Origin of the sequence: Gluconobacter sp. Dm-74 (assembly GCF_018256135.1) — a bacterium.
GTDB lineage: Bacteria > Pseudomonadota > Alphaproteobacteria > Acetobacterales > Acetobacteraceae > Gluconobacter > Gluconobacter cadivus.
In genome coordinates this window covers 173,015-221,007 of the sequence record NZ_JAERLX010000006.1, presented here as the reverse complement: position 1 = coordinate 221,007, position 47,993 = coordinate 173,015, and the positions used below count along the sequence as shown (strand labels likewise).

The following is a 47,993-nucleotide window of genomic DNA, read 5'->3' as shown; positions in this document are numbered from 1 at the left end:
GGCAAAAAAAGCCCCCGCCCCCAAGCCGAAACAAAGCTGATCTCTTGGCCGGAGAAGGGTTTGACAGATCCGTGATTGCGAAATCGTACATTTTCGCAATCCCTCCCGCGTCCGTGACTGGTTTCCGTCCGGCAGACTGGATATGGTGCCATCAGTGATTTTTAAGAGAAAACTGACATCATACCGCAGCCGTCAGGATCGGCCCCGACAGGTCTGGTGTCTTTTGCTGGACAGACCGGAACCATGACCCGACAGTACGATCGCCGCAAAGTAACCCTCAAGGACGTGGCAGCACAGGTCGGGGTTTCCCACACAACGGTCTCCAACGCCTATATCCGCCCCGGCCAGCTATCGGCCGCCCTGCGCGAGAAGATCCTCGCCGCTGCGCAGGAACTTGGATATACCGGCCCCGATCCGGCCGCCAAACAACTTGCCACCGGCCGCGCGGGCGCTCTGGGCTTCCTGTTCAGCGAAGACCTGCCCTACGCCTTCACCGACCCCGCAATCCTGAGCGTTCTCAACGGTGTCGCCCGGTCCTGTGACGATCTGGAAACCGATCTCGCCCTGATTTCCGCGGGCAGCAATCTGCGCAACCGCACCGCACCCGTCTCGCTCGGCAACGCCGCAGTGGACGGTTATATCCTCTATTCCGTCGCTCCCGACAGCCGCTGTGTCCTCATGGCCCAGCAGCGCAATGTTCCGCTCGTCGTGGTGGACCAGCCCCGCCTCGATGGCGTGCCGTATGTCGGGATCGACGATCGCGGCTCCGCGTATCGCGCCGCCAAAACCCTTCTTGAACTCGGACACCGGCATTTCGGCATTCTGTCACTCAAAACAGCCCATGACGGCTATTTCGGTCCTCTGACGGCAAAACGACGCGCCAATATCGCTCACAGCACCATCGCCATGCGCCTTGAAGGCTATCTTCTGGCGCTGCAAGAAGCGAAAATCGCTCCCGAAGACGTCCCGGCATGGGAAATCCCCATCAATTCCGAAGATATGGGAGCGGAAGGCGTCCGCCATCTGCTGAACCGCGCCCAGCGCCCGACCGCGATCCTCGCCATGAGCGACCGCGTCGCCATCGGTGCCATGCAGACCATCCGTGCGCTGGGCCTGAACATCCCGCAGGACGTCTCAATCTTCGGCTTCGACGACATCCCTGCCGCCGAAGGCGCCGATCTGAGCACGATCCGCCAGCCTCACGAACGCAAGGGAACGGAAGCCGTACGCCTGCTGAGTGCGGCCAGCGGCAGCGAGAACGTCATCCTCGACACCGAACTGGTTCTGCGCGGCAGCATCGGCCCCGCCGCGCCCTGACCAGACGGCGGCGTTTCAGTTCCGAAGTGCGGCGGGCAGGTCGCTGAAAGATCCGATCCGCAGATCCGGGTCCAGTGCCGCGCACTGAGTGGCCGATCCGTGGCCGTAACTGGCCCAGCAGGAGGCGATCCCGGCATTGCGGGCGAACTGAAGGTCGGCCACGGTATCGCCCACCATCAAAAAGTCCGAGCGCTGCTGCTTCGGAAACAGCGGCACAATGCGCTCATCCATCACGCGCGCATCAGGCTTGTGCGGAAAATGCGGTTCGGACGCCACAACGCCCGAGAAGAACGGCGTCAGGCCAAAGCGCGCGATGCTCGCACACACGGTTGGCGCGTGTTTGTTGCTGAGAATGGCGAGGATGGTGCCCTGCTCTTTCAGCGCCGCCAGCGTGTCCACCACCCCGTCGAACAGAACCGTCTCTTCCTCGTCCGCCGCCGGATAGAACGCCCGGTAATGACGTACGAACGCCGCCGCATCCTGCTCGTCGCTTTTGGGAACGATCGCCTGAAACAGCGTCTGGAGCGTGCCGCCCCGCGTCAGTTCCTGTTTGAGCGCGTCCGATGTGGGCGCGGAAACGCCCACGGCATCGAACGCCTCTGTCAGGCTGCGAAGAATGGCCGGCTGCGTTTCCGCCAGCGTGCCATCATAATCGAGGAGGAGGATCGGAAAACGTGTCATGCTCCCCTTTTCCCCCGCCGCGCGCCGGAAATCCACCCCCAGAGGCGCAGATCCGAAACGCTTATCGCCCCCCTGCCGCAAGAAGTGCTTTGATCCCCGGCAGGATCGCAATCAGCAATCCTCCCGGCGGTTGCGGGGCATGGGCGGAGGCCAGCATACTGGCCGAATTCTCAAACGCCGCGTCCTGATCCTGAAGCAGACGGGCCGCATCCATCCGCCATGCCGAGCCACTCCGCCCGTTCAGAACATTCAGCCCGGCGCGGGACAGCTGCCCTACGGCGTGCGAGACGGGCACCACGGCTTCAAGCGCCGGAATTCCTTTCGCACTTGTCACGAACGCCGCGTCATTATCGGCCCAGCGCTGAAGCATCTGCCGCAGCGGGCCTGCCAGAGCCGTCTCGCCCTGCGCATAACGCTCCGCCATCGCATTGAACTGGGTCGCCACAAACGAATCAGGCTCCGCGACTGCCACAGGTGCCGACAGCATGGCCTCTCCGGTGGGGGCTGCAAGATGGTTGAGCGCATAATTGCGGACAGGAACCGTCACATCCGTCAGCACTGCCAGAGGCTCTGAACGTCCTGGCGCCATGGCTTCACGCATGGCATGACGATGCTGCGTGGCCTGCAATCCCGTCGCTTCAAGCTCCGTCATCACGACCGGCAAACGGCGCTCCAGATCAGGAACATCCCGCACGTCCTGCGCGGACCAAAACCGCTCGGCCAGTGCCGCCATCCGGGGCCAGAGCCGCGAGTCCAGCATCGGTTCGGACACCATTTCCGCCCAAAGCGTCCCTTCCGCCCCCAGCACCAGCTTTTTCTGTGCGTCATCCAGCGGCGGGGCGTTCACGTCCAGTTCAAACGGCACGGAGAACTCGGGATGTTTGGGCGGGAACTTCGCCAGCTGCTCGGGCGTGATGCCGTCCGCCCGCGTATCGAACGGATCGACCGCATAATGCGTGGCGGCAGGACGCAGCAGATCGAGATAATATCCCGCCGACACCACGACCGGATGCCCGGCGCGCGTGGCCGATCCCGTCCATTTCGACGCACGCCACGGCTCGACAACCACATTTTTCGGGATCGGGGCCTCGCTGACCTCGTCCCATCCCATCATCACATGTCCCTGCGCGGCAATCATGGCCGCGACCTGCCCCGTGAAAGCAGCCTGAAGCGCTTCGGCGGTTTCGTAGCCATGCGCCTTCATATAGGCCGCAATCGCCGGATTTTTCGTCCACTGGGAGGACACGACTTCATCGCCACCCGCATGAATATAACGGTCCGGAAAAAGGCGACCCATCTCGCCATACAGAACCCGCACAAAGCGCAGCGTCTGCGGATTGGTCGGGTCGAGGGCAGCGTTATTAAGGTTCAGCCCCTTGGTGCTCATGTCCGGCAAAGGCTGCGCCGCCAGTTCCGGATAGGCGCGCACGATGGCCAGCGCATGCCCCGGAACGTCGAATTCCGGCACAACACGAATACCGCGATCAGCCGCATAGGACACAACCTCGCGGATCTGCGCCTGCGTATAATACTGCTCCGGGGCGGTCATGGCCTGAAGCTGCGGATATGTCCGGCTTTCGACCCGAAAGGCCGTTCCGTCACTCAGATGCCAGTGCAACACGTTGAGCTTGACCAGTTCCATCGCATCAAGCTGACGCTCCACGGTCTCGACCGTATCGAAATGCCGCGACACGTCCAGCAGCAGACCGCGCCACGCAAACCGGGGCGCATCCTCGATATGGATCCGCTCGACAACCGCACCATCCGGCGTGGCGCGGACAAGCTGAAGCAGCGTCGCCAGACCGTGAATCACACCCGCCGGACCATCCGCCTCCAGCCGCGCGCCCTTGGCCGCCGTCGTGAGCGCGTAACGCTCCTTTTCATCCACACTCAGGTAAGCCCGGTCCGGCCCGGCGGACACATGCAGCACATACGGATCACCCTGCCCCGCAGGCCCGGCGATGGCGGCAAGACGCGTCGTAAACCGTGCAGCCGCCCGTTGCAGCAGGGGCGAGGGGCGTGTGTCCCACACGATCTGCACCCCGCCACCGATCGGCGCCACACCATTGGGCACCGAAACGCTCTGCGGAACGGGCAGCAGACTCTCTTCCGCCCGCGCCGCGCCGGCAGAAATCCCCGCCAGAACGCTTCCCGCAAGAAGCAGCCCCACTGCGCCACGAACCCTGCGGCGAACGATCCGGCCGCGTTGTGAAGCTGTCTGCGTCATCTGAAGCTGTCCCTGAGTATGAATTTCAGTGCGTATCGGGCGCAGGAGGACGCGCATCGAGCATCAGCTCCGCATCCCCGGCAGACAGCGCAATACCATAGAACGTGTGATAGAAAGAACGGATAGACCGGATCATCGCAGGCCGGTCCACCTGTCCGGTCTGAACGATCTGCCGCGACCACAGAACCTGAAGCAGAAGCTCCGGCCCATAACGGTCCCACGGAAACAACCCGGTCGGATTGCGATAGACGCGCCCGGACTGTACGGCCTTGATCTTCGACCAGACCGGGTCCTGCGTCAGCGTCGCCGGATCGCCCGCATTCGCGCCAATAATGACGATATCCGGGTTCCAGGACAGGACCTGTTCGATCGAAACGGGCTGTTTGTTCCCATGAATGCCCTGTGCGGCATTCCGCCCACCCGCACTACGGATCCACTGATCAATGATGCTGGCGTCACCATCGACCCTGAGCGGCTTGAGGGATTCCACATGCAGCACAAGCGGCCCCTGCGGATTGGTTGGAGCCTGCGAGACAGCCTGAAGAAACGCCAGACGATAGGCCTGCGCCCGCTTTGTCGCCAGTGGCGTCTGAAGCAGAGTCGCGGTTCCGTCCACGCAGTCGAGCATCGAATCAAACCGGTCGAACCCTTCAGGCACCACGTTCAGTCCGGCCCGCGTCAGGGCATCGGCGGAATGGCCCGAAGCCGTCACGAACACCAGATCGGGATGCAGCGCCAGAAGCTCTTCCGCATTCAGATTGCCGGGGTCCAGCGTCTCGGCTCTGGACAGCGACGGCACCAGCTTGAACATCCAGGGCAACATCGCCGGGCGCGCCACGGTTCCCACGATCTGGTTCTGCGCCCCCAGCATAATGAGCATCGCATTATGCGCGTACCAGCCTTCCACAATCCGGGTGGGAGGGGCCGCGTAGGCGGTCGGCCCCGGCAGCGCAACCGCACCCATCAAAGCCGTCCCCAGAAATGTCAGGGCCGAAAACCGCTTCAGGGTCCGTGACAATGTCAGTCCCAATGTCATTTCTCGTTCCTTTCCTGATGGAAAAAGCGGTTTCCGGCATGATCCATCTGCATCAGAGGCACCCCGTAAAGCGCCGACATCCGTTGTGCCGTCACGACATCCTGCGGCGGCCCGTCCGCTTCGATCCGACCATGATCCAGAACCAGAACCCGGCTGGCACGCGCATAAAGCTCTTCCGGTCGATGCGAGGTGAGCATAACAAGCCGCCCCTCCCGCGCAAGTTCCGCCAGCAACGCCATCAGACGCAGCTGATACCCGTAATCCAGCCCCGTCATCGGCTCATCCAGCAACAGGCCCCGTGCATCCTGCGCAATGGCCCGTGCCAGAACGACCCGCTGACGCTCACCGCCGGACAGTTCCGTAACGGGTCGATCGGCAAAGCGCTCCAGCCCCATCCGCTCCAGCGCCGCCGCCACGGCCATCTGGTCCTGCGGAGACAAACGCCCCATCAGGCCGGAATGCGGCACCCGTCCCAACTCCACCATCCGCCGCACCGTATAAGGAAACGTCGCCACATGGCTTTGCGGCACGTACGCCAGATGCCGCGCAATGGCAGAGGCAGGCCACGCCCGCAAAGACCGCCCCTGAAGAAAGACTTCTCCCGTCGAAGGTGCGAGAAAGCCCATCAGAAGCCGCAGCAGCGTACTCTTACCAGCACCGTTCAGCCCCAGAAGCCCGACCAGTTCGCCTTCCCGCAACGAAAGATCGATATCCTCCAACACAAACCCGGCCTGCCGCGGCTGGCGGAAACCAAGATTGCGACACGACAGTAATGTCATGCCATCCCACCCCGCAGGCGCCGCAGAACCAGTACGAAAGCCAGAGCGCCGAACAGTTGCGTGACGATCCCAAGCGGAACCTCGCCCGTCGTCAGACTGCGCGCGCAGGTATCGGCCAGCACCAGCCCACCGGCTCCCAGCAGCGCCGTCACCGGCATCATGTTCCGGTGCTCCGCCCCGACGAGCAGGCGTGCCACATGGGGGACCAGAAGTCCGATCCAACCGATAATGCCCGCCATCGAAATCGTCATGGCACAGGCCAGCGTTGCCAGAACAATGAGTGCCGGACGCATCACCCGCACGGAAACACCCAGACTGTGCGCCTCGTCATCCCCCAAAGACAGCACGTCCAGAACAGGCGCGCACAGAACAAGCGCCATCGTCACAACAATAAGCGGGCCAGACACCCACGCCAGTTCGTGCCATCCGCTCGGCGCCAGACTGCCCAGAAGCCAGTCCACAATGGCCGGAAGCTGATCCATCGGATCGGCCAGATATTTTACCAAAGACAGCAAAGCCGTGAAAATCGCATTCCCGATCAGCCCCCCCAGAAGCAGGGCCAAAACCCCGCCCCCCGGCAAGGTTCTGCTAATCAGCAACCCACACCCAACCGCCAGCAACCCGCCCCCGAACGCGCCCATCTGCACCACAAACGCCGATCCGCCACTGACGATCGCAAGCGCCGCCCCAAACGCCGCACCACTCAGCACACCCAGCAGATCCGGCGAAACCAGCGGGTTCCGGAACACCGCCTGATAGGTCGCGCCGCCACAGGACAATGCGCTTCCGACCAAGAGCGCCGCCAGAATACGCGGCAACCGCGCCTGCATCACCACGACCTGTGCAAGCGGGTCAACTCCGGCAGACAGATGCAGCAAATGCCCGAACACGCCCAACACCCGCAGCGGTGACAGCGGATAACGCCCCAGACAAAGCGCGCACAACACGCTCAGAACCACGCCTGCCAGAGCAAGGGAACGGATCAGGGCAGGACGGACGAAAATGGCAAACCCTCTCGGCAGAACAGCAGACGAAACCTGCCGCAGGAAAACCATAAGCCAAGCCTTCCCGCGCCACCAGAACCCCTTGCGCGACGACGTCAGGGCCTGAGCCACGCCCATAACCTGCATTTAAAGTGCATCAGAAGCATAAGATTTTTTGGCACTCGGTGCCATAATAATGGTCATAAAATAGACTTGCTTCCAAAGGACATGTAACAGGATTTCAAACAATCTCCCCAGTATCGTCTGTTATCATCAGTGAGATCCCTGACAGGGAATACTGCAATCCGGACTGAAACAGTCCCGCTTTTACGCTGAAATGACCGAAAACCTGTGTTATTTTCATGACTCTGATTGCATTTATTTTAGGAAACGCACGGTTTTGAGATAGCGCAATCTTCCCTTTCATGGTCCGGTGCCTTAGGTTGCACGCAACAGCCGCCTTTTGTGGCAAATGATTTCAATCCTTCCGGGACAGTCCAACCATGCTCAAACGGATAGCTGCCGCTGTCATTGGCCTTGGTGCCGTGGGAGGCATCGGCTTTCTTGCCTATGCCTGGTACCCCGCCATCGCCCCGATCCCCCGGCCCGCCGCATCGTCGTTCTCCGCTGACGCCATCAGCCGTGGCGCCATCGTCGCGAATGGCGGCTATTGTGCGGAATGTCATACCCGCGTGGATGGCACCCCCGGCCCTGAACTGGCCGGCGACTTCAAAATGGCCACGCCGTTCGGCGATATCTTCTCGTCCAACATCACTCCGGACGAGCAGTGGGGAATCGGCAACTGGTCTCTGGCCGCGTTCAAGCGCGCCATGAACAAAGGCATCGCCCGCGACGGCTCCCAGCTCTATCCGGCGTTCCCGTTCGATCACTTCACCAAGGTCAACGATCAGGACGTCTCGGACCTCTACGCCTATCTGATGACGCGCCCGGCCATTCATCTCAAGCCGCGCGACAACACGGTTCCGTTCCCGATCAACATCCGCCTGATCGGTCAGGGCTTCTGGAAGCTGCTGTTCTTCACGCCGGGCCGCTACCAGAACGACCCCAAGCATGATGCCCAGTGGAACCGCGGCGCCTATCTCGCCGAAGGTAACGAACACTGCGGCGCCTGCCACACGCCGCGTAATCTTCTCGGCGCCGAGAAGATGAGCAAGGTCTATGATGGCGCAGTCATCGACGGCTGGATCGCGCCGCCCCTGAACGACCATAACCCGACGCCGGTCGTCTGGACCGAAGACGAACTGTTCCAGTATCTGCGCTTTGGCGTGGCTCCGCTACACGGTTCGGCCGCAGGCCCGATGTCCCCTGTGCCGCATCGCTTCCTGTCGAAAATCCCCGAGGAAGACGTACGCGCCATCGCTCATTATTATGCAGATGTGGACAAGGCCGCACAGCGCAGCGGCGGCGATCAGGCCGCGATTGCCCGCGCCATGCACATGTCCGGCATCAACCTGACCGGCCCGCTGACGCAGGATGCCGATGCCCGTCTGTATCAGGCCGCCTGTGGCGCCTGCCACTACAACTCCGGCCCGAACCCCGTGCTCGGCCGCCCGGAACTGGCCCTGAACAACGCGCTGTGGCTGGATGAGCCGAACAACCTCTATCAGGTCATGCTGCATGGCATCACCGCAGAGGAAGGTCAGGATCACATCTCGATGCCGAGCTTCTATTCCGGCCTGTCCGATCATGACATGGCCCGCATCGCCGCGTATCTGCGTCGCACACGCACCACGCTTCCCCCCTGGACGGATCTGGAAAAGAAGGCCGCCAACGCGCGCGCCACGCTTGAAGCTCCGCCCATCACCGCTTCGCACTGATCCGGGCAGGACTGGGAATACAGGACATGACCACGAAATTTGAACTCAACGGACAGCCCGTTACGGTCGACGCCCCGGCAGACACCCCCCTGCTCTGGGTCATCCGTGACGACCTGAACATGACCGGCACCAAGTTCGGCTGCGGCATCGGCGAATGCGGTGCCTGCACCGTCCATGTCGGCGGCCGCGCCACACGCTCCTGCATCACGCCGCTTTCCGCCGTGGAAGGCGCTTCGATCACCACGATCGAAGGGCTGGACCCGGAAGGCAATCACGTCGTGCAGGTCGCCTGGCGGGATCAGCAGGTGCCGCAGTGCGGCTACTGCCAGTCCGGTCAGATCATGCAGGCCGCAAGCCTCCTGAAGGACTACCCGAACCCGACGGACGATCAGATCGACGGCGTGATGGGCGGCAGCCTCTGTCGCTGCATGACCTATATCCGCATTCGCAAGGCCATCAAGGAAGCTGCTTCCAAGCAGCAGGAAGGCGCCAACAATGGCTAAAATCGAACAGATTGCGAAAAAGAGCGACGCCGCGCGCCTCTCCCGCCGCAACTTCCTGATGACGGCCGCTGGCGGTGGACTGATGTTCGGCTTCGCCCGCAAGGCGGGTGCCGCCGTAACGCTGCCCTCCCCGATGCCGCCGGAAGCTGCGTTCGAGCCGAACATCTGGTGCGCCATCGCCCCTGACGGCGCAATCAACGTCAACATCGTGCGCGCCGAAATGGGCCAGCATGTCGGCACCGCGCTCGCCCGCATCATCGCGGACGAAATGGATGCGAGCTGGGACAAGATCAAGATCACCGAGGTCGACACCGCGCCCAAATGGGCCGGGAAATACGTCACCGGTGGGTCCTGGTCCGTCTGGGATACATGGGACACCTTCCGTCAGGCCGGTGCCGCAGCCCGCAGCGTGATGCTTGAAGAAGGCGCCAAGCTGCTCGGGACGACGCCGGAACGCTGCACCGTCAGCGAAAGCGTTGTTTCTGCTGGCGGCAAGAGCGTATCCTTCGGCGACATCGTGGCCCGCGCCAAGCCGACCCGGACCTTCACACCCGAAGACATGGCGAAGCTGCCGCTCAAGCCGGTCGCGGACCGCCGCCTCATCAGCAAGCCGGTTCCGGCGCTCGACATCCCGGACAAAACGACCGGCAAGGCCATTTACGGCATCGACGTCAAACTGGACGGCATGCTGTATGGCCGCCCGAAAATGCCGCCGACACGCTATGCCTCGAAGGTCGTCTCCGTGGACGACAGCGCCGCGAAGAAAATTCCCGGCTATGAGCGTTATGTGGTTCTGGACGACCCGTCCGGAATCGTTCCGGGCTGGGTCGTGGCGCTGGCCAAGACCTATCCCGCCGCGATCCGCGCCGCCGACGCCCTGAAAGTACAGTGGAATCCCGGCCCGACGATCCATGTCTCCGAAGCGGACATCATCGAACATGGCCGCAAGCTGACGCTCAATCCGAAGAACGGCGCCTGCGTCTTCAACGACAAGGGCGTGGACGAAGCGCTTGCGATCCATCCCAATCAGGTCTTCGAACGCAGCTATACCTGCGCATCCGTCGCGCATTACCAGCTTGAGCCGGTCAATGCCGTGGCGCGTCATATCGACGGCATGTGGGAAGTTCATACCGGCAACCAGTGGCAGTCCCTCATTCTGCCGCAGCTCGCCAAGTCCCTTCAGGTTCCCGAAGAGCAGGTCGTCATGCGGACCTACATGCTCGGCGGTGGCTTCGGACGGCGTCTGAACGGCGATTACTGCATCCCGGCCGCGCTGGCCTCCAAGGCCATCGGTGGCGCGCCGGTCAAGCTGATCCTGACACGCTCCGACGACATGGAGCTGGACTCCATCCGCTCCCCGTCCTTTCAGAACATCAAGGTCGCGCTCGACAACGATCGCAAAAAGATCACGACCATGGACTATGTCGCGGTCGCGGGCTGGCCAACGCAGGTGATGGCTCCGGCCTTCCTCGCCACGGCTGAAGACGGGAAAAAATACGATCCGTTCGCCATCGCAGGGGCGGATCACTGGTACGACACGGGCCCGACGCGCGTCCGCGCCGTCAGCAACGATCTTGCCAACGCCACATTCCGTCCCGGCTGGCTGCGTTCAGTCAGCGCTGGCTGGACGCCCTGGGCGCTGGAATGCTTCCTCGATGAGGTCGCTCATTCCACAAAGCAGGACCCGCTGGAATTCCGTCTGTCCATGTTCACGGCGCAGGGCCGTAACGCCGGTCAGGCTCCGAACTCCGTAGGCGGCGCCAAGCGTCAGGCCGCCGTGCTCCAGCGCCTGGCCGACAAGATCGGTTACGGCAAAGCACAACTTCCCGACGATACGGCCATCGGCATTGCTACCAGCTTCGGTCAGGAACGCGGCATGCCAACCTGGACGGCCGGTGCGGCGCAGGTTCATGTCGATCGCAAGACGGGCGTCGTCACCTGCCAGAAGCTCTGGCTTGTGCTGGATGCCGGAATTATCGTTGATCCGGGCGGTGCACTTGCCCAGACCGAAGGCGCGGCACTCTGGGGCCTCAGCATGGCGATGTTCGAGGGCACCGAGATCGTCGATGGCACGATCAAGGATCGCAACCTCAACACCTACACCCCGCTGCGTCTCCCAGACGTACCGGAGATGGACATCGAGTTCGTCCAGAACACCGAAAAGCCCACGGGCCTCGGTGAGCCGGGTGTTACGGTGATCGCGCCTGCCATTGGCAATGCGATCTTCAACGCCGTTGGCGTCCGCCTGCGGCATCTGCCGATGCGTCCAGCCGATGTGCGCCGCGAACTGCAACAGCACCCACGCTGAGCCGTCAGCCAATCAGGAAAAGGCCGTAGCCCCAGCCGGGACTGCGGCCTTTTTCATACAGGACCACAGGCCCGAACCCGTCATCCGGGCAGGAGGGTCTTGCCAAGCCCCCCGAAAGTCGTGACAGACTGCAGTGTTCTGGACCCAATAGGCCCCGAACGATGCGCCGCCGGGAAAAGGACAAACTGTGAGCTGGTTTTACGAAGACCATGGCACCCGGAAGGGACCGGTGTCCGCAGACGGCATGAAAGCCCTCGTTAGCGAAGGTATCATCGGGCATTCCACCCTGTGCTGGACCGAGGATTTCGGCGGTGAATGGCACCCGGCCGGAAGCTGCGTCTTCTGGCCTCCGCAACCCGAAGGCGTCCCTCCGGCCCTACCGGCCAGCCTGATCTCGAACCGCTGGCTATGGCTCAGTCTGGTTGGACCGTTTTTTGGCAGCATGGCGGTCAGTGTCCTTCAGGGTTTCGGACTCATCCCTGATTTCGCCAGCAATTTTGCATCCATGATCGTGAGCATCGGCATTTTCTACATGGCTCTCGTCATGGACCGTCGCAGCCTGCTCGCTGCCGGTTTTCGCCCCGGCACGATCCTGTGGATCCTGCTGCCACCGCTTTATTTCTGGCGCCGTATCCAAATTGTCGGACACGGCATGCTGCTCTTTTTCCTGTCGGTTCTGGTATTTCTGTGCGAATTCGTTCCCGCGCTCACCACGGGGTGGCACATCTTCCCGGATGTCGGCCTGTCGGATTACGTCTCCCGCCGCTACTACGAACTGTAAACCCTCAGCAGTACCGGCGGTAAAAAGCCTCGACACTGCTGGCCGCCGTGGCGATCCGGTAACGGGACATATCCCACTGACGCGGCGCCGCAGCTTCAAGACGCCGCAACCCGGCCGTAAGTGCTTCCAGACAGTCAGACGGCAGCAAACATTCCGGTGCATCTGCCAGAATATCCTTCACTCCACCCGCCGCCGTCGCACAAACCGGCAATCCGGCTTCCATGGCTTCCAGCAGCACCAGCCCGAACGGTTCGTGACGTGAGGGCACGACGAACGCATCGAACGCGGCCAGAAGATCAGGCATGTCCGTGCGGTAGCCGGTGAAAAGAATGTCTGCCCGGCCCTGCGCCGCTTTTTGCAGCGCACACCGCTCCGGGCCATCCCCGACCAGAACAAGCCGGGTCTCGGGTCTGAGACCGGCCTGTTTCCACGCCTTTATCAGAAGCTGGAAATTCTTTTCCTCAACCATTCGACCGGCTGCACCGATCACGACCCCGCCCTCAGGAATCCGCCATTCAAGCCGCATCCGCTCCCGCAAAGCCGCCCGACATGCCGCCGTGGAGTGGGGAGGAACCGTCCAGTTGGGGATCAGCGCACATGCTTCGCGCTGTCGTTCCGGCAGAACATCGCGCTGCCAGGACGCGATACAGACCAGCCCGTCATGCGTGCCATAGCTGCGGCCGCGATAGGAGGTGTGTAACGTGGCAACAACAGGCACCGAGCCCGCAAGCCCCGCCCGGCGCAGCCAGCTCGCCCGGGCAGAGGCCCGCCCGAGATGGGTATGAACAATATCGTGCCGCCCGCTGCGTAGCTCCGCAGCCAATGCGGGCAGATAACCCGCACGCCCCGCCCGCACGATTTTCACGTCAGGACACAGAAAACCCTGAATATCCCCGCCCGTGCGTGCATCGGTCGTCCTGCGTTCCAGAAGCAGCGTGACGTCATGGCTCCGCGCCTGAATGGCGGAGAGTTCCGCAAGATGTCGCTCCGTTCCCGCAAATTCCCGGGTCGAGAGACAATGCAGAATTCGCAGTCGGGATGTCACGCGCGTGTTCCTTGATGGGCGTGGCGAAGAAACCGGATATCAGGAGTTCACCGGCCCCCGGCCGTGCCCCAGACGCCTTCAATGACCCGACCACTACGGCTGGACATGCGCTGGAACGGCGGACGCGGCTGGCAGGCCACCAGATAAAGACCAATCGTAAAGAGAAGCTGGGAAATCGTCGTCAGCTGCGTCACCAGCCAGATGAAATCGGGCGCGCCCAGCCCCCGGAAAAGCTGGTACCCCAGAAAGGCCAGAGATAGCAGCCGCATGGCCCGGAGCAGCGGACGCAGCGGATTGAGCATACCAGGCCGAACCATGGGCGCAGAACGCCTCATGCCCAGAAAGAACGCCAGACTGACGCACCAGATCAGCGTGCTGTCGATCATGTTGCCCAGACTGGCCCCGAACAGCAGCATCGGCAGCAAAAGAGAAAGCCCCTCCAGCATCAACGCCCCAAGCTGACAGCTCAGGCCGAGATGGAGCGGCGTCAGACGCGCTGGAAGACGATCCGCCAGAGGCTGGAACAGCCGGTCGAGCAGCCAGTCATCCACTTGGGCAATGCGTTCAGGTAAAGTCATCACACATACTTTATCCGCCTCTCCGCTCTGCTGCACATAATTTTTTCTTCATCCGGCCGTCAGATACAGCGCTTCAGACACGGGTTACACATGGTGGACAGAAACCGACGCAACAGCTTTACTCTTTTGTGAAGATACGTTTCTCCTCAGGAAAGTTCTGAACCGATGTCCGCACTCTCCCGTCTCTCCCGCCTGTCGCTGCTGGCAGCCACCATGCTTGCCCCTCCGGTTCTGGCGGGCGCGCATGCCGCACCTGAAGCGGCACCAGTGGCGAGTGCCGCTCCGGCGACGGTCACGCGGGCAACGCTCTCAAACGGATTGCGGGTGATCGTGGTGCGCGACACACTCGCCCCGGTCGTGCAGACCATGCTGAATTACGAGACTGGCTCCGTAAATGCACCGAAGGGCTTTCCCGGCACGGCCCATGCGCTCGAACACATGATGTTCAACGGTTCAAAAACTCTCGCGCGCGACCAGCTTTCCACCATCAGCGCGCAGCTCGGCAACAACGACAACGCCGACACGACCTCGGACGTCACGCAATATTATTTCAAGGCCCCCGCCAGCGATCTGGACGTTCTGCTGAAAATCGAGGCCGGACGGATGCGCGGCCTGAACATTACCGAAGCCGAATGGGCGCATGAGAAAGGCGCGATCGAACAGGAAGTCTCGCGCGATCTCTCCAGCCCGATCTACCGCTACCTCTCACAGATCCGCGCCGCCCTGTACGCGGGCACACCCTATGAACACGACGCCCTCGGCACGCGCCCGTCCTTTGACGCGACCACTGCTCCGCTGCTGAAAAAATTCTATGACACATGGTACACGCCCAACAACGCCGTTCTGGTCATCACCGGCGACGTGGACCCGCAGGAAACGCTGAAAAAAGTCGAGGCCGCTTTCGGCAGCATTCCGTCCAACACTCTTCCCGAACGCGGCACCGTCTCCCCGACCCCGGCCAAGGCCCAGAGCATTTCCCTCGACACCGACCTGCCGATTGGTCTCGTGACGATGGCATGGCGGATGCCGGGACAGCGCGACCCCGATTATGCGGCCACAACCCTGCTCGCAGACGCCATCAGCAGCCAGCGCGCCGCCCTGTTCGCCCTCGTGCCTGAAGGCAAGGCACTTGATACGGGCTTTATGTATGACCCCGATGCGCAGGCCGGGCTGGGCGTCGTGTATGCCGGCTTCCCCAAGGGGGCCAATCCCGACGGACTGCGGACGGCCGTTGCGGCCATCATGGAAAATTTCCGCACGCACGGCATTCCGGCCGAACTGATCGAAGCCGCCCGCCGCAAGGAAATCGCAGCGCTTGAGTTCAACGCCAACAGCATTTCCGGCCTCGCCGAAAGCTGGTCGCAGGCCGTTGCGATCCAACACCTCAACGATCCGCAGGACATGCTCGCCGCTTTCCGCAGCGTTACGAAAGAACAGGTCGACGCGCTGGCGAAAAAACTGCTCGATCCGGCCCATGCCATCAGCGCGACCCTGACACCGAGCGCTTCGGGCAAACCTGTGGGCCAGAAGGGCTTCGGCGGTGCGGAATCCTTCAATACCCCCCCTGCGGGCAAAGTCGCCCTGCCGGACTGGGCGCAGCAGGCTCTTGCCCGTCTGACGATCCCTGCCGCAGCCCCTCTGCCCACGACATACACGCTGCCCAACGGACTGCATCTTCTCGTCCAGCCCGAACATGTCAGCCATACGGTCGAACTGATCGGCAGCATCCGCCAGAACGCGGATCTCGAACAGCCTGCCGGTCAGGACGGTGTAGCAGGCGTCACGCAGCAGATGTTCCTCTACGGCAGCAAAACGCATGACCGTCTGGCCCTCGCCCGCGCGCTCGATGACCTTTCAGCAGACGAAGAAGCCGGTCCGTCCTTCTCGCTGAGCACGCTGACGCCGAACTTCGAGAAGGGCCTCGCCCTGCTGGCCGATCACGAGCTGAACCCGGCTTTCCCTGAAAAAGCGTTCCGCGTCACCCAGATGCAGGCCGCGCAGGCACAGGCCGGTGAACTTCAGTCGCCCGGCTATCGCTTTGGCCGCGCCGCCCGCAAGGCGCTCGTCCCCCCGCAGGACCCCACCTTGCGTGAAACCACGCCTGCCACGATCAGCAAGCTCACACTGGCGGACGTTCAGGCCTATTATGCCCACACCTATCGCCCCGACCTGACCACCATCGTCATCGTCGGCGACATCACCCCCGAGGCCGCGAAGGCGGACGTCGAAAAGGCGTTCGGCGGCTGGAAGGCCACAGGACCCAAGCCTGACGTCGATCTGCCCGCAATCCCCCTCAGCCGCGCCTCTCAGGCCGTGGTCGCGGATCCGGGCCGTTCGCAGGACGAAGTCAAACTCGTCGAGACCATCGGCATGAAAGTAACCGACCCGGATCGTCACGCCCTTGCCGTTGGCAACACGATCCTCGGAGACGGGTTCTCCTCGCGCCTGATGCAGGATCTGCGCGTCAAGACGGGCTATGTTTACGGCGCCGGAAGCGGTTTCAATTATTCCCGCACCCGTAGCGGCTTCGGCATTACGTTCGGCGCTGATCCCGACAAGGTCAGCAAGGCCCGCGCACTTGCCGTGAAGGATGTCGAAAACATGCGGACCACCCCCGTCTCACAGGAAAGCCTCGACCTCGCCAAGGCCACCCTTCTGCGCAGCCAGCCCATGTCCCGCGCCAGCTTCAGCGCCCTGGCCGGAAGCTATCTGTCCCTGATCGCGCTGGACCTGCCGCTCGACAGTCAAGCCAAGGCCGCGCAGGCCATCTATGACATGACCCCGCAGCAGGTGCAGGCTGCTTTCCGCAAATGGGTCCGCCCGACCGATCTCGCCCAGATCGTCATGGGCCCACAGCCGAACTGAACCGGCTTTCAAACACAAAAGGCCGCGGAAGCAGTTCCGCGGCCTTTTTTATGAGGGTCGTCCTGAAGGAGGATCAGTCGATCAAGCCCTCGTCTTTCAGAACACGCAGCGCATACTGAATGCGGTGCCGGTACAGATGCTCAGCCTGCGTCCGCGCCTGCGCCTTGCGCGCCATCTTCACACGCAGTTCGTTGTTGTTGAGATAGGTCGCAACCAGTCGTTCGAAATCAACACGGTTCGAGAAAACCGGAATTTCATCAGCCGAATAATAACGACGGATTTCATGGGTGTCTTCATGGAACACCTGAAACGCCCCGGCCAGCGCAGCCTCGAAGGTCCGCGGCCCCGGCGTGGAAGGCGCAATGATGAATCGCTTGTTCTCAAAGCTCAGCGAGCGCCCCAGATTCAATACCAGCTTGGACCGGCGATACAGCTCGACAAGCTGAGACTTCTCGATCCGGGCATCGGAGAACCCGATCCCCAGTTCCCCCCAGCCCGGCCCAACGATCTTGATGTTCAGATCCCGCAATGCTGGCAGAAGATTGCGGACGATATCCTTGCGATTGGTGAACGCAACACCACAGAACAGAACGTCGATCGTCTTTTCCGCATGATCTTCGATTTCGCCGTAATGCAGCTTCGGACTCGCCGCCAGCGGCAGATGGAACACCCTCTCGCGCTGGTAGAAATTATGGCCCCAGCGATCACAGGAGAAAATCACATCGAAATCGTCGGCAATGCGATAGTTCGCATCCTGCTCATAGGGGTCTTCGGTCGCCCAGAAGACCGTGACGGCGCCGATCTTCTTCGCCTCTCGGCAAACCTCACCGAAATAGGTGCTTTCAGGAAGATAGGAGCCGATGGCAAAGACGATCGTCGGCTTGAGGAACCGGATGGAGCTGGCTGCGGCCGAGATATGAACGGCCGTGACATTTTCCTCGCCAAAACAGTCCGCCCAGCCATCCATGATGGACTCGCGGATCTGCGTGTTGGCCTGACTTTCATACCGCCCACCGCTACAGACGAGCACCCGGCCGGTCATGCCGGCTGGTGCGCTATCCGTCACGCTGACGTTTTCGACGTCCACGACCGTATCATTCACTGCGTCCATAACCTTCCTGCTCTCCCCAAACTTCTAAAACCGGTCGTATCCGGTCCGTCATGCCATGCAGTTCTGAACAATCTCAGACAGTGTCTGTCGGAAATCGGCCGGAGAACAGTCCCGCTCGACAGCCGCAAGGGCCCCGCTGCGCAGAGTCTCCCACAGTTTTCCGTCCCGATAAAGCCGTTCCACAGCCGCCGCGAAAGCCTGCGGATCATCCGCCGGAGCTGCCAGAATCTCGACACCCTCAGCCCAGCCAAGCTGCTGCTGAAGCAACGTCGTCACAACCTGCGGCAGACCATAAGACGCTGCTTCATGAACCTTGAAGGGAATACCCCCAGCAAACCGCGTCGGCGCGACAAAAACCCTGTGCCGATCGAACAGCTCCCGCGGATCCCCGACAGGCCCCACGATCTCGACCCGGCTGTTGGTCGAAAAGACCGTCATATCCACATCCGGCCCGACAAAACCCGCAATCGTAAAATGGACATCCGGCGGCAAAACCCTGTCCAAAAGAGGCAGAACGCTCTCCACGAACCAGACAAGACTGTCATGGTTGGGGGCACCCTCGTCATGAATCGCGCCAAAGAACAGGATGTTGTGACGGTTCTCGAACGGGGCGGGGGTCGGCTGGGGGCTCAGCTCATGTCCAAGTACCGAGACATTCACACAACCCGCGCGGCGCGCCAGTGCGGCATCATGGGTCGTCACCGTCAGGACCTTCTGACAGAAACGGGCACAGTCCAGTTCCTGCTGAAGCATCTCGTCGAAACTGATCTCCGGAGCCGGAAGGCCCAGAATCCGTATCCGCTCCAGCGTCCGCGGCGTGGCAATCACCTCCGTATCCAGAACTGGTCCGGCGACCGGAAGATAGCGGCTTGATTCATTGAGCAGCGGCAGAAGGCGTTCCAGATTATGCGTGCGGCCGATCCAGACCAGATCGTAATATCCCACACGTTCCTGAATAAAATCGGCAAAGCTGGAAAAATTACGGTCGACGATCAGTTCCACCGTTTCGGGAAAATCCCCGAACAGGTCGATAGATGTCTGATCCCGCAGCAGAACGGGGAAAACCGTAACCTGATACCCAAGAGCCGTCATCTCGCGGATGATGTCGTTGGAGCGGACATACCCCGACCCCAGACGACGCAGCGGCAGACGATCCTCGATGAAAAGAATTCTCCTGCGCTGGCTGACGCGATGTTCACGGCCAAGCACGGCATTGCGGATATGGGCGGGCTGCTGATGCCGCAGGAAATCCTGTTGCAGACGCGCAAAGGTTTTCAGGTTACCGCGGATTAGGGCATGGGAGCCGGCCGCACCTGAACTTCCGAATTCCAGATGCTCGATGACCACGCTCGGATCATAGACAATCCTCTTCCCGGCCTTGAGAATCCGCACACACAGATCCGCATCCTCAAAATAAGCAGGCATGTAACGCGGATCATATCCGCCAAGACGACGCAGCAGTGCAGTCCGCACCATTAAAAAAGCGGCTGAACAATAATCCACGTCCCGGACAAAATTGGCGCTCGTCAGGTTTGGGTCGTCCTCACGCAGATAGCCGTAAGTCGCTCCGTCCCGCCAGATGATCGATCCGGCTTCCTGAAGACGCATGTTTGTCCGGATCAGTTTGCCGCCGACAGCCCCGATATCAGGTTGCCCATGAAACCGCTTCAGGGCATGCAGAATGGCATCGGGATAAAGGCGGATATCGTTGTTCAGATACAATGTAAGCGGCGCTTCCGCTTTTTCCAGCGCAAGATTACAGCCCTGAAGATATCCGATATTGTGCCGATAACGCAGGATCGTGGCGCCGCGCACCATCCGGCCGATATGCCGCGTCTGGTCATGAGAACCGGAGTCCACGAGGATGAGTTGAATATTTCCGCCATAGTTGGCACGCAGGGATGCTAGGGCCTGTGCCGTCAGGGCGATCCGGTCATAAACCACCATCAGCACACTGACTTCGGGCACGCCATGAACGGTGAAATCCAGCGGATGGCGGACTAGTGACGGCAGGATGGCTTCGGCCTCACGTTCGAACAGCGTCCGGGACTGTTCCTCTGGAATGGCGGAAACAGCCGCAAGAGCCGCCATCCGTCCCTCGCCCAGACCCGTGCGCCCCGCCACAAGATGGGCAAACGCGCTGTCATACAGACGATTGCGCACATCGTTGCGGACCTGCGTCTGCGACATATGGGCCGCAAGATCCACGCCTGCCTGCGGAATACGGCCTTCCTGCGCACCGTAACGGACGAAATGATCATAACCGTTACGAAAAAAACCATGCTCCAGCGAAGGAAGAATGTCGGGATGGGCCGAAGCGTAGAACTGTTCGGAAAAGAACTCCTGAGGATCGAAAAGCCGGGGCGTTTCGTTCGTGAGGTAATGATGCAGGGCACTCGAATAATGTCCGGCAGCGATCTCCTGACGGACTTCTGGATAGCGCGTCAGATACCAGACCGGATCAAAATACCAGGAAACGCGTCCGGCATCGGCAACATGTGCCGGCAGACCAAGCCAGGAGCCGAACAGGCCAATCCGGCTGTCGAAATGATCCGGAAATGTCAGCGCCAGTTCCCGGCAGAGTTCATCATCGAAGAAATGATGCCCCCGGTAGTAATGACTTTCGCCGATCTCAAGAAAATGGTCGTAGCCGTTGAGAAAGCCGTTTTCGGTCAGAAAACGCTGTGTCAGCTCCGGATAGCGGCGGCGATAGCCCGGTTCATCGAACAGCCAGTGCGGCGCGTGGGTTTTGTAACCCGTCGCGATATAGTGCTCAAACCCTGACGCCCACTCTTCACGGATGAGACCCTGACGCACATCCTTGTGGGTCTCGCGATACCACACCTCGTCAAAATACCGATTGGGGGAATGTCCGTAACGCTGGCCCGTCTGCAGATAGAACTCATACGGGCCCTCCTGCCCCTCTTCCCGCATCCAATCCCGAACCTCGGGATAGCGCAACAGATACCACTGCGCATCAAAGCGGGACCATCTAGGGATACGCTTCTCTGACAGTGGCGCTGCAACACTTTCAGACATCAGGGGCAAGCCTCCCGCTCGCAGGTCAGGAAATAATCTTTGCCGCGAGAAGACGCTCGGCACGCTCGACGTCATGGGGTTGCACGTCCGTCCGTTCGACCGTCAGGACAGCCCCCTCGGCAAATGTCACGACGATGTCCGTCATTCTCGATCCGTACACATCTCCCACGACGTTCACGAGAATGAAGCGATAGACACCATCGAGCGGACGCGCATAGCCTTCACGCGGCAGAAACTCCCCTCTGAACCCGACGCAGAGCGGCGCGTCCCGGTGAACCTTGCCGACATCGGTGCGGGCCACCCGGTCCATCGCAAAGAAGATGATTTCTTCCCGACTTTCCGAAACCAGGCCACCATAAACCTGCCCGGCTCGAGACAGATTACGGAAGAATATCCATCCGCAGACCACCAGAGGAGATTCAGGATCGGAGGGAAGAGAGAGATCACCGATCAGCCCACTGAACTCGTCAATGAAATACTCCAGAGCACCCGTCGTGTACGGATGCATCGGGTGTTTGCCGACACCGGACAGTTTAACATTCCGCATCAGACCATTGCTGTGAGAAACACGATGGAAGTCAGACAGGACAAGATCGTTCGACGGAACACTACGGGCAATGTTCCGGATCTGTCCGCCTTCAACCTCGATCTGAATCGGAGTCAGCTGGAACGCACCCTGACCGTTGATCACATTGATCAGACCGACGCGGAAACGCCCTTCACACCACTTGCCACGCAGCGCGACCTTCCCCAAGAAACCGGCACGTCGGGGCGCATCGACGAAAAGCTCCGCGATATCGCCCCTGATTTCGCGCTGGCATTCCAGAAAAATCATCGGACTATCCGGATCTTCGCCGATCAGAACCGTAAACATCTGTCCGGCAGAACTCACACCGGGAAGGATCATCCAGCCTCGGATATGGAACTCGGACGCCCCCTGAAAAACCTCTTCATCCAGGCCGGAGAAAACATGGTGGCAGATATCGTCGATATAGCACTCCGCGCCCTGCACGGAGAACCAGTCTGAAATCGCGACCGGCAGCTCCACAGACAGGTCACGGGCGGTCGGAGGGTCGAAAATGTGACGCGGGGGAGCCTGATGACGCCATGACGCATGCGGCAGCAGGTGAACCTGCCCGGCATCCAGACGCAGTTCGGAGACGCCCATTTCACGCCTCGGGGCCGTATCGTGATAAAGGGCGAGAAGCTCGTCAGCATAGTCCCGCGCATGGGTCCAGAGCGCCGGCGTAATGTTCTGCATGATCTGACGGCGCAGCGGCTCGGAAGAACGCAGAAGCTCCAGACGCTCAAGCACCATGCTGGGACGGCTGATGGGAACCTTGAAACCGTTCACACCGTTTTCCACGCGGTCTCCCAGAGCTCCCACATCCGTCACGATGGGAATAAGCCCATTCTGCCACGCTTCGGAGAGAGAAATGCAATATGTCTCGGGCCAGATCGAGAGGTTCAGTGCGACATCCGCGACTTTCAGCGCGTCAATGTCCCCCATGTTGTAACGGCCATAAATCTTGACATTCGCACGCGGGACAGCCGTCAGCACCGCCTCATATTCCGGGCTCAGATATCCGAAAATATGAAAAACGAAATGATCCGGATGCGCGATCTCGATCAGGCTGAGGATCGTGTCTGCACCCTTGGTCCGCAGGAAATTTCCGACAATCGCGACGCCAAGAGGGCGTTCCCCGAGAGGTTGATACGCTTTTCTCAGAACCGGAACCGTATTGTCCGGGCTCGGAATACCCATCACGAGGCTGCGCTTGCTATCGAGAACCGGATAGATCTCATGCGTTAGATTACGCGAGTGAACCGTCCCGAACAAGATGGCATCAACCGAGTGCAGCATCTTCGCCACGAAGGCGCGGCGCGTCTGCTCCCCGCCATGTTCCACATTTTCTGATGCCTTGAGGGTAATGTCGGCCGCGAGAACGGAACGGATCTCGTCTTCGACATAACGCAGCTCATGATTGAGCAGATTGTAACGTGCGGAAAGCAGCCAGAAATCATGGGCGGAGAAAATCACGCCCGTCCCGTTTGCCTTGGCAATGATCGGCAGCGACAGGGCATGGTGGCCCAGATGCTGGAAATGGACGAGATCAATGTTGTACTGACTGAGAACGCTTGAAAACGCCATTTCTTCGGGCGCATCACACATGGCGTCCTGCCAGCCCACTTCCGGGACGTCAAAACGCTCCAGTTCGTGACCATTGGCTGTTGTCAGGCGGCAGAAATTTCCGCGACGCAACCAGTAGAAATATTCTACGTCACGCGCCAGCAGCGTGCAAAGACCCTGCTGATAGACCTCGACACCGCCCCATGCTTGCTCATGAATTGTGGAATGTGTGCACATCAGCACACGCAGCCGCCTGCGCCGGTGCAGCGGCGCAATCGCATGGGTGCGACGGCCAAAATCGGCTCCGGTAATACTGCGGATTTTCTCAAGTCGATGTTCGTAAAGATGCTGCGACAGAACCGACTTCTGCGCGGCCAGCGCAGCATTGCGACGCGCACCTTTCTGCTTGAGCAGCTTTGCGATGGCGGCCACGACCTGATTGGCATCCCGGGCCAGTTCAATGCCATTCACTGTCTCGAAATGGGCGGCGTCCATACTTTCCGGAGCTTCCACGACCTGCGCCGCGCCCGCCAGAGCGAGTTCGAAGAAACGCGGGCCGGGCGCCGTCGCCTGACTGACCTCGCCATGGCTCGCGTAATCGCGGAACATGGTCAGAGTAACGGCGCTGACATTCGCGAAATCTATGAAAGCCTCATGGCTGATAGGACGCTGAATGGCGAGAGCTGCCAGATCGGCTGGCAGAGGCGGCAGGAACTCGTTGGTCGGACAGACCAGCTTGAGCCGGGCATCGGGGAACGCCGCAATGACCTTGCGCAGGGTATGGACGCGATTGGGCCACATCGTCCCCGCAAAGAAAATATCGTATTCCAGAGCGTCAGCGGGAAGCACACTCCGTTCATGGATCGACGGGCTGGCAGCCAGGGGAAGGTAATGTCCCTTGCCATGATAGTATTCGGCGCAGGACGGGTCATTCGTGAAGACAAAGTCAAAAAGCTCGGCATTCTCGACATTGAAATCCCGCATGAAAGGATCTTCAAACGTCCAGAGGATCATGGTCTTGAAAGCAGGGCGGACCCGACGGATCAGCGGAAGATTGATGCGCTGGGCGTCCAGACAGATCAGGACATCATGTTCGCCTGAAGCGGCGATCCCCGCAAGGCTCATGTTGTCTGCGACCGCGACATTGTCTTTGCCGAAAAGCGCCTGAGCCGCCCGCTGTACAGCCAATGTCAGATAGGAATTGGGATTGTGGGTATAGTTCGTGTTGTAAATGACCGCCATCAATCTCCTGGGCGCTGACGCCCACTCCCATATTCAATATTGGCCAGCCGTCCGGATTTCAGCAGAACATGCCTTCCGTTTACGGTATTTTTATCTCAACGCATCTTCTTGTGTAGCGGATGACACGTTTAAGAAAAAGCCCACCGCAAAAGAAGGAATTTTTAATAAAAAAAAGGGCCGCCGAAGCGACCCTTTATTCTCCGACCGAAAGAGAAAAACCTCTTTCGGTGGCCTGTGCAGATGCTCAGGCGTCCGTGTTACGACGGCGGATGGCGGCACCCAGAATGTCACCCAGGGACGCGCCGGAGTCAGAAGACCCGTACTCGTTGATGGCAGCCTTGTCTTCCTCGACCTCACGGCCGCGGATCGTCAGAGCCAGCTTGCGCGACGCGCGGTCAACGGAGACGACCTTGGCGTCAACCTTTTCACCGACTGCGAAACGCTCCGGACGCTGCTCGGCCTTGTCACGGGCCAGTTCAGCGCGACGGATGAAGCCCTGCAGGACGTCATCAACCTTCACTTCGATCCCGTTGCTCTGAACAGCGGTCACGACGCAGGTCACGACAGCACCCTTCTGAACGCGAGACAGGGTGTCAGCTGCCGGATCTTCCTGAAGCTGCTTGATGCCCAGGGAGATACGCTCTTTCTCGGGATCCACATCGAGAACCTTGGCCTTGACGATCTGGCCCTTCTCGTAATGCGCCATGGCTGCTTCGCCGGCTTCGTCCCAAGAGAGATCGGACATGTGAACCATGCCGTCGATGTCTGCGGAAAGACCAACGAACAGACCGAACTCGGTGATGTTGCGGATCTCGCCTTCGATGATCGAACCGACCTTGTGCTCTTCCTCGAACTGTTCCCAAGGGTTGCGCTGAACCTGCTTGAGGCCGAGGGAGATGCGACGCTTGGAGCTGTCCACATCCAGAACCATGACGTCGACTTCCTGCGAAGTGGCGACGATCTTGCCCGGATGGACGTTCTTCTTCGTCCAGGACATTTCGGAAACGTGCACCAGACCTTCGACGCCCGGCTCCAGCTCCACGAATGCACCGTAATCGGTGATGTTCGTGACGCGGCCCGTGAAGCGTGCTCCAGCCGGATACTTGATGGCGACGTTTTCCCAGGGGTCAGCTTCAAGCTGCTTCATGCCCAGGGAGATACGCTGCGTATCGGAGTTGAAGCGGATGACCTGCACGCGAACCGGCTGACCGATCTGCAGCGCTTCGGACGGGTGGTTGATGCGCTTCCAGGCGATGTCCGTGACATGCAGGAGGCCATCAACGCCGCCGAGGTCAACGAACGCACCGTAGTCGGTGATGTTCTTGACGACGCCGTCGAGGATCATGCCTTCCTTCAGGCCCTGGATCAGCTCGGAGCGCTGTTCCGCACGGGTCTCTTCAAGAACGGCACGACGCGAGACAACGATGTTGCCACGAGCGCGGTCCATCTTGAGGATCTGGAACGGCTGCGGATGACCCATCAGGGGTCCGACGTCACGAACCGGACGGATGTCGACCTGGCTGCCCGGAAGGAACGCCATGGCGCCACCGAGATCAACCGTGAAGCCACCCTTGACGCGACCGTAGATCGTGCCGTTGACGCGCTGGTTGTTGCCGAATGCACGCTCCAGAGCAGTCCATGCCTCTTCGCGACGAGCCTTCTCGCGCGACAGCACGATGGAGCCGTCACGGTCTTCGTAACGCTCGACATAAAGCTCGACAACGTCGCCCGGCTTCACGTCCGGGGCAACGCCGGCCGGACCGAATTCCTTAAGGGAAACGCGGCCTTCGCTCTTGAGGCCGACATCGACGATGGCGAATTCATCGGTCAGGCGGACAACACGGCCCGTGACAACCGAGCCTTCAAAGCCGGTATCGCGACCCAGGGTCTCGTCGAGAAGGGCTGCAAAATCCTCGAAACCGCGATCGGTCGAGGTGTTCTGAGTGGCTGAAGCCATGTAGATACGATATTCCCGGACGCCCGTTCCTTGACCGGAGCGGATGTCCACGTCTGCGCCAGACCCAGTAATGGACCGGACGTCTCCCCGCCGCCGCTAAACGGTCAGATCGGGTTGTTGGCTGTAAGACCTGCCCGCCAGACGCGGGACAGACCATCCCCCTCCCCTTCGGGGCGGGCGATACGCTGCACCAACACCCTACGGGGGCGTGGTGTCAATAAAAAAAGCCGTTTTTGGGCTGTTATCGCGTCGGTTCAGCGCCGCGTGTGACGCAGGGCCACGATTTCGCAGGCTTTATCAAGAACCTCTGCGGCAGAAAGCCCGTCCGTTTCGATCAGAACGGCATCCGCGGCCTGAACCAGCGGAGCCGTTTCCCGCGAGGAGTCACGCGCGTCCCGCGCCACGAGCTCGGACACGGCCGCCTCAAGGGCAGAGCCTTCCAACGGAGTCTCGCCCGCCACCTGACGATGTCGACGTAAGGCACGGGTACGCGGAGAGGCCGTGATGAAGAATTTCACGTCCGCATCCGGGAAAACGACAGTCCCGATATCGCGCCCGTCCACGACCGCACCGGTTTCGGACGCAAAAACGCGCTGACGGTCCAGCAAGGCAGCGCGAACAGCAGGCTGTGCCGCCACCACAGACGCCCCACGATCGATCTCAGGAACACGCAGGTCCGTCCGGGCCAGATCAGCCTGTTGCAGAGCCTGCGCCTCAGCGGAAGCATCACCAGCCGGGTCCAGTCCGGCATTCACCATCCGGCGGGCAACGGCGCGATACAGCAGTCCGGTGTCGAGATAGGGCAAGCCCAGTTTCGCAGCCAGAGCCTTGGCGAGCGTTCCCTTACCGGCAGCAGCAGGCCCATCAACAGCAATAACGAGCGGACGAGCCGTCACGCCTTCAGCCCTGCGCCAAGAGCGTTCATCAACTCCACGAAGCCGGGAAAGCTGGTTTCAATGAAAGCCGTATCGTCCACCTTCACAGGCTTTGCAGCTGCAAGACCAAGCACGACGGCACTCATGGCAAGGCGATGATCCATATGGGTCTGGACCGTGCCGCCGCCGAGAGGGGCATCAGCCCCCTTCACGATGAGGTCGTCTCCAATCACCTCGGTTTCGGCGCCGTTCACATTGAGCAGGGCGACAGTAGAGGCCAGACGGTCGCTTTCCTTCACGCGCAGCTCTTCCAGCCCACGCAGGCGGGACGGACCCTCTGCAAAGGCGCAGGCCACGGCAAGGACCGGGTATTCATCGATCATGGACGGCGCACGCTCGGGCGGAACGTCCACGCCTTTGAGCTGGCTGTGACGGACATGCAGATCGCCAACCGGCTCGCCACCTTCCACACGCTCGTTCTCGATGGAGAGGGACGCCCCCATCTCGATCAGCGTCGTAAACAGCCCTGTCCGCAGCGGGTTGAGACCCACGCCCTCGATCCAGATATCAGACCCCGGCACCAGCAGAGCCGCGACGATCGGGAAAGCCGCCGAAGATGGGTCTCCCGGAACCGTCACATCCCGCGCGGTCATGACGACCGGCCCCGTCAGGGCGATTCGGCGTCCACCCGCATCAAGACGCGAGACATCCACTTCAACCCCGAAATGCCGGAGCATGTTTTCCGTATGATCGCGCGTGGCGACAGGCTCTTCCACGACCGTGGTGCCATGCGCGTTTAGACCCGCTAGCAGAATGGCGGACTTGACCTGCGCGGACGCAACCGGAAGGCGGTATTCGATCGGTTTCGCCTCTCCCGTCCCACGAACGGCCATCGGCAGACGACCGCCTTCACGCGTCAGAAACTCGGCACCATTGACCGCCAGAGGCGCAGTCACGCGGCGCATGGGCCGAGACCGCAGCGAGGCATCGCCCGTCATGACGCTGTTGAACGCATGGGACGACAAAATCCCCGCCAGCAGGCGGGCCGCCGTGCCGGAGTTGCCCATATCCAGAACGTCCGCAGGCTCGGTCAGAGCGCCCACGCCACGGCCTTCAATGGTCCACTCCGTGCCCTCCCGCGTGATGGTCGCGCCAAGTGCGCGCATGGCATCGGCGGTCCGCAGCACGTCCTCGCCTTCGAGCAGGCCGGTGACACGGGTGCGACCGGAGGCGAGGGCGGCGAGCATCAGCGAACGGTGGCTGATGGATTTGTCACCCGGAACACGGGTGCGGCCAGAAAGTCCCTTAAGGGACACGGAGACGGTCAGGGGGCGCGAGACTTGCATGAAGATGTTTTTGCTGGGGTGCCCCATACCTGTCAATCGCATCTTGAAGGTGCAGTCATGCGCCCAAAAACTGGCAGGAATCATGCGATGGGATTTGACAGGACGCGCACAAGCTGGCATGGCCGCGTTCCTTATTCGAGGCATCAACAGGTTCCCGCACAATGGCAAAACCCGAACTCGGTCTGAAACGGACATGCGTTGAATGCAACGCCCGCTTCTATGACCTGAACCGCGTCCCGGCGGTGTGCCCGAAATGCGGCACGACCCAGCCGGACGATTCCCGTCTCAAGCGCAGCGAAGTTCCGCTGCCGGAAGAAAAAGATCCGAAGCCTCAGGCCAACGAGCATGAGGACGACGTGGATCTGGAAGTCGCCGATGACGAGGACGATGACGATGTGATCGCCCCGGACGACGATCTGGACGATGACGACGATCTCAGCAACGACATCGAAGTTCCGAACGACAAGGACGACCGCGACGACAACTAAAGTTGTTGCAAAGCTCCTTTGTGCCGCTCTTCTGGCGGCACTGATGAACGGCTGCTCTGATCCGGAAGGCGTTTTCGCCCCGGACAGCGCAGCCGTTCGCGCATTCAGGGCCCGGCTCGACAGCCGCCCCAGCGCAACGGCGGTTCTTCAGTCCCGCTGCCCGTCTCCGATCCGCGTCCTGCGCCTGAGCGTGGACCGGCCCGTAACGGAAGACATCCTGAGCCTATTGCAGGTGACGGAAACGCATCAGGTCAACACGCGGCATGTCCGGCTGCTCTGCGGCGAGACTGTGCTCTCGGATGCCTGGAACTGGTATGTACCGGAACGGCTGTCCCCGGCCATGAACACACTGCTGGAACAGACCGACACACCGTTCGGACGCGTCGTGCAGCAGACTGCTTTCCGACGGGAAAGACTGGAAACACGTTTTCCGGGGGAAGCCTCCGGAATCGTTCTGGAGAACAGGGCGCTTCTGCGCCGGGGCACGGATGACGCGCCAATTTCCCTCGTGGTGGAAGATTATCTTCCCGCAGCCCTGCGCCCCTGAGCTTCAGGAGGCCGGAGACCAGTTCAGATGCTGCCCGCCATCCAGCGCCAGCATCTGCCCTGTCACTGAAGGCAGTGCAAACAGCGCCAGTGCGGCCTGAGCGATCTCTTCGGGGGATGAGCCATGCTGCAGCGGTGTGCGGGCGCACATGCTGTCAAAATGCTCCTGCGTCTGTCGTACGGCGGGAAGAACCGGACCGGGCCCGATGGCGTTCACCCGGACCCGGGGGGCAAGTGCCAGCGCCATGGTCTGCGTCAGAGTCCAAAGCCCTGTGCGGGACAGGGTATAGCTGACGAAATGCGGCGTCAGGTTCCACACGCGCTGATCCAGCATGTTCAGAATCAGGCCCTCGGCTCCGTCAGGAAGCGCCTGTGCCATAGCCTGTGAGAGGGCGAACGGCGCACGGAGATTGGTTTCGAGGTGCAGATCCCAGCTTTCGCGGGTAACGCTGCCCATCTCGTCACGAATGAAAGCGGACGCGTTGTTGATGAGGACGCCAACGGGCCCCAAAACGGCTTCTACACTGGGCAGAAGTGCCTCGACTTCCTCTTCACGGTACAGATCGGCCTTTAGAACACAGCCTTTGCCGCCGATCCGCTCCAGTAGTTCTTCGGCCTCACGGGTACTGTCGCGACAGTGGATAGCGACCGCAAACCCCTGCCCGGCCAGCATTTCCACCAGCGCCGCTCCAATGCGCCGGGCGCTGCCCGTCACAAGAGCCACACGGGGAACACGCGGAGAAATCTGAAACGACGCCATACTCACAAAGACCGCCGGGCCGTCAGCGCCGCAGCGAGCGTGCCGTCATCCAGCACGTCCAGCGCGCCGCCCATAGGCACACCGTGGCCCACACGCGTCACACTCATGCCTGTGGGGAGCAGACGCTCCTGAAGCCAGTGTGCGGTGGTCGCCCCCTCAACGGTGGCGCTCAGGGCAAGAATGACTTCCCTCACCCCGCCTTTCTCGATCCGCTCGAACAGCGGGCGAACGTTCAGATCATCCGGCCCCAGCCCGGCCAGTGCAGACAGGGTACCGCCCAGAACCTGATAGACCCCGCGATGAACGCCCGCACGTTCCAGCGCCCAGAGATCGCCCACCGTCTCGACCACGCAGATCAGCCCCTGATCCCGCGCGGTGTCCGTGCAGATATGGCACGGGTCGACTGTATCGAGATTGCCGCATTGCGTGCAGGTCTTCACGCTCGTGGCTGCGCGCTCCATCAGATGGGCGAGCGGTAGCATCCGGCTTTCCGGCTGACGCAGAAGCGCCAGCGCGGCCCGACGGGCCGAGCGTGGCCCCAGCCCCGGCAGACGCGCGAGCATCGTAATCAGTTGGTCTATATCGCCGTGGCCCAACATGGGCGTAAAATCCCCGCCAGCCGGATCAGAACGGCAGTTTCAGGCCTGCCGGAAGATCAAGACCACCCGTCACGTCGCGCATGGCTTCGGAGCTTGCAGCCTCGGCCTTGGCTTTCGCGTCCGTATAGGCCGCCACGATCAGGTCCTGAAGCGTTTCAATATCCGTCGGATCGGCCAGTTGCGGATCAATTTTCAGGTCGCGCATTTCGCCCTTCCCTGTCAGCTTGACCGTTACCAGTCCGGCGCCAGCGGAACCATCGACCACGAGAGACGCCAGATTGCTCTGGGCGGCTTCCATCTTGGCCTGCATCTGGCTGGCCTGCTTCATCAGTCCGGCAAGGTTTTTCATGGGTATGTCCTTCAGTTCAGGTTCAGATCGTCTTCATCAAGGAAATCGGCATCCAACGGCGCGAATTCCAGATCGGGTGGAGCATCATCGGTCAGCGGCACCGTGATTTCCGGCGGCAGGCCGTATTCATCAAGGGAGTGGTCTTGAACTTCCCCGATTTTCGCACCGGGAAAAGCTTTCAGGATGGCCTGCACCAGCGGATGTTCCTCCACCGAGGCCTGATTGATGGCCACAACCTCTGCGCCCTGCTCGTCGAGTGTCGGCTCACCCGAAGCGGTCGAGGCACTGACACGCCACTGGCCGGGATAGACACGGTCGAGCAGTTTCTGAAGCTGACGCTCGATACGGGCCTGCGGCTCTTCGGCGCGAATCTGGACGTCGGGGGGCGAGAAACGCACAAGATGGACAGCGTTGCGGAGCAGTCCGTGAAGAACGGGCTCGCGCTCCCGCGCCACCATCGCCACCATCTCGCGCCATGTCCGGGGCGGCGGCAGAAGTTCAGGTTCGGGTTCAGGCTCCGGAGCAGCTTCGGCATAACCAACACCGGGCTCGAGAATCGTTCCACCATTCGCAACCAGCCGCACATGCGCCCGAGGCGCAGGACCGCCTGAGCTTTCGCTGACATTAGTCGAGGCGATACCGCTGACTGCAGCCCCTGACTGCGTGGCTGCAGATGCCCCACCTGGCGGCGTGAAAGGCCCGGCTGGCAGGGACAGATCCTGCCCCCCTTCCGTCAACTGGCGGATCAGCCGGTCCGGCGTCGGCAGCAGGCTGGCATGACACAGGCGGATCAGCACCATCTCAGCCGCCTGACGACGATCCGGGGCCGTCTCGATTTCCTGCACCCCCTTCAGCAGGATCTGCCATGCGCGACCCAGAACCGCATTGGACAGACGGTCGGCCAGAGCCCCGCCGCGTGTGCGTTCGGCCTCCGGCAGATCCCGGCCTTCCCGCAAGGACGGAATGGCCTTGAGACGCGAAATCAGATGCAGCAGATCCAGCAGATCCGCCAGCAGCACCCCCAGATCCGCACCGCGGGCATAGGCCTGATCGGTCAGATCCAGCGCATCGGCAGGCTTGCCCGCCATGAGCGCGTCCAGCAGATCGAAAACCAGACCACGATCCGCCAGACCCAGCATGTCGGCCACGGCATCCGCATCACTGGCCCCCTGCGCAATAGCCTGATCGAGCAGCGAGAGCCCGTCACGCACGGAACCATCCGCCGCACGGGCGATCAGGGCCAGCGCGTCTTCCGAAAGGGTCGCCCCTTCCTTCAGCGTGATATTATGGAAATGCCCGGCCAGCAGAGACTGCGGAACGCGGCGCAGATCGAAACGCTGACAGCGGGACAGAACCGTGACCGGAACCTTGCGCAGTTCGGTCGTGGCGAAAATGAACGTGACCTGCGGCGGCGGCTCTTCAAGCGTTTTGAGCAGCGCATTGAAGGCATTACGCGACAGCATGTGGACTTCATCGATGATGAAGACCTTCATGCGCGCCTGCATCGGACGAAAACGCGTGGCTTCAATGATTTCGCGCACATCATCCACGCCCGTGCGGGAGGCGGCATCCATTTCCAGCACGTCGGGATGGCGGTCCGCCAGAATGGCGGTGCAGTTGGCGCAGACACCGCAGGGATCGGCGGTCGGGCCACCGTTGCCGTCCGGGCCAATGCAGTTCAAGGCGCGGGCAATGATGCGGGCAGTCGTTGTCTTGCCCACACCGCGCACACCCGTCAGCATGAAGGCATGGGCCACACGCTTGAGCTCGAACGCGCGGCGCAGGATGCGAACGAGCGAGTCCTGCCCGATCAGGTCATCGAAAGTCTGCGGCCGGTATTTGCGGGCCAGAACGCGATAAGGCGCGGCCTCGGCAGCCGGGGGCGCAGGAATGTCCTGTGCTGGTGCGTCTCCGAAAAAACCGCCACCAGTGTCGGGCGGCAGGGGGAGATCGTCGTTTTCGTCTGTCATGGAAATGTCGAACCCTCAGCACGGAGGATGGGACCGTTAGAAAACGGTCGGGACGCTGCGTAAAAAAGAGCGTCCGGTAACTGTGTGAGGTAGGAGGCCGGACATTCAACCCGGATAAAACTCACTGCGGCTGCTTCCTTCCGGACCTGACCGGGTTGGCAAGGTATCCGTCCAAAGCCGACCTCCCGGCGCTCTCCTAACACGGAGACAGGGGTGTCTGACAACCCCCAATCATCAGAGTGCGCCCTCATTCCCGCGTCTTATTCGCCGACAGCCGCACCGCCCATGTGCCGCGGGTCGGCTGCACCATAGATCAGGCCGGTCTTCGGGGCCTTCAGGCTCGGACGATCGGCAAGGATGCCTTCCGCCACACCCCACGGGCGATGGGGCGACAGGGCATACCCTTCGGACTTGAGAGTCTGCATGGCTGCGTCAGACAGCGCGCCCTGCTCAAGCTCAACAGCCGAAGGCTCCCACTGTTCATGGATTCGCGGCAGGTCGATGGCCTGACGGATATCCAGCCCGTAATCGATTACCCCGAGAATGGCGGAGAGCGTAATCGTCGGAATGCGCGACCCACCGGGGCTGCCGATCACCATAACGACCTTGCCATCACGCGAGACGATGGACGGCGACATCGAAGACAGCGGCGTCTTGCCCGGCGCAATCGCATTGGCTTCCGAACCGACAATGCCGAACATGTTGGGCGCACCCGGTTTGGACGAGAAATCATCCATCTCGTCGTTCATCCAGATGCCAGTATGGCCACCCATCACACCCGCGCCGAACCAGCCATTGAGCGTATAGGTTGCCGAAACAGCCGTTCCCTCATGATCGAGCACGGAAAACTGTGTCGTCTCATGCTTTTCCTGCGTGTCAGGAGCAGCCTGCGCGACAGGTGCGGGAAGCGCTTCCCCTGCCCTGAGCGTGCTGGACACGAGAGCATGATCGGTCGGGATGCCCTGTCGGATCTGATAGGCGTAAGCCGGATCGATCAGATGTTCGACGGGATTATGCACGAAATCCGGATCGCCCAGATCGCGCCGGTCGGAATAGGCATGACGCATGGCCTCGACTTCGCGCTGTACGGCTGGCGCCGTGTGCAGGCCGAGCGCGTGCATGTCATAGCCGGAGAGAATGTTCAGGATTTCGCACAGCGCAACGCCACCACCGCTCGGCGGGGGAGCCGTGTCGATCGTATAGCCCCGGTAGGTGCAGCGGATCGGGTCAAGGTGGCGGATATGATAGTTCTGGAAATCGGAAAGCTGAAGAATCCCGCCGCCTTCGGTGCTGGCGCGCACGATCTCTTTCGCGATCGGACCGTCATAGAACGCCTTCGGCCCCTCCTTCGCGATCAGTTCCAGCGAGTCCGCCAGATCCTTCTGGACCAGACGGTCGCCCACCTGAAGCGGCGTACCATCAGGGCGCAGGTAGAACGCGCGGGCATAGGGGTCATGCTGGAAATAGCGTGTCGAGGTGTGCAAGAGGTCCGCATCGCCCTGGTTCAGAACGAAGCCGTCCCGGGCCAGTGCAATCGCCGGTGCCATCACCTTGGCGCGCGGCAGGTGTCCCCATTTCTGCAGAATGGAATCCAGTCCGGCGACCGTTCCTGGAACCGCAACAGCTTTCCAGCCTTCGGTGGACAGGCCCGGAATGACCTTGCCCGCAGCGTCCTGATACATCGTGGCCGTCGAAGCGGCGGGAGCATGTTCGCGGAAATCAATAAAGACCGTCTGGCCCGTTTTCAGACGCAGGGTCATGAACCCGCCGCCGCCAATATTGCCGGCTGCGGGATAGACCACAGCCAGAGCATATCCGACGGCCACGGCCGCATCGACCGCATTGCCACCCTGAGCAAGGATCTTTGCGCCGGCATCGGACGCGAGATGCTGCGCCGAGACCACCATACCATGACGACCTGATGTCAGCACACCGGCGCTGACATTATCCGGACCGAAAGCTAGCGGATCATGCGCCGAACTCAGCGCCTGCGGAGCCGCATTGGCGAGCGTCGTGCCACTGAGCAGGGCCGTGGCGAGAAGAAGCGAAAACGCTCTCATGCGGTCTCTCCATAAGGGGGCTTGGTGTAGCCTTTGGGGGACAGGGTGAAAATTTCGCAACCATCAGCCGTCACGCCGACCTGATGCTCGAACTGGGCAGACAGGGTGCGGTCACGGGTTACGGCTGTCCAGCCGTCATCAAGAATTTTTACGTCCGGACGGCCGATATTCAGCATGGGTTCGATCGTGAAAACCATGCCCTCCACAAGCTTCACACCCTCACCCGGACGGCCGTAATGCAGGACATTCGGCTCAGCATGGAAATCCCGTCCGATGCCATGACCGCAGAAATCCCGCACGATGGAGAAACGGTTGGCTTCCGCATATTCCTGAATGGCATGACCGATATCGCCAAGCGTCTTGCCGGGACGCACCTGAGCAATCCCGCGCATCAGGGCCTCATACGTCACATCGACCAGATTTTCGGCCTTCTTCGGCGCCTTGCCCACGACATACATGCGTGAACTGTCGCCGTACCAGCCATCCAGAATGGAGGTGACGTCAATATTCACGATGTCGCCGTTGGACAACTTCTTCGGGCCCGGAATGCCGTGACACACGACATGGTTGATCGAAATACAGCAGGATTTCGGATAACCGCGATAGTTCAGCGGAGCGGGGGTCGCGCCATGGGCAAGCGTGAAATCATGAATCAGCTGGTTCAGCTCTTCCGTGGTCACGCCGGGCTGCACATGGGGCGTGATCATGTCCAGCGCCTCTGCCGTCAGACGGCCAACACGATGCAGATGTTTGAAATCGTCCTGATCGTAGAGAACGATACCCCGTGCATGATCCATACCTGCTGCCCGATCCTTCAATCTTCAAAAAGCCCGAACAAAATGCGTCTGTCCGGGCTGGATCGCAAGGAGGCAGGTCAGATTTTCAGGATCAGCTGTGCCGGGAGTGCTTTTTGTGAGCAACGACATGGCGCACGCTGACCATGCGTACAGCAGCCCCATGGTGCGAAATCCGGCCATAACGGCGCGGCGCCGCCGGCGCATCAGCAACTTCCATGGGGCGCGAAGACGCCAGCAGAAAACCGCGATGGAAACGACCACGGCGGCTGGCAGATGCCATCAGGACACCGGAGGGTGCAGCCGGATGAAGCAGTGGCTGGGGAGCGACACCTTCATCCGCAAACCCCTTGTCAAGCAGAGCCACCATTTCCATGGAGCGACGTGCATTGCTGGAAGACCCCATGACCACGCCGATCAGGCGCACATTGCCGCGCTGGGCAGAGGTGATGAGATTATGGCCTGCCAGATCGGTATAGCCCGTCTTGAGACCATCAGCGCCCGCATAGATTTTCAGCATCGGATCATGGTTCGGAACCATACGGCGATGGAAATAGAAGGAGGGGACGTTGAAATAGTGATAATATTGCGGGAAATCCGCAATCAGATGCTGCGACAGCAGGGCCAGATCATGAGCTGTCGTAACCTGATCCGGGTCAGGCAGACCGGAAGCATTACGGAACGTCGTATTGACCATCCCCAGCGCCCGCGCCTGCTGCGTCATGAGCTGGGCGAAACGCACTTCGTCTCCGCCGCCAAGGAACTCACCGAGAGCACAGGCTGCATCATTGGCGGATTTCGTGACCAGCCCCAGAATGCCCTGCTCCACCGTCAGCTTCGTTCCCGGCACAAGACCCAGCTTTGACGGAGCCTGAATGGAGGCGTGGATGGACACCGGAACCTGCTCGTCCAGCGTAATCTGATGCGCCTCAAGAGCGCGGAATGTCAGATAGAGCGTCATGAGCTTTGTCAGGGACGCAGGATAGCGTTGCAGTTCAGCATCCGTCGCAGACAGAACGGCACCAGTTTTGGCATCCATCACATAGCTTGAGACGTGTCCGGCATATTGCGCCTTCGCCGATCCCAGCCCCATGGTTGTCATGGCGCATAACAGAAAAGCTTTCTGGAACGGGAAACGCATCTACTGACAGCCTCTGAACGGAACGTCGTCTCGGGAAAGATCTGGGCTTTTGAGCCACCTGTATTACAGGCAGTCTAGGCGCATTGAAAACTTCCCGTCCACCAGCTTTGAAGGACTTTCCTTAATTTTTCGTAAGCAGGGCGGAAAGGAGGCAGCATCGTGGCACCCGACGCATAAAAACCTTATTTCAGGGGCTTGCAGCCCTTCTCAAGACCGAAATTCGCACCATATCATACCCGTCATGTCTTCTTACGATCTTCCCCCCTGTCCAAACGGCCTTTCCGGTGTCGCGTCTTTACGGAGTCCAGCCCGTATGGGGCCGGAGTCTCCCGACTCCATTCCGCCTCATGGGCCGGACAGGAGAGACGGGGATCAGGACCTTGACGTCAGCGTGGTGGTGCGCCCCAGAACCCGGACGCGCAAACCTTCCATGTACAAGGTTCTGATGCTCAACGACGACTACACGCCCATGGAGTTCGTGGTGCATGTGTTGGAGCGCTTCTTTGCCAAGACCCGGGACGAGGCAACGTCCGTGATGCTTCAGGTTCACCAGCGCGGCGTCGGAGTCTGCGGGGTGTTCACCTATGAAGTGGCTGAAAGCAAGGTGACACAGGTGATGGATCTGGCACGCCAGAACCAGCACCCCCTTCAGTGCACGATTGAAAAAGACTGATCCGTCTGACAGGCAGAAAAGCCCGGATGCAGGATAATTTCTTGTTTCCATCTGCGTTTCTGACTGGCGTTACACGTTACTCCGCGACAAGATACCTTTCCCACGAGAGGTCGAGAGGAGCGCCATCACATGCTGTCCCGTACGCTCGAACAGACACTCCACCGCGCCCTGACATTCGCAGGTGACCGGCGTCATGAATATGCAACCCTCGAACATCTTCTGCTCGCGCTGACAGAAGACGACGATGCTCTGACGGTCTTCCGGGCCTGCGGCATCGATCTCGACAAGCTGCGCTCCGATCTGACGGATTTCCTGGACAAGGATCTGGCCGGACTAGCGGCGGAACGTCCGACGGAACCCAAACCGACCGCTGCTTTCCAGCGCGTGATCCAGCGCGCGGCCATCCATGTGCAGAGCACGGGGCGCGACGAGGTTACGGGCGCAAACGTGCTTGTGGCTCTGTTTGCCGAACGTGAAAGTCACGCCGTCTATTTCCTGCAGCTGCAGGACATGACACGACTCGATGCAGTCAATTTCATCTCGCACGGTATCGCCAAGGCTCCGGATCGGGGTGCAGGACGGCGCGCGGCTGCGGCCTCCAAGGACACATCCGAGCGCGAGGAGCGCAAGGAAACACCCAAGGAAGGCGCACTCGCGACCTATTGCGTCGATCTGAACGAACGTGCGCGTGAAGGACGGATCGATCCGCTCATCGGGCGCGATCAGGAAATCGAACGCACCATCCAGATCCTGTGCCGCCGCACGAAGAACAATCCGCTTTATGTTGGCGATCCCGGCGTCGGCAAGACGGCGATTGCCGAAGGTCTGGCCAAACGGATCGTGGAAGGCGACGTGCCGGAAGTTCTGCTGAATAGCACGATCTACTCGCTCGACATGGGCTCGCTTCTGGCCGGCACGCGCTATCGTGGCGATTTCGAAGAGCGGTTGAAGGCCGTCGTGACGGAAATGGACCAGACCCCTGGCGCCATCCTGTTCATCGACGAAATCCACACCGTCATTGGCGCAGGTGCGACTTCGGGTGGGGCAATGGATGCGTCCAACCTGCTCAAGCCTGCCCTGGCTGCGGGGACGCTGCGTTGCATCGGCTCGACAACCTATAAAGAGTTCCGTCAGCATTTCGAGAAGGACCGGGCGCTTGTCCGCCGCTTCCAGAAAATCGACGTGCCGGAGCCCTCGATCGAGGATGCGATCAAGATTCTTCGCGGCCTGAAGGGCAGCTACGAGAAGCATCACAAAGTCCGTTACACCGAAGAAGCCTTGCGGGGTGCGGTCGAACTGGCGGCCAAGTATGTCCATGACCGTAAACTGCCGGACAAGGCGATCGATGTGATCGACGAAGTTGGCGCGGCTCGGATGCTGGTGCCCGAGAACAAGCGCCGCAAGACCGTGACGTTAAAGGACGTGGAAGAGGCCATCGCCAAGATCGCCCGCATCCCGCCCAAGAGCGTTTCGGCCGATGACCGTGAAACCCTGCGCCATCTGGAGCGAGACCTGCGGAACATGGTCTTCGGGCAGGACAAGGCGATCGACGCGCTGGCTGCGGCGATCAAGCTGTCTCGCGCCGGGCTGCGCGATGCGGAAAAGCCGATCGGCAACTATCTGTTCTCCGGCCCCACGGGCGTGGGCAAGACGGAAGTCGCCAAGCAGCTTTCCAACTCGCTCGGGATTGAGCTGATCCGCTTCGACATGTCCGAATACATGGAGCGTCATTCGATCTCGCGTCTGATCGGTGCGCCTCCGGGCTATGTCGGGTTTGATCAGGGCGGTCTGCTAACCGATGCGATCGACCAGCATCCGCATGCGGTCCTGCTGCTGGACGAAATCGAGAAGGCCCATCCGGACCTGTTCAATGTCCTGCTTCAGGTCATGGATCATGGTCGCCTGACGGATCACAACGGCAAGGTCGTTGATTTCCGCAACGTGATCCTGATCATGACCACCAATGCGGGCGCAGCGGACCTGTCCAAGGAAGCGATCGGGTTTGGACGGACGGCGCGGAGTGGCGAGGACGAAGAGGCGGTCAAACGCCTGTTCACCCCGGAATTCCGCAATCGTCTGGACGCGATCATTCCCTTCGCCAACCTGACGCCGGAGACCGTAGGCCGCGTGGTCGAGAAGTTCGTGCTTCAGCTCGAAGCCCAGCTTGCCGACCGCCATGTGACGATCGAGATTTCCTCGAGCGCCAAAGAATGGCTTGCCGAGCGCGGGTACGATCGGCTGTATGGCGCGCGCCCGCTGGGACGCGTCATTCAGGAATACATCAAGAAGCCTCTGGCCGAAGAACTGCTTTTCGGACGGCTGGCTCAGGGCGGTGCCGTTCGGATCGGCATGAAGAACGGCGCACTCGACTTCGATATTCTCGAAGGCAAGGATGACACCAAGGGCGAGGATGGCGCTTCGAAGAAAGACGAAGCGACAAGCTGAAGCCTGGCACTCCAGAAAAGGCCCGTGAGACACTGCCTCACGGGCCTTTTTTGTTACTGGTAGCGGGTACCGTTCACCACGACATAGCCGGGCCAGGGCCATTTGCGACCTGTGCCATGATGGGTCCAGTCCACGCCCTGGCGGCGCAGGCTGTCGTAATAGTAGCGGCCTTGGACCTCAACCTGATCGCCCTTGCTGACCCAGGGCCATTGCGGTGCATTCATCTGGTCCAGATCGGACACGATCCGGATAGAGATCCCCTGTCCGACCGACAGATAGAAATAGCCGTGCCAACCGCTGCGAGTCCGTTTTGCTCTGGGGGAGACAGCCAACACCTGTCCACACAGATGCTCGGGCAGGTCGATGCCGGTCGGGCCGCTCTGTTCCAGTTCCTGCTGATCGGCGAAGAAACGCGCATTGTCACACTGTGCTGGCATGCCATGCGTGCTGTGGGGTGCAGTATTCTGACCGAAAAAGCCCTGAGCTGATGCGGCCAATGGCGCGCATAGTAGTGCCACAGCAAACGTGGAGAGCAGACGGGATGTCATGAAGAGGGTTTTCTCCTATCGAAGCGGCTCTGTCGTTGCTCTGCCGCCGGAAGGGCCGGACCGGACACAAAAAAGCCCGCCCCGGTGAGGGAACGGGCCTTTCTGCTGGTCCGCGATAACGGATCAGGGGGCTTCGCTGGCGCCTTCACCGGCGGCAGGCTCAGCCTTGGCGGCGTCGCTGACAGCCGGACGTGCCGGTGCGCCATCCGTGATCATTTCGAGCTGACCGGTGATCTGACCACCGTCTTCAACCTGAAGGCGGCGGCACTTCACCTTGCCAATAAGGCGACCGGTCGCGCGGATCGTCAGGCTTCCATTGACGGTCAGGGTGCCGTCGATCGTGCCAGCCAGTTCCGCGTCTTCAACCTCAACGCCACCCCGGAACACACCGCCATGCGTGACCTGAAGCTCCGCAGCATGGATCATGCTGGACTCGACCGTGCCTTCAACAACGAGGCGCTCGGCGTCCTGCACGGAACCCTGAACGCTGATGCCACGGCCGACAACAAGCGTACGACGCTCCGGACCGGTCTGGCGCGGTGCGCCCGGAACGGCGGCCACACCGGGGCGCGGTGCCCCTGCCGGCGTCACGCCCGTCGGAGAATTGGAAGACGGCGGTGCCGGGAAAGGGGTACGACCCATGGGCGCGGGGTCCTTCTGCTGGTTGGGCTGCTGGGCAGGTTGGGGACTGGAGGGCGATCCGGATCCTGACGCGGGAGCCGTCTGGCTGGGAGCGTCCGGCCGGTTGGGGAAAATGGGCTGACCTGCAAGTTTGCCGTTCTCGACAGGCTTGGAGTCATCTTCCGGTTTGCGTCTTCTGAACAAGGAAACCCCGCTGCGGATCTGGAAAAGAACACTCTAATTCTGTCTCGGACGTCTCCCGGAAAATCCATTGCGAGAACTGGACGCTCGCAGACAGAGCATTCGGGAGCCGGTCTTTCGACAAGGCTACACGCTCACGACCCGGCGGGACAAGACGCGCATTTCCATAAATGTGACGAAATCTCACGGATGAAAACGGCGTCGGGGTCACCGGGAGTTGGCGTGAACCCAGAGGGCACCTATGATCGTGTTGATTTAATGGCGCAGCCTGCCCGTTAAATGTTTTTTTCTGAAGTTTTCAGCGACCTGACCGGAGTTCCAATGTCTGCACCCCAGCATGACCTTCTGTGTATCGGCAATGCCATCGTCGACGTTCTCGCCCCTGTGGGCCAGGACCTGATCGACGGGCTTGGCGCTGCTGCCGGGAGCATGACCCTGATCGACGCTGCCACGGCGCATGCCATCGAAAGCCGCGTAGATATCGAAAACGTGACAGGTGGCGGCTCTGGCGCCAACACGGCCGTCGTAGCGGCCCGTATGGGGGCAAAAGTGGCCTATCTCGGCAAGGTCACGGCTGATGAAGCTGGCGACCATTTCACGCGCGACATCCGCGAACAGGGCATCACCTTCCCGTCCGAGCCGCTTCCGGCCGCCGATGGCACGCCGACCGCACGCTGTATCGTTCTGGTAACGCCCGAAGGCCAGCGTACCATGTTCACCTATCTTGGCGCCTGCACGGAATTCACGCCCGAGGACGTGCATGAATCCGTCGTGGCGGATGCAGCCATCACCTATCTGGAAGGCTATCTGTACGACAAGCCACAGGCTCAGGAAGCCTTCGAACACGCGGCCCGTCTGGCCCGCAAGGCTGGCCGTCAGGTCGCCCTGACGCTGTCCGACACGTTCTGTGTGGAACGCCATCGCGCGGCCTTCCACGAGCTTGTGGCGGGCCATGTGGACATCCTGTTCGCCAACGAGGCCGAACTTCTGGCTCTGTACGAAGTCACGGATTTCGAAGAAGCTGTCACGCAGGTTGCCGCTGAAACCAAGCTGGCCGTCATCACGCGCAGCGAAAAGGGTGCGGTCGTGATTGGCGAAGGCGAGCGCCATGACGTTCCGACAACGGAAGTGAAGGTCGTGGACACCACGGGCGCTGGCGATGCGTTCGCAGCAGGCTTCCTGGCCGGACTGAGCAAGAAGCACGACCTCGTCACCTGCGCGAAGCTGGGCAATCAGGCGGCCGGTGAGATCATCACCCGCTACGGTGCCCGCCCGACCGAGACGTTCACGCTTAAAGCCTGAGACGTACCTCTGGGCCGGTCTTACAGATCGGCCCACCCAATACGGGTTACCCCATACCGGTCGAATGCCTCCCGCCCAGCCGGGTCCAGAAGGGCGGCCAGTTCGCCCTCCTGCTCATAGCCCGGCATGAAACGCTTCATCATGGCGTCCTGAGCCGTGGCGGGGTGAAAGTAGATTTCGCTCGTGCCCGTGGGCAGACGCGGAATGAGACTGCGGATACGCTCCGGCGTCATATGGCCGGACCAGCGCAGCCCGAAACACCAGTCATTGGTTTTCAGCCCCGCCTTGCGGATCTGGTGACGCAGCACGCCGATCCAGTGACGCAGGGCGCGGTCTCCCAGCGTGTCGTTGGCTTCGACAGGCTCCGGCGGCTCCAAGGGTGAGCGGACAGCCCGCACTCCATGCTCCAGACCGGCCTCGATCAGAAAGCGCCCGACCGTCGGATGCAGATGCATGTGTTTGTGGGCATTTGCATGATCGAGCGTCAGCCCACTCGCCACAAAGGCCCGGAACTGAGCTTCAATTTCGCGACGCAGCGCACTCCGGGCCTGCGGGCTGAAAAAATACTCCACACCCAGACGAAGCTGGTTCCGTCCGAACCATCCCTGCCCGTCCGTAATGGCGGGCAGATCGAGCACGGACTTGCCCTCAATCGCCACCACATGCAGCCCGACTTTCAGATCCGGCATGGTCTTCGCTCGCCGGATAGCATCCTCGGCGGCATCTCCGGCAACCATCAGACTGGCCGTGGACAGGATGCCGTTGCGATGAGCCTGTTCGATAGCCTCGTTGACTTCGAGGCTCATGCCGAAATCATCGGCAGAGACGATGGCGCGGCGCAGGGAACTGGATGTCATGGCGGACCTCACAAAAAAGGGGCCATGACATGCGCCATGACCCCTGAAAAATAATACGTCAGGCGCGCCGCTCAGGCGGCGTGACGGTCCTTGAGGAACTGGAAGAACTCCACACCTTCGCGCAGACGACGCTTCATCATCTGCGGGCTGCGGATCATCTCGTTGACGATGGAGGCGATCTTGGAGCCGCGGAAGTAGAACTTGCGGTAGAACTCCTCGACGCTCTCGAAGATTTCTGTATGCGACAGATGCGGATAATGCAGCGGTGCAATCTGCACGCCACTCTCATCAATCAGTTCGGCTTCCGCCTCGTTCAGCCAGCCGTTTTCCGTCGCCTGCTTGTGCAGGAACGTGCCGGGATACGGCGCGGCCAGGGAAACCTGCAGGGTATGCGGGTTGATTTCCTTGGCGAACTGGATCGTCTCCTGAATGGTCTCCTTCGTCTCGCCCGGCAGGCCGACGATGAAGGTTCCGTGGATCTTGATGCCCAGCTTGTGGCAGTTGCGCGTGAATTCCTTGGCCGTTTCGACCAGCATGCCCTTCTTGATGTTGTGAAGGATCTGCTGGTTGCCGCTCTCATACCCGACGAGCAGCAGACGCAGGCCGTTTTCCTTGAGAACCTTTAGGGTGTCGTAAGGAACATTCGCCTTGGCGTTGCAGGACCATGTGACACCGAGCTTACCCATTTCGCGGGCAATGGCTTCGGCGCGCGGCAGATCGTCCGTGAAGGTGTCATCATCGAACATGAATTCCTGCACTTCGGGGAAGTACTGCTTGGCCAGCCGCACTTCGGCAGCCACATGCTCGGGGCTGCGGGTCCGGTAACGATGGCCGCCCACCGTCTGCGGCCACAGGCAGAACGTGCAGCGCGACTTGCAGCCACGGCCCGTATAGATCGAGATGTAGGGGTGCTTCAGATAGCCGATGAAGTAGTCGTTGATATTGAGGTCACGCTTATAGACCTCGGTCACGAACGGCAGGCTGTCCATGTCTTCGATCATCGCGCGATCCTTGTTCGCGACGATCTCACCCTTCTCGTTGCGCCAGGTGATGCCGTCCACTTCCGCAAGTGGTTTGCCTTCGGCGATTTCCTTGATGGTGAAGTCGAATTCGTTGCGCGCCACGAAGTCGATCGGGCTGCCCTTCTCCATGCTCTCGGTCGGCTGGACGGCCACCTTCGCACCGACCATGCCGATCATGATCTTCGGATTGGCATCCTTGATCATCTGCGCAACGCGGACGTCAGAAGCGAAGGACGGCGTGGACGTATGGATGACGACAAGGTCGCGGTTCTTTACGTCTTCGAGGATGGGGTCCATGCCCATCTTGGCGGGAGGAGCATCAATCAAACGTGATCCGGGAACGAGAGCGGCCGGCTGGGCCAGCCATGTCGGAAACCAGAAGGATTTGATTTCGCGCTTTGCCTGGTAGCGGGAGCCCGCGCCACCGTCAAAGCCGTCGAAGGAAGGAGGCTGGAGAAAAAGGGTTCTCATCATGATCGGACACTCCTTTGGGTGGCGCCGGCCTGGAGCGAGGGGGCGCAGGACACGGAATTACGTTTTCTTCGGGCGATATGGACCGTTCTGCCCCGCCATGCAACGCGCGATCCGCGCGCACTGCCCACCATGATGGCAGCAGACAGCCAGTCACGGATGACCAGAAGCGGGATGACGCTGGGGAGCGGACAGTCCGTGGCACGGTCCATGATGCGGCTTCCGATGGCACGGAGCAGCCATGTCAGAAGCAGCAGGAGCCATGTCCACCAGGCATTCGGACGGAACAGCACGGCCGTCACAGCCCAGAATAAGGGAAGCTGAATGGATGACAGACCATAGCCGACCGGCGCGACATTTTTGACGGTCCGCCCCCAGCGCAGCTCATGCGCCAGCAGCTCGCCGAGCGAATGTTCGCCCACAGTCGTGTGGGTCAGGGTCGGGGCGATAGCGATATTTTCGCCCCGCGCCCGGATGAGCTGACCCAATTCGGCATCATCCGCCACATGATCGACCAGCGCCTCAAGACCACCGATCTCTTCAAGGGTCTGACGCCGCAGGGCCATCGTGGCGCCCAGACAGTCCTGACGTCCGAGGAAACGGGACATCATGACGCCGGGCAGGAAATTATGATTGATCTGACAGGCACCGAGCTGCTGTACAAGCGTCCCGGCGGCAGGACGGCCAGAATACAGGGTAGTCACCAGACCGGTTCCCTGCTCTTCCAGACTCGTCACAACATGACGAAGATAATTGGGACTGGCATGAATGTCCGAGTCGGAGATCACGATAATGTCATGGCGGGCCTCCCCGTACATGTTCATCAGATTCCCGACCTTACGGTTCGGACCATATTCGCGCGGATCAATCACTACACTGACCGGAACCTGGGGATAACGCAGCCGAAGCCGTTCAATAACGGCCAGAGCAGTGTCCTGCGCGTCCTGCACGCCAAAGACAATCTGAAAGTCGGAATAGTCCTGTGTGAACACGCTTTCCAGAGCATCCTCCAGCAACGGCTCGTTGCCGTGCAGAGGCTTCATGACCGTGACGGCGGGCCATGTCCGCTCAAACAGGCGCAGCGCGTCATCTGCGCGGCGCTCCGTGCGACGGAACCGGGCGAGCAGGAGGGCGCCCGTCAGCGCCTGTAGGTTTCCAGCGGCAGAAACAAGGGCACAGACGCTGGCTGCAATGGTAAGAGGTAAGGGCACGACGGTGTTCTAGCCTTCCCAAACGCTTTTGGGAAAGACTGCCATCGCGGGACCGGGCTCAGTCATGCAGGAAATGGGCTGTCTTGTCGTCCAGATGATCGGCCAGACCATTGGCACCGCCCTGGCTCAGGGCACCCCCGAAATCGGAACGCTGGGCGGCGACCTGACTGATATGCGCGTTCAACAGAACGTCCGTAATCCGCCAGCCCGACGCTCCATTCGTCATGATATAGTCGATGGGCACGACCTCTGCGCCATCTGTCCCGCCGATCGTCGTATCGACAATCACACCTCCGGTCGAGTTTGGGCGCGTCTGTGGGGAGACGGTAAATGCGGCCTGCGCCTGAGGCTTAAACGATGCGGCATAGTGCGCGATCGTGAACTGACGGAACGATCCCAGAAGGCGCGTGCGATCCGAAGGGCTTAGACTGTTATAACGTACACCAACTGAGCGACGAAGAATCGCTTCAAGATCAAACGCATGATCCACGGCAGGAGCAATCATCGTTGCGCGCTGCTGGGCAGTTTTTCCGGTTTTCTGGGCAACCTTCAGCGCGTCATAGAGAGCTGTGACAGGCGCCACGGCAGCAGCGGAATCCGCCGGCGTAACCACATCTGCCGCATCGGCCAGCGCTGCCGGAGAGAGCGACGTCAACGCAACAGGCCCTGTCAGAAGGCAGGCAGACAGAAGAGACAGAGTCACTTTCGGGGGAAAACGGCAAATCATGGTCGTACTTTCGTCCTGGTAGACAATTCTGGGCATAGAGATCAGGTTCATGACACAATGTATCAGGTTCTGGCATCCATAAAGCCATCTGTGCTCGATTAGCCACAGGGGCGGTACGAAATATGCCGTCTGACATTGAGGCGAACACGACAATGGGTCTATAGGCAGTCAATCTAACGCCCGATGGTCCTTCACGTTTTCCGGTTTTCAAAACCGGGGCAGAAAAGGAGGCCACGGGCCATCCACGATGTGCAAGGCCCCGGGCGCCCTGATGGACGCACCTTCCGGAGGCTAGAACCAGAGGATTATAATGGCCGTTCCTTTGATGCAGGCTGTCCGAGTCGGACGGTACGTTGTCAAGCAGCACCTCACGGGCCGCAAGCGATATCCGCTGGTCCTGATGCTCGAACCGCTGTTCCGTTGCAATCTGGCCTGCGCCGGTTGCGGCAAGATCGACTATCCGGCGCAGATCCTGAACCAGCGTCTCAGCCTTCAGGAATGTCTGGATGCCGACACGGAAGCCGGTGCTCCTGTCATTGCAATCGCCGGTGGTGAACCCCTCCTGC

At 60.9% G+C, this 47,993-nt stretch carries 38 protein-coding genes and 1 other RNA gene (1 of these 39 cut by a window edge); 12 read left to right on the top strand and 27 right to left on the bottom strand.

Annotated features, from left to right (window positions below):
• Window positions 1–243 precede the first annotated feature (243 nt).
• Window positions 244–1,317, top strand: a complete 1,074-nt coding sequence (locus JK208_RS10705) for a LacI family DNA-binding transcriptional regulator (RefSeq protein WP_099286334.1) — start codon at window positions 244–246, stop codon at window positions 1,315–1,317.
• 15 nt (window positions 1,318–1,332) lie between these two features.
• Here the strand turns inward: JK208_RS10705 and JK208_RS10700 are convergent, their stop codons facing one another.
• The 5 genes from JK208_RS10700 to JK208_RS10680 all read right to left on the bottom strand — a co-directional run bounded on the left by JK208_RS10700 (window position 1,333) and on the right by JK208_RS10680 (window position 7,170).
• Window positions 1,333–1,998 (bottom strand): HAD family hydrolase, encoded by a 666-nt coding sequence (locus JK208_RS10700; RefSeq protein ID WP_211576135.1) that lies wholly within the window; start codon window positions 1,996–1,998, stop codon window positions 1,333–1,335.
• A 61-nt stretch (window positions 1,999–2,059) separates the two neighbouring features.
• Window positions 2,060–4,225, bottom strand: coding sequence for a family 20 glycosylhydrolase (locus JK208_RS10695; protein ID WP_211576134.1), 2,166 nt, complete (start codon window positions 4,223–4,225; stop codon window positions 2,060–2,062).
• A 25-nt stretch (window positions 4,226–4,250) separates the two neighbouring features.
• Window positions 4,251–5,261, bottom strand: a complete 1,011-nt coding sequence (locus JK208_RS10690) for an ABC transporter substrate-binding protein (protein WP_249202097.1) — start codon at window positions 5,259–5,261, stop codon at window positions 4,251–4,253.
• Entirely contained in the window at window positions 5,258–6,040 is a 783-nt protein-coding gene (locus tag JK208_RS10685) for an ABC transporter ATP-binding protein (RefSeq protein WP_211576133.1), read from the bottom strand. The genes JK208_RS10690 and JK208_RS10685 overlap by 4 nt, the downstream gene beginning before the upstream one ends.
• Window positions 6,037–7,170, bottom strand: coding sequence for an iron ABC transporter permease (locus tag JK208_RS10680; RefSeq protein ID WP_249202096.1), 1,134 nt, complete (start codon window positions 7,168–7,170; stop codon window positions 6,037–6,039). Before JK208_RS10680 ends, JK208_RS10685 begins: the two co-directional genes overlap by 4 nt.
• 356 nt (window positions 7,171–7,526) lie before the next feature.
• On the opposite strand from JK208_RS10680, the gene JK208_RS10675 reads away from it, so the two are divergent.
• The 4 genes from JK208_RS10675 (at window position 7,527) to JK208_RS10660 (ending at window position 12,453) form a co-directional block, all read left to right on the top strand.
• Window positions 7,527–8,861: a cytochrome c gene (locus JK208_RS10675; RefSeq protein ID WP_211576132.1), complete on the top strand. Its 1,335-nt coding sequence runs from the start codon at window positions 7,527–7,529 to the stop codon at window positions 8,859–8,861.
• Between the two features lie 26 nt (window positions 8,862–8,887).
• On the top strand, window positions 8,888–9,364 hold the full coding sequence (locus JK208_RS10670; protein ID WP_062031771.1) for a (2Fe-2S)-binding protein: 477 nt from the start codon (window positions 8,888–8,890) through the stop codon (window positions 9,362–9,364).
• Window positions 9,357–11,672 (top strand): xanthine dehydrogenase family protein molybdopterin-binding subunit, encoded by a 2,316-nt coding sequence (locus tag JK208_RS10665; RefSeq protein WP_211576131.1) that lies wholly within the window; start codon window positions 9,357–9,359, stop codon window positions 11,670–11,672. Before JK208_RS10670 ends, JK208_RS10665 begins: the two co-directional genes overlap by 8 nt.
• A gap of 187 nt (window positions 11,673–11,859) precedes the next feature.
• A complete protein-coding gene (locus tag JK208_RS10660) occupies window positions 11,860–12,453 on the top strand; it encodes a DUF4339 domain-containing protein (RefSeq protein WP_211576130.1) in 594 nt (197 codons plus the stop codon).
• A gap of 4 nt (window positions 12,454–12,457) precedes the next feature.
• On the opposite strand, the gene JK208_RS10655 is transcribed toward JK208_RS10660, so the two are convergent.
• Complete coding sequence (locus JK208_RS10655; protein ID WP_211576129.1) at window positions 12,458–13,498, bottom strand: glycosyltransferase; 1,041 nt, start codon at window positions 13,496–13,498, stop codon at window positions 12,458–12,460.
• Window positions 13,499–13,545: 47 nt separating this feature from the next.
• The gene (locus JK208_RS10650; RefSeq protein WP_211576128.1) at window positions 13,546–14,076 is read right to left on the bottom strand and encodes a hypothetical protein; all 531 of its coding nucleotides are present in this window, start codon (window positions 14,074–14,076) and stop codon (window positions 13,546–13,548) included.
• A gap of 165 nt (window positions 14,077–14,241) precedes the next feature.
• Here JK208_RS10650 and JK208_RS10645 point away from each other — a divergent pair, with 165 nt between their 5' ends.
• Window positions 14,242–16,941 (top strand): pitrilysin family protein, encoded by a 2,700-nt coding sequence (locus JK208_RS10645; protein ID WP_211576127.1) that lies wholly within the window; start codon window positions 14,242–14,244, stop codon window positions 16,939–16,941.
• 73 nt (window positions 16,942–17,014) lie between these two features.
• On the opposite strand, the gene JK208_RS10640 is transcribed toward JK208_RS10645, so the two are convergent.
• The 6 genes from JK208_RS10640 to aroA all read right to left on the bottom strand — a co-directional run bounded on the left by JK208_RS10640 (window position 17,015) and on the right by aroA (window position 28,642).
• Window positions 17,015–17,983: a glycosyltransferase gene (locus tag JK208_RS10640; protein WP_194267690.1), complete on the bottom strand. Its 969-nt coding sequence runs from the start codon at window positions 17,981–17,983 to the stop codon at window positions 17,015–17,017.
• Window positions 17,984–18,100: 117 nt separating this feature from the next.
• Window positions 18,101–21,091 carry a glycosyltransferase gene (locus JK208_RS10635; protein ID WP_211576126.1) on the bottom strand — a complete coding sequence of 997 codons (2,991 nt, stop codon included), beginning with the start codon at window positions 21,089–21,091 and terminating at the stop codon, window positions 18,101–18,103.
• 25 nt (window positions 21,092–21,116) lie between these two features.
• On the bottom strand, window positions 21,117–24,464 hold the full coding sequence (locus JK208_RS10630; protein ID WP_211576125.1) for a glycosyltransferase: 3,348 nt from the start codon (window positions 24,462–24,464) through the stop codon (window positions 21,117–21,119).
• Window positions 24,465–24,708: 244 nt separating this feature from the next.
• Entirely contained in the window at window positions 24,709–26,421 is a 1,713-nt protein-coding gene (gene rpsA, locus JK208_RS10625) for a 30S ribosomal protein S1 (protein WP_099286339.1), read from the bottom strand.
• 254 nt (window positions 26,422–26,675) lie between these two features.
• The gene (gene cmk, locus JK208_RS10620; RefSeq protein WP_211576124.1) at window positions 26,676–27,317 is read right to left on the bottom strand and encodes a (d)CMP kinase; all 642 of its coding nucleotides are present in this window, start codon (window positions 27,315–27,317) and stop codon (window positions 26,676–26,678) included.
• Complete coding sequence (gene aroA / locus JK208_RS10615; protein ID WP_211576123.1) at window positions 27,314–28,642, bottom strand: 3-phosphoshikimate 1-carboxyvinyltransferase; 1,329 nt, start codon at window positions 28,640–28,642, stop codon at window positions 27,314–27,316. Before aroA ends, cmk begins: the two co-directional genes overlap by 4 nt.
• A 161-nt stretch (window positions 28,643–28,803) precedes the next feature.
• Between aroA and JK208_RS10610 the strand changes: the two genes are divergently transcribed.
• Both JK208_RS10610 and JK208_RS10605 read left to right on the top strand, forming a co-directional pair.
• On the top strand, window positions 28,804–29,130 hold the full coding sequence (locus tag JK208_RS10610; protein WP_062031788.1) for a TIGR02300 family protein: 327 nt from the start codon (window positions 28,804–28,806) through the stop codon (window positions 29,128–29,130).
• 43 nt (window positions 29,131–29,173) lie between these two features.
• Window positions 29,174–29,677 carry a hypothetical protein gene (locus JK208_RS10605; RefSeq protein WP_211576122.1) on the top strand — a complete coding sequence of 168 codons (504 nt, stop codon included), beginning with the start codon at window positions 29,174–29,176 and terminating at the stop codon, window positions 29,675–29,677.
• Window positions 29,678–29,680: 3 nt separating this feature from the next.
• On the opposite strand, the gene JK208_RS10600 is transcribed toward JK208_RS10605, so the two are convergent.
• The 8 genes from JK208_RS10600 to JK208_RS10565 all read right to left on the bottom strand — a co-directional run bounded on the left by JK208_RS10600 (window position 29,681) and on the right by JK208_RS10565 (window position 37,349).
• A complete protein-coding gene (locus JK208_RS10600; protein WP_211576121.1) occupies window positions 29,681–30,436 on the bottom strand; it encodes an SDR family oxidoreductase in 756 nt (251 codons plus the stop codon).
• Between the two features lie 2 nt (window positions 30,437–30,438).
• On the bottom strand, window positions 30,439–31,035 hold the full coding sequence (recR, locus tag JK208_RS10595) for a recombination mediator RecR (protein WP_194261699.1): 597 nt from the start codon (window positions 31,033–31,035) through the stop codon (window positions 30,439–30,441).
• Between the two features lie 25 nt (window positions 31,036–31,060).
• Window positions 31,061–31,384, bottom strand: a complete 324-nt coding sequence (locus JK208_RS10590; RefSeq protein ID WP_062031793.1) for a YbaB/EbfC family nucleoid-associated protein — start codon at window positions 31,382–31,384, stop codon at window positions 31,061–31,063.
• 11 nt (window positions 31,385–31,395) lie between these two features.
• Complete coding sequence (locus tag JK208_RS10585; protein WP_211576120.1) at window positions 31,396–33,354, bottom strand: DNA polymerase III subunit gamma/tau; 1,959 nt, start codon at window positions 33,352–33,354, stop codon at window positions 31,396–31,398.
• A gap of 89 nt (window positions 33,355–33,443) precedes the next feature.
• Window positions 33,444–33,540, bottom strand: an RNA gene (gene ffs / locus JK208_RS10580) — signal recognition particle sRNA small type.
• Window positions 33,541–33,614: 74 nt separating this feature from the next.
• Entirely contained in the window at window positions 33,615–35,414 is a 1,800-nt protein-coding gene (ggt, locus tag JK208_RS10575; RefSeq protein ID WP_211576119.1) for a gamma-glutamyltransferase, read from the bottom strand.
• Entirely contained in the window at window positions 35,411–36,211 is an 801-nt protein-coding gene (gene map, locus JK208_RS10570) for a type I methionyl aminopeptidase (protein ID WP_099286242.1), read from the bottom strand. Before map ends, ggt begins: the two co-directional genes overlap by 4 nt.
• A gap of 91 nt (window positions 36,212–36,302) precedes the next feature.
• Complete coding sequence (locus JK208_RS10565; RefSeq protein ID WP_211576118.1) at window positions 36,303–37,349, bottom strand: D-alanyl-D-alanine carboxypeptidase family protein; 1,047 nt, start codon at window positions 37,347–37,349, stop codon at window positions 36,303–36,305.
• Between the two features lie 313 nt (window positions 37,350–37,662).
• On the opposite strand from JK208_RS10565, the gene clpS reads away from it, so the two are divergent.
• The gene (gene clpS / locus JK208_RS10560) at window positions 37,663–38,022 is read left to right on the top strand and encodes an ATP-dependent Clp protease adapter ClpS (RefSeq protein ID WP_174694259.1); all 360 of its coding nucleotides are present in this window, start codon (window positions 37,663–37,665) and stop codon (window positions 38,020–38,022) included.
• 129 nt (window positions 38,023–38,151) lie between these two features.
• Entirely contained in the window at window positions 38,152–40,467 is a 2,316-nt protein-coding gene (gene clpA / locus JK208_RS10555) for an ATP-dependent Clp protease ATP-binding subunit ClpA (RefSeq protein ID WP_211576117.1), read from the top strand.
• Window positions 40,468–40,520: 53 nt separating this feature from the next.
• Here the strand turns inward: clpA and JK208_RS10550 are convergent, their stop codons facing one another.
• Both JK208_RS10550 and JK208_RS10545 read right to left on the bottom strand, forming a co-directional pair.
• Window positions 40,521–41,015: a DUF3465 domain-containing protein gene (locus JK208_RS10550; protein WP_211576116.1), complete on the bottom strand. Its 495-nt coding sequence runs from the start codon at window positions 41,013–41,015 to the stop codon at window positions 40,521–40,523.
• A gap of 123 nt (window positions 41,016–41,138) precedes the next feature.
• Entirely contained in the window at window positions 41,139–41,840 is a 702-nt protein-coding gene (locus tag JK208_RS10545; protein WP_228125381.1) for a polymer-forming cytoskeletal protein, read from the bottom strand.
• A 318-nt stretch (window positions 41,841–42,158) separates the two neighbouring features.
• Between JK208_RS10545 and JK208_RS10540 the strand changes: the two genes are divergently transcribed.
• A complete protein-coding gene (locus JK208_RS10540; RefSeq protein ID WP_211576115.1) occupies window positions 42,159–43,139 on the top strand; it encodes an adenosine kinase in 981 nt (326 codons plus the stop codon).
• Window positions 43,140–43,159: 20 nt separating this feature from the next.
• Here JK208_RS10540 and hpnK read toward each other — a convergent pair whose 3' ends face one another.
• The 4 genes from hpnK to JK208_RS10520 all read right to left on the bottom strand — a co-directional run bounded on the left by hpnK (window position 43,160) and on the right by JK208_RS10520 (window position 47,427).
• The gene (gene hpnK / locus JK208_RS10535; RefSeq protein ID WP_211576114.1) at window positions 43,160–43,996 is read right to left on the bottom strand and encodes a hopanoid biosynthesis-associated protein HpnK; all 837 of its coding nucleotides are present in this window, start codon (window positions 43,994–43,996) and stop codon (window positions 43,160–43,162) included.
• A 71-nt stretch (window positions 43,997–44,067) separates the two neighbouring features.
• On the bottom strand, window positions 44,068–45,492 hold the full coding sequence (hpnJ, locus tag JK208_RS10530) for a hopanoid biosynthesis associated radical SAM protein HpnJ (protein WP_211576113.1): 1,425 nt from the start codon (window positions 45,490–45,492) through the stop codon (window positions 44,068–44,070).
• Window positions 45,489–46,700 (bottom strand): bacteriohopanetetrol glucosamine biosynthesis glycosyltransferase HpnI, encoded by a 1,212-nt coding sequence (gene hpnI, locus JK208_RS10525; RefSeq protein ID WP_211576112.1) that lies wholly within the window; start codon window positions 46,698–46,700, stop codon window positions 45,489–45,491. The genes hpnJ and hpnI overlap by 4 nt, the downstream gene beginning before the upstream one ends.
• A gap of 58 nt (window positions 46,701–46,758) precedes the next feature.
• Window positions 46,759–47,427, bottom strand: coding sequence for an ABC transporter substrate-binding protein (locus JK208_RS10520; protein ID WP_211576111.1), 669 nt, complete (start codon window positions 47,425–47,427; stop codon window positions 46,759–46,761).
• 310 nt (window positions 47,428–47,737) lie between these two features.
• On the opposite strand from JK208_RS10520, the gene hpnH reads away from it, so the two are divergent.
• A protein-coding gene (gene hpnH, locus JK208_RS10515; RefSeq protein ID WP_099286250.1) for an adenosyl-hopene transferase HpnH crosses the window boundary here: on the top strand, window positions 47,738–47,993 show its 5' end (the start). Its footprint extends 941 nt past the window's final position; only the first 256 of its 1,197 coding nucleotides appear in the window; its start codon is at window positions 47,738–47,740; the stop codon falls past the right edge of the window.

What these genes read in the sequence shown, in the direction of transcription:
- JK208_RS10705 (WP_099286334.1), top strand. Translation starts at nt 244, where the DNA reads ATGACCCGACAGTACGATCGCCGCAAAGTAACCCTCAAGGACGTGGCA.
- JK208_RS10700 (WP_211576135.1), bottom strand. Translation starts at nt 1,998, where the DNA reads ATGACACGTTTTCCGATCCTCCTCCTCGATTATGATGGCACGCTGGCG.
- JK208_RS10695 (WP_211576134.1), bottom strand. Translation starts at nt 4,225, where the DNA reads ATGACGCAGACAGCTTCACAACGCGGCCGGATCGTTCGCCGCAGGGTT.
- JK208_RS10690 (WP_249202097.1), bottom strand. Translation starts at nt 5,261, where the DNA reads ATGACATTGGGACTGACATTGTCACGGACCCTGAAGCGGTTTTCGGCC.
- JK208_RS10685 (WP_211576133.1), bottom strand. Translation starts at nt 6,040, where the DNA reads ATGACATTACTGTCGTGTCGCAATCTTGGTTTCCGCCAGCCGCGGCAG.
- JK208_RS10680 (WP_249202096.1), bottom strand. Translation starts at nt 7,170, where the DNA reads ATGCAGGTTATGGGCGTGGCTCAGGCCCTGACGTCGTCGCGCAAGGGG.
- JK208_RS10675 (WP_211576132.1), top strand. Translation starts at nt 7,527, where the DNA reads ATGCTCAAACGGATAGCTGCCGCTGTCATTGGCCTTGGTGCCGTGGGA.
- JK208_RS10670 (WP_062031771.1), top strand. Translation starts at nt 8,888, where the DNA reads ATGACCACGAAATTTGAACTCAACGGACAGCCCGTTACGGTCGACGCC.
- JK208_RS10665 (WP_211576131.1), top strand. Translation starts at nt 9,357, where the DNA reads ATGGCTAAAATCGAACAGATTGCGAAAAAGAGCGACGCCGCGCGCCTC.
- JK208_RS10650 (WP_211576128.1), bottom strand. Translation starts at nt 14,076, where the DNA reads ATGACTTTACCTGAACGCATTGCCCAAGTGGATGACTGGCTGCTCGAC.
- JK208_RS10645 (WP_211576127.1), top strand. Translation starts at nt 14,242, where the DNA reads ATGTCCGCACTCTCCCGTCTCTCCCGCCTGTCGCTGCTGGCAGCCACC.
- JK208_RS10640 (WP_194267690.1), bottom strand. Translation starts at nt 17,983, where the DNA reads ATGACCGGCCGGGTGCTCGTCTGTAGCGGTGGGCGGTATGAAAGTCAG.
- JK208_RS10635 (WP_211576126.1), bottom strand. Translation starts at nt 21,091, where the DNA reads ATGTCTGAAAGTGTTGCAGCGCCACTGTCAGAGAAGCGTATCCCTAGA.
- JK208_RS10630 (WP_211576125.1), bottom strand. Translation starts at nt 24,464, where the DNA reads ATGGCGGTCATTTACAACACGAACTATACCCACAATCCCAATTCCTAT.
- rpsA (WP_099286339.1), bottom strand. Translation starts at nt 26,421, where the DNA reads ATGGCTTCAGCCACTCAGAACACCTCGACCGATCGCGGTTTCGAGGAT.
- aroA (WP_211576123.1), bottom strand. Translation starts at nt 28,642, where the DNA reads ATGCAAGTCTCGCGCCCCCTGACCGTCTCCGTGTCCCTTAAGGGACTT.
- JK208_RS10610 (WP_062031788.1), top strand. Translation starts at nt 28,804, where the DNA reads ATGGCAAAACCCGAACTCGGTCTGAAACGGACATGCGTTGAATGCAAC.
- JK208_RS10605 (WP_211576122.1), top strand. Translation starts at nt 29,174, where the DNA reads ATGAACGGCTGCTCTGATCCGGAAGGCGTTTTCGCCCCGGACAGCGCA.
- JK208_RS10600 (WP_211576121.1), bottom strand. Translation starts at nt 30,436, where the DNA reads ATGGCGTCGTTTCAGATTTCTCCGCGTGTTCCCCGTGTGGCTCTTGTG.
- recR (WP_194261699.1), bottom strand. Translation starts at nt 31,035, where the DNA reads ATGTTGGGCCACGGCGATATAGACCAACTGATTACGATGCTCGCGCGT.
- JK208_RS10590 (WP_062031793.1), bottom strand. Translation starts at nt 31,384, where the DNA reads ATGAAAAACCTTGCCGGACTGATGAAGCAGGCCAGCCAGATGCAGGCC.
- JK208_RS10585 (WP_211576120.1), bottom strand. Translation starts at nt 33,354, where the DNA reads ATGACAGACGAAAACGACGATCTCCCCCTGCCGCCCGACACTGGTGGC.
- ggt (WP_211576119.1), bottom strand. Translation starts at nt 35,414, where the DNA reads ATGAGAGCGTTTTCGCTTCTTCTCGCCACGGCCCTGCTCAGTGGCACG.
- map (WP_099286242.1), bottom strand. Translation starts at nt 36,211, where the DNA reads ATGGATCATGCACGGGGTATCGTTCTCTACGATCAGGACGATTTCAAA.
- JK208_RS10565 (WP_211576118.1), bottom strand. Translation starts at nt 37,349, where the DNA reads ATGCGTTTCCCGTTCCAGAAAGCTTTTCTGTTATGCGCCATGACAACC.
- clpS (WP_174694259.1), top strand. Translation starts at nt 37,663, where the DNA reads ATGGGGCCGGAGTCTCCCGACTCCATTCCGCCTCATGGGCCGGACAGG.
- clpA (WP_211576117.1), top strand. Translation starts at nt 38,152, where the DNA reads ATGCTGTCCCGTACGCTCGAACAGACACTCCACCGCGCCCTGACATTC.
- JK208_RS10550 (WP_211576116.1), bottom strand. Translation starts at nt 41,015, where the DNA reads ATGACATCCCGTCTGCTCTCCACGTTTGCTGTGGCACTACTATGCGCG.
- JK208_RS10540 (WP_211576115.1), top strand. Translation starts at nt 42,159, where the DNA reads ATGTCTGCACCCCAGCATGACCTTCTGTGTATCGGCAATGCCATCGTC.
- hpnK (WP_211576114.1), bottom strand. Translation starts at nt 43,996, where the DNA reads ATGACATCCAGTTCCCTGCGCCGCGCCATCGTCTCTGCCGATGATTTC.
- hpnJ (WP_211576113.1), bottom strand. Translation starts at nt 45,492, where the DNA reads ATGATGAGAACCCTTTTTCTCCAGCCTCCTTCCTTCGACGGCTTTGAC.
- JK208_RS10520 (WP_211576111.1), bottom strand. Translation starts at nt 47,427, where the DNA reads ATGATTTGCCGTTTTCCCCCGAAAGTGACTCTGTCTCTTCTGTCTGCC.